Here is a 57,467-nt window from a genome sequence, read left to right on the forward strand (position 1 = left end):
CCCGGTGCACAGCACCACCTGGTCGACCGGGAACTCGTTGCGCTCCTTGGTCCTGATCGTGATCCCATCATCGGAGGGGAGGGCCGAGACGGCCTGCTCCCGGATCACCCGCACCAGCCAGCCGTTCTCGGCCAGCCGCGCCAGCGCCGCCCGCGCCGAGTCCTCCAGGTACTCGCCGTAGCGTCCACGTGGGATGAACCTGATGCCGCATAAGGGATCGGTGTGGTCGTCCACGCCGGGAACCCGCGGGTAGCGCAGGTCCAGCCAACGCGTGAAGTGCTCTTTGTCACCACTTCGGATGGTCATGCCTTCGGGCGCGATGTTGACCCGAACCGCCTCGACGTCCCTTTGGTACGGCCTGCCGCGCCACAGGTGCGGCGACGGGTCGAACACCGTCACCGAACCGCCGCGCTCGTCGGAGCGGGCGAGTGCGTCGAGCAGGCACACGGTCGAGGCGCCGCCGCCGATGATGCCTAGCCGAGTGTCGCTGCGCATGGCGTCCAGCTCACCTGTGTCCCTCCTGGTCGATTCGCGCGCCTGCCCCCAGACGCGGATCGGGCAGCACAAAATCCGGGCGCGCGTGAGCGCGCCGCCGTTTCGGCGAAAAGAATAGGATTCCCCCCAAGGAACCAATGCGGGCCGGCGAATCCCCCTCGCCGTTCTCCCGTGGTCGGCCGGCAGCTTTACCAGAACGACCCGGCTTCGACGCTACACGGCGGTGTCACCCCGGTCAACCGAGTCGGCGGGCGGTCCACCAGGTGTGTCCTGAAGCACTTGCTTGACCCGCGCCGGTCCCGTGTGGAAGATGGGTCGAGGTTACTGGTCACGCATTCCGGGCACCGCGCTGGGCCTTTTGGTCCACACCGTCGCCTGGTCCGGCGCTTCCCTTCCAGTTTCCCCTCGTCGACCACCGCACCCCGTCCGGGGTGATCTTTTCGCGCGCTTCGAAAAGGTCCGCCGGAGATTTTCGGTTGTCCATAGGATTCCTTGATGACTTTGTCCGCTGAGCGGACCCGGGTTGGGGGATGAACGTGCCTGAGTCACCAGACGCGCAGGCGGGCTCCGCGCCGCGCGCCGTGCACCACCTGATCAACGGCGTCGCCGTCGAGGGGCGCGCCACCTTCGAGACCCGCGACCCGCACGACAACCGCCTGCTGGCCACGGTCGCGCGGGGCACCGAGGACGACGCGCGCGCCGCCATCGGCGCGGCCAGGACGGCGTTCGACGAGGGCCCCTGGCCCGCGATGACGCCCCGCGAGCGGCGCGCGGTGCTGCACGCGGTGGCCGACGCGGTCGAGGCCAACGCCGAGGAGCTGGCCGACCTGGAGACGCGCGACGCGGGCAAGGCCATCCGGGTCACCCGGCACGCCGACATCCCGCGCGTGGCCCACAACCTGCGGTTCTTCGCCGACTACGCCGCCGCGGCGGGCGACCACGCCTACCCCGACGGGCCGCTGCTGTCCTACACGCTGCACCCGCCGGCCGGGGTGGTCAGCGCGATCAGCCCGTGGAACGCCCCGCTGATGCTGGCCAGCTGGAAGATCGCGCCCGCCCTGGCCTTCGGCAACACCGTGGTGCTCAAACCGGCGCCGCAGACGCCGCTGACCGCCGCCCGGTTCGGCGAGCTGGCGCTGGCGGCCGGGCTGCCCGAGGGCGTGCTCAACATCGTCCACGGGTACGGCGGCGACGAGGTCGCCGGGCCGCTGACCAGCGACCCCCGGGTCGACCGGATCACCTTCACCGGGTCGAGCGCCACCGGCGCGAAGATCATGGCCGCCGCCGCGGCGAACCTGACGCCGGTGTCGGCCGAGCTGGGCGGCAAGTCGGCGAACCTGGTGTTCGACGACGCCGACCTGGACGTCGCCGTGCCGGAGTCGATCAAGGCGGCGTTCGCGGGCAACGGCCAGGTGTGCTTCGCGGGCACCCGCCTGTTCGTCCAGCGGGGTATCCACGACGAATTCCTCGCCCGGTTCGCCGAGGCGGCGGCGAAGATGGTCGTCGGAGACCCGAAGGATCCTGCGACCGACATGGGGCCGCTCATCGAGCAGCGGCACCTGGAGAAGGTCCACGGCTACGTGGACTTGGCCCGCGCCGAAGGCGGCACAATAGTCGCGGGTGGTTCACAATTGACCGCCGGCGGGCTCGCCGGGGGTTTCTACTACACCCCGACGATCATCACCGGGCTGACCAATGAATGCCGGACCGCGCAGGAGGAGATCTTCGGCCCGGTGGAAGCGGTGATGCCGTTCGACACCGAGGAGGAAGCCATTCGCCTGGCGAACTCCTCGCGTTACGGCCTGTCGGGCATTCTTTTCACGAGCAATCTCGACCGGGCCCACCGGCTGGCCGCGCGGTGGCGCGCCGGAACCGTGTGGGTGAACACCTACTTCGACCGCGACCTGCGGTTGCCGTTCGGTGGTGAGGGCAGCAGCGGCGTCGGCCGGGAGGGCGGCGAGTACTCGCGGGAGTTCTTCACCGAGCCCCGCGCGGTCATGCTCCGCATCCGCTGACCCCGCCCCTCCCGTCCACAGGAAGGACCGCCATGACCACGACCGGGACCACCCGGGACGCCCGGGCGACCGCCCCGCCGGGAGCGGCGACGTGCGGCCACGTCGTCACCGCGGCCTCGCGGGCGCACCGCCGCGAGCTGGGCGTCGACGAACCCACGACCGACCTGCTGCTCACCGCGCAGCTGCACCTCGGCCGGACGCCGGTCGCCGCGGCGTCGAAGCTCCACTCGGGCCTGCTGTTCGCGCTCGGCCGCGCGCTGGACGAGGACGCGACGGTCTTCGACGCGGCGCGCGCGGTGGAGCACGTGGCGCCCGCCGTGGAGGTCGTCGGCGAGGACGGCGCGCGCGCGGTGGCGCCGGGGACCGCGCCGGCCCGCCTCGACGCGGTGGACCTGCGCCTGGCCGGCTGCCTGGTGCACCGCAACGGCGAGATCGCCGAGACCGGCGCGGGCGGCGTGCTGCTCGGCTCGCCGCTGGAGGCCCTGGTGTGGCTGGCCCGCACCGGCGCCCGGCCGCGGGCCGGGCAGCTCGTCCTGGTCTCCTCGATGACCCGCGCCGTGCCCGTCGGGCCGGGCGACACCGCCGTGGTGTCCGTCGCCGGCCTGGGCGTGGCCACCGCCCGCCTGGTGCCCGCAGCGGAGGAGGTCCGATGACCGGAGAGATCCGCCCCGGCGACGTCGGCCGCGCCGCGCAGGTGCTGCTCGACGCCGAAGCCTCGCGCACCTCGCGCGGGCCGATCACCGCGCAGTGGCCGGACCTGGACCTGGCCACCGCCTACACCGTGCAGTTCGAGGCGCTGCGCCGCCGCCTGGACCGCGGCGAGCGGCTCATCGGCGTCAAGCTCGGCCTCACCTCGCGGGCCAAGCAGCGCCGCATGGGCATCGACTTCCCGTCGCTGGCCTGGCTCACCGACGCCATGGTGCTGCCGGCCGGCGCGCCGCTGCCGCGCGAGCGCCTCATCCACCCGCGCGCCGAACCGGAGATCGTGTTCGTGATGGGCGACCGGCTGGCCGGTCCGGGCGTGACGTCGGCGACCGCGCTGCGCGCGGTCGCGACCGTCCACGGTGGACTGGAGATCATCGACAGCCGGTACCGCGACTTCAAGTTCACGATGGCCGACGCGGTGGCGGACAACAGCTCGTCGGGGCTGTTCTCGCTCGGGCCGGTCGGCCGCACGCCCGACGGGCTCGACCTGGCGCACGAAGCCTGCCTGCTGGAGGTCGACGGGCAGGTCGAGGACGCCGCGGCCGGCGCCGCCGTCCAGGGCCACCCCGCCGAGGCCCTGGCGCTGGCGGCCAACCTGCTGGGCGAGCGCGGCCTCGCCGTCGAGCCCGGCTGGGTGGTGCTCACCGGCGGCATGACCGACGCCGTCCACGTGACACCCGGCGCCCGCGTCGCCGCGCACTTCACCACCCTCGGAACCGTGACCGTCGCAGGAGGTTGAGCCGTGCCGTTCATCGACGTGTCGCTGGGCGCCGGGCGCACGCCCGAGCAGGTGCGGGCGCTCATCCACGAGTTGACCGAGGCCGCGCACCGCGCGGTCGGGGCCCCGAAGGCCAACATCCGCGTCGTCATCCGCGAGATCGCACCCGAGCACTGGGCGGCGGGCGACGTGACCATCGCCGAGCGGAACGCCGCCGCGGCTGCCGCCACCGAGCACGCCGAGCAGCCCCAGCACACCGAGCAGCCCCAGCACACCGAGTAGGAGAGGCTCCATGTCCGAATTGGACGACGAATTCCGCCGCCACGAGGTCGCACACCTTGCCCGCGTGGAGCTGCACACCCCCGACCCCGACGGGACGCTGTGGTTCTTCAAGGACCTGCTCGGCATGTACGAGACGCACCGCGAGGGGCAGTCGGTGTACCTGCGCGGCTACGAGGACCCCTACCAGTGGAGCCTCAAGGTCACCGAGGCCGCCCAGCCGCGCATGGACCACTTCGCCATGCGCACGTCCTCGCCCGCCGCGCTGGAGCGGCGCGTGAAGGCCATCCGCGACGGCAACGTCGAGGGCACGTGGACCGAGGGCGACTACGGCTACGGCAAGACCTTCCAGTTCGACACCCCCGACGGCCACCGCATGAACCTGCTGTGGGAGGTGGAGAAGTACCAGGCGCCGCCGGAGCTGAAGAGCAAGATCCTGACCCGGCCGTCCAAGAAGCCGTTGCGGGGCCTGCCGGTCAAGCGCATCGACCACCTCAACCTGCTGGCCAGCGACGTCACGCCGGTGAAGAACTCCTTCGAGCGGTACCTGGGGATGCAGACCCGGGAGCGCGTGGTGGACGGCGAGGTCGAGATCGGCGCGTGGCTGAGCAGCAACATCCTCGGCCACGAGCTGGCGATCATGCACGACGCGCGCGGCGCGCGCGGGCGCCTGCACCACGTGGCGTTCTACTACGGGATCCAGCAGCACACCGTCGACGCGGCCGAGATGTTCCGCGACTACGACATCACCATCGAGGCGGGGCCGGACCGGCACGGCCTGACCCAGGGCTCGTTCCTGTACGTGTTCGAGCCCGGCGGCAACCGGATCGAGCTGTTCGGCGACCCCGGCATCCTGGAGCTGGAGCCGGACTTCGAGATGAAGACGTGGACCATGGCCGACATCGACACGGCCACGGCCATCGGCGGCACCAACCTGCCGCGGGAGACCTACTTCACCTACGGCACGCCGCCCGTCGACGACGCGGGGGAGACCGCCTGACGCCGAGGGGCGCCGCCGGCCGGGGCAGCCCGGCCGGCGGTCCGGCCCCGGTCGGCGGCGGTGGCGCGCCCGATCGGCCGGACGCAGCCGCCCTGCACACAGTCGCAGCGCTGTGACCAGCGGTTTCGCACGTGATATTGAGCACCCCGGACGTTGTTGAACCGTCCACACCGATAACTTAGCCTTTCCTAAGTTTCGGCCGTTCGGGGGCTTGGACAGCTCCTTTTGCGCGGGCTTCGCCCAGCAGTCGGCGCCGGCCGGGACACCACTTCGGACCCAGCGTCGAGGAGAGTGCACCAGTGGCGCCCCTGCCGTACCCCCGCGCGCGTCGCGGACCGCGGCCGGGGTCCCCTCGCGCGACCCCACTGCAAGGAGCTCCCATGCGCCACCGCGCGACCGGCCGCGGGCTGACCGCGGCCCTGGCCGCCCTCGCCCTGCTCGTGCTCTCCGCCTGCGGGAGCGGGTCGGCCGACACGCCCGCCGCGCCCGCGTCGTCCGGACCGGTCACGGTCGCGCACGCGCAGGGCACGGCCACCATCGGCGCCACCCCGCAGAAGGTGGTGGTGTTCGACATCGGCGCCCTGGTCACGCTCGACGACCTCGGCGTGCCGGTGGTGGGCGTGCCGAAGCTGGAGGGGCTGCCCGAGCGGTTGGCCGAGTACGCGGGCGAGAAGTACACCAAGGTCGGCACGCTGTTCGAGCCCGACTACGAGAAGGTCAACGAGCTGGCCCCGGACCTGATCATCGTCGGCGGCCGGTCGGCGGCGGCCTACCCGGAGCTGTCCAAGATCGCCACGACCGTCGACGTGTCGGTGGACAACGCGAAGTTCCTGGCGAGCTTCCGCGAGCGGGTCGAGGCCGTCGGCGCGATCTTCGGCAAGCAGGACCAGGTGCGCGAACGGCTGGACGCGCTGACCGCGAAGGTCTCCGAGGTGGCCGGCCGCAACCCGGCCCAGGGCAAGCGCGGCCTGGTCGTGCTCACCACCGGCGGCAAGATCAGCGCCTACGGGCCCGGCTCGCGCTTCGGCATCGTCCACGACCCGCTGGGCGTGACGCCCGCCGCCGAGGGGCTGGGCACCGACACCCACGGCAACGCCGTCTCGGCGGAGTTCATCGCCCAGACCAACCCGGACGTCCTCTACGTCGTCGACCGCGACTCGGCCATCGGCGACAACGGCCAGGCCGCCCGCCAGGTGCTGGACAACGCGCTGGTCAACGGTACCAACGCCGCCCGCAACAACCGCGTGGTCTACCTCTCGCCGTTCGAGTGGTACATCGCGCCGACCGGGTTGAGCTCGGTCGAGTCGATGGTCGCGGCGATCGGCGACAGCCTGTCGTGAGCCCCACGACCGGACGGCGGCGGGAGGTCCGCGGGCGCCACGTGGCGCTCGCGGGCGCCCTGCTGGTCCCCGCCGCGTTCGCCTCGCTGTTCGTCGGGGTGGGCGAGCTGAGCCCGCTGGGCCTGCTGCGCGCCGACTCCGGCGCGGCGCTGCTGTTCCTGGAGTCGCGCCTGCCGCGGCTGCTGGCGATCCTGCTGGCCGGGACGGCGATGAGCGTGGCGGGCCTGGTGATGATGCACATCACCCGCAACCGCTTCGTCTCGCCGTCCACGGCGGGGACCACCGAGTCGGCCGTGTTCGGCGTCTTCGTCGCCACGGCCTTCCTCGGCGCGGAGTCGGTGCTGGTCAAGATGGCCGTGGCGCTGGGCTTCGCGCTGCTGGGCACGCTGTTCTTCCTGTGGGTGCTGCGCAGGCTCACCTTCGCCGACGTGATGGTGGTGCCCCTGGTCGGCATCATGCTCGGCGGCGTGATCTCGGCGGCCACCACGTTCTTCGCCTACCGCGCCGACCTGCTGCAGTCGCTGTCGGCGTGGATGAACGGCGACTTCTCCTCGGTGCTGCGCGGGCGCTACGAGCTGCTGTGGGTGGCGGCGGCGGTGACGGTGGCCTGCTACCTCTACGCCGACCGGTTCACCGTGGCCGGGGTGGGCCGCGACTTCGCCGTCAACCTCGGCGTGCACTACGACCGGGTGGTCAACCTGGGGCTGCTGCTGGTCTCGGCGACCACGGCCGCGGTCGTCGTGACGGTGGGCAACATCCCGTTCATCGGGCTGGTCGTCCCGAACCTGGTCACCATGCTGCTGGGGGACAACCTGCGCCGGGTCCTGCCGGTCACCGCCCTGGCCGGCGCGGCGTTCGTGCTGGCCTGCGACGTCATCGGCCGGGTGGTCCGCCACCCCTACGAGATCCCGGTGGAGACCGTCGCCGGCGTGGTGGGCAGCGTCCTGTTCGTCCTGCTGGTGCTGCGCGCCCGGAACGGCGCCCGGTGAGCGCGGCCGGCTCGGCGGAGGTCTTCGCCCGCGCGCGCCGCCGCGAGCACCGCGTCCTGGCGCTGCTCGCGCTGGCCGCCGCGGTGGCCGTGGCCGCCTTCTGCCTGGTCGCCCTGCGCGGCAACTGGGAGTACGCGCTGGGCATCCGGGTGCGCAAGGTCGCCGCGATGGTCGTGGTCGGCTGCGCCGTGGCGGTGTCGAGCGTGCTGTTCCAGACGGTCACCAACAACCGCGTGCTCACCCCGGGCATCATGGGGTTCGACTCGCTGTTCGTGCTGGTGCAGACGCTGGTCGTGTTCGCCTTCGGCGCGCTGGCGCTCAGCTCGGCCGACCCGCGCCTGCTGTTCGCCGGGCAGGTCGTGGTGATGGTCGTCTTCGCGGGCGCCCTGTACCGGTGGCTGTTCGACCGGCGCAGCCGCGACCTCTACGTGCTGGTGCTGGTCGGCGTCATCTGCGGCACGCTGTTCTCCAGCCTGTCGTCGCTGGCCGCGCGGCTGATCAACCCCAACGACTTCGTGGTGCTGCAGGACAGCCTGTTCGCGAGCTTCACCAGCGTCGACCGCCGCCTGCTGGCGGTCTCGGCGGTGCTGGTGGCGGTGGTCTCGCTGTGGGCGGGCCGGCTGTTCCGGCGGCTCGACGTGCTGGCCCTGGGCCGGGAGCACGCGCTGAACCTGGGCGTCGACCACCGCTCGGTGGTCAACCAGGCGCTGGTCGCGGTCGCCGTGCTGGTGTCGGTGGCCACCGCGCTGGTCGGGCCGATCACGTTCCTCGGGTTGCTGGTGGCCAACCTGGCGCGCCAGCTCTCGGGCGTCGCCCGGCACCGGGTCGTGGTGCCGGCCTCGGCGCTGCTGTCGGTGGTGGCGCTGGTGGGCGGGCAGCTGGTGCTGGAGCGGGTGTTCGGGCTCGACACCGCGCTGAGCGTGATCATCAACTTCGTGGGCGGCGTCTACTTCATCGCCCTGCTCATCCGGGAGGCCAAGCGGTGATCGAGGTCCGCAACGTCACCAAGTCCTACGGCGCGACCAAGGTCCTCGACGACGTGTCGCTGACCATCGCGCCCGGCGGCGTCACCTCGATCATCGGGGCCAACGGCGCGGGCAAGTCCACCCTGCTGTCGATCATCGGCCGGCTGCTGCCCGCCGACTCGGGCCGGGTCACCGTCGACGGCCTGGACGTGGCCGCCACCCCCGGCGCCGTGCTCGCCAAGCGCCTGGCGGTGCTGCGCCAGGACAACCACACCGGGGTCCGGCTCAGCGTGCGGGAGCTGGTGGCCTTCGGCCGGTTCCCGCACTCGCGCGGCCGGCTGACCGCGGCCGACCTGGCGGCCGTGGACGAGGCCATCGCCTACTTCGAGCTGGAGGAGTTCGCCGACCGGCAGCTCGACCAGCTCTCCGGCGGCCAGCGCCAGCGCGCGCACGTGGCCGCGGTGCTCTGCCAGGACACCGACTACGTGCTGCTCGACGAGCCGCTGAACAACCTGGACATGCGGCACAGCGTGCAGATGATGCGCCGCCTGCGGCGGATGGCCCGCGACTTCGCCAAGACCGTCGTGCTGGTCGTGCACGACATCAACTTCGCGTCCTGCCACTCCGACCGGGTGATCGCCATGCGCGACGGCGCGGTCCTGGCGCAGGGGCCCACCGCGGAGCTGATGACCCCCGAGCTGCTGGGCGCGGTGTTCGACCTGGACATCGCCGTCCACGACATCGGCGGCAACCGGATCGGCGTCTACTACACCTGACCGGCCCCCGCGCCGGGCGGCGCCCGGCCGCCCGGCGGGGGAGCGGCGTCAGGGGCGGCCGCGGGCCGGCGTCTGGCCGGCCACGCCGTGCCGCAGCGGGGTGTTCGGGTCGGGGGAGTGCGCGGGCGACACCTCGGGCGCGCCGGGGTCCGCGGACCGCGCCTGCGCCGCCCGCTGGTCGCCGCCGGACGGCTCGGCCCCGTCGCGGACCTCGGCCAACCGGGTCTCGAGCAGCTGGACGACCGCCACGCGGTCGGCGTGCGCGCGCTCGTGGTCGAGCACCTGCCGCAGCTCGTCCTCGGACAGCGCCCGGATGCGGTGGTGCAGGTCGCCCAGCTCCAGGTGGTCGTAGTCGCCGATGGGGAAGGCTTCGTCGCTCATACCGGTCGACTACCCGGGCCGGTGACCGGGAAACGCGGTCCGCCGGGCGTCGCCGCCACCCGATCGGGCCCCGCCACCCCCCGCGCGGGGGTCAGTCGGAGCGGATGGCGCGGACCAGGGCGTCCAGGCCCTCGTCGAGGACGTCGGCGGGGATGACCAGCGGCGGGACCAGGCGGATCACGTTGCCGTGGGTGCCGCAGGTGAGCACGATCACGCCCGCCTCGTGGCAGCGCGCCGCGACGCGGCGGGCGAGGTCGGGGTCCGGCGCGTCACCGGGGCCGACGAACTCCAGGCCGATCATCGCGCCGCGCCCCCGGACCTCGGCGAGCCCGGGGTGCTCGGCGACCAGCGGGCCGAGGCGCCCGGTGACCGCGTCGCCGATCCGGCGGGCGGCGGCGGCCAGGTCGTCCGCGCGCATCACGTCGATGGTGGCCAGGGCGGCGGCGCAGGACAGCGGGTTGCCGCCGAAGGTGCCGCCGAGCCCGCCGGGGTGCACCGCGTCCATCAGGTCGGCGCGGCCGGTGACCCCGGCCAGCGGGAGCCCGCCCGCGATGCCCTTGGCCGTGGCGACCAGGTCCGGCGTGACGCCCTCGTGGTCGCAGGCGAACCAGGAGCCGGTCCGGCAGAACCCGGTCTGGACCTCGTCGGCGACCAGCGCGATGCCGTGGGCGCGGCACCAGTCGGCGATCGCCGGGAGGAAGCCGGGCGCGGGCACGATGTAGCCGCCCTCGCCCTGGATCGGCTCGACCAGCACGGCGGCCAGGTTGTCCGCGCCGACCTGGCTCTCCAGGTGGGTGATCGCCCGCCGGGCAGCCCCGGCCCCGGTCAGGCCCGCCGGGTCGCGCAGGGGGTAGGACGCGGGTGCGCGGTAGACCTCCCCGGCGAACGGCCCGAACCCCTGCTTGTAGGGCATGTTCCGGGCGGTGAGCGCGAGGGTGAGGTTGGTGCGGCCGTGGTAGGCGTGGTCGAACACCGCCACGGCGGACCGGCCGGTGGCGTGCCGGGCGACCTTGACGGCGTTCTCGACGGCCTCCGCGCCGGAGTTGAACAGCGCGGAGCGCTTCTCGTGCGTCCCCGGCGTCAGGTCGTTGAGCTGCTCGCACACCGCGACGTAGCCCTCGTAGGGGTTGACCGTGAAGCAGGCGTGGGTGAACTCGGCGGCCTGCCGGCGGACCGCGGCCACGACGGCGGGCGCGGCGTTGCCGACGCTGGTCACGCCGATGCCGGAGCCGAGGTCGATCAGCCGCGCCCCGTCCTGGTCGCGCAGGACGCCGGGCTCGGCGCGGGTGGCGAAGTGCGCGGGCAGCAGGCTGCTGACGCCGGCGGCCACCGCGGCGGCGCGGCGGGCCGCGAGCGCGGCGCCGGTCGTGGAGCGGGTCGTCGCGGTCATGCCCGGGGCCCTCCCGCCGGGCCGGGGTCGGCGCCGCGGTCCGGCGGTCGCGGCGGGTCGCGGTGCGGGTTCCGGCCGCGGGCGCCGGTGCTCGGGCCGGGCGCGGCCCTCCGGCGCGTGTCGGGGGAAGCCCAGCGGCAGGGGAGCGGGGGGCCCGCGGTCGACGGCATGGACGCAGTGTCCACCCGCGGCGCCGAACCCCACCATCCGGTCCGCCGACCGGGGGCGGCACCGGGGCGGCACCGCGTCCGGCCGCCCGCGCCCGCGTGATCCACGCCGCACCCGGCGCCGGGGTCCCGGCTCGCAGCGGCGGGGACCCCGGCGCGCGCCGCGCCGGACGCGCCGGACGCAGCCACGGCGGACACCGCCGGCTCGTCGGACACCGCCGGCTCGTCGGACACCGCCGGCTCGTCGGACACCGCCGGCTCGTCGGACACCGCCGGCCCGCCGGACACCGCCGGCCCGCCGGACACCGTCGACCTGCCCTCCGCCGCCGGTCGCCGCGGGGCCGGGTCCCCCTCGCTGCGGTGTCTGCGCGCCGGGAGTTCTGGTTCCATTGACCTGGCACGGGCCGAGGACCGGCCGGCGTCCGGGGGGAGGGGGCGCATGGAGAACTCCGCCAACGCCGAGGCGGTCGCGGCGCTGGTCCAGGCGGGCGCCGTCCACGGCGGCGTCAACGTCCACACCGGCTCCCCGCCCGCCCCGATCCCGCACAACCTCCCGCCCGCCGTGCGCCGCTTCGCCGGGCGCGCCGCCGAGCTGGACCGCCTGTCCGCGCTCGCGGCGGCCGGGTCGGGCAGCCGCGTCTGCGTGCTCGACGGCCCGCCCGGGATCGGCAAGACCTCGCTGGCGGTGCGGTGGGGGCGCGTGGCCCGCGAGCTGTTCCCGCACGGCCAGGTCTACGTCGACCTGCGCGGGTTCGACCCGGCCCGCGCCGCGGTCGGCCCGGAAGCCGCGGCCCGCCTGATCCTGGGCGCGCTGCACGTGCCGCTGACCGCCATCCCGCCCGACCCGGACGACCAGCTGGCGCTGCTGCGCAGCATGCTGGACGAGCGGCGGCTGCTGCTGGTCATCGACAACGTGCGCGACAGCAGGCAGGTCCTGCCGCTGATCCCCGGCTCGGGCAGCTGCTTCACCGTCGTGACCGCGCGGCACCGGCTCGACGGCCTGGCCGTGCACCACGACGCCGAGCGCATCCCGCTCGGACCGCTCAGCGCGCAGGACTCGGTGCAGCTGCTGGCCCAGCGGCTGGGCACCCACCGGGTCGAAGCGGAGCACGAGGCCGTGGCCCGCGTCGTGGCGGCCTGCGGCGGTCACCCCATGGCGCTGAGCGTGGTCGCCGCGCGGGCCGCCGACGACGCGACGAACTCGCTGAACACCATCGTCCGGTCGCTGGAGAACCGCGGCGACGCCCTGGACACCCTGCGGCTGCCCGACGCGGCCGACCTGCGCGCGGTGTTCGCGCTGTCCTACGACAACCTGGCGCCGGCGATCGCCGAGGGGTTCCGGACGCTGGCGCTGCACCCGGGCCCCCGGTTCGACGCTTGGGCCGCCGCCGCCATGATCGGCTGCGACCTGTTCCAGGCCCGCGAGACGATCCACGAGCTGTCGCGCTGCCACCTGCTGGAGCGCACCTCGTCGGGGCACCACGCCTTCCACGCGCTGACCCACGCCTACGGCCTGGAGACCGCGCGGCGCGACCCGCCGGAGCGTCGCGGGTCGGTCCTGGTCTCGCTGCTCAACCACCAGCTGCACGCCGCCCACCGGGCCGACCGGCTCATCAACGACCACCGGCGGCAGGTGCCGCTGCGACCGTGCCTGCGACCGGAGCTGCTGCCGGTGCTGGCCAACCGCGCCGACGCCCTGGTCTGGTTCGACGCCGAGTACGACAACGTCCTGTCCGCGATCGCCCTGGCCAAGGAGGAGGGGCTGCACGACTACACCTGGCAGCTGGCGTGGACGACCTCCAACTTCGCCTACCTGACCGCGCGCTGGCAGGACTGGGTCGACACCCACTCCGACGGCCTGGCGGCGGTCCGGCGCCTGGGCGACCGCGAGGTGGAGGTCCGGCTCCGGCAGCAGCTGGCCCGCGCGCACCGGGAGGGCGGCGACTACCGGCGGTCCATCGAGGAGTACCTGGGCGCGCTGGACAGCCTGGAGGAGCTCGGCGACCTGCCGGGCCAGGCGAACGCGCTCAACGGCCTGGCCGCGGTGCAGCTGCGCGCCGGCTCGCCCCGAGCCGCGTTCGACGCCGCGTCCAGGGCGCTGGAGCTCTACGAGGGCCTGGACGACGACGACGGCACCGCGAGCACGTACCTGTTCCTGGGGCAGACCTGCCTGGCGTTGAGCGAACCGGAGGAGGCGCGGCGGCACTACCGGCTCGCCGAGGACCTCTACGCCGGGTCCGGCAACCTCTACGGCCTGGCGCACGTCGCGGACGCGACGGCCGAGCTGGAGACGGCGGCCGGCCGACCCGACCTCGCGCGGGCGCACCTGCGGCAGGCGGTGAAGCTGCACCACAGGTTCGGCAACCTCAGCTACGCGGCCAAGGCGTGCCGGAGGTTGCGCGCCCTGCTGGCCGACGAGGACCCGGCCCACCCCCTGGTCGAACTGCTGTCCGCGGCGATCGTGGAGCTGGAGCACAACCGGGCGACGTCCGCGGCCCCGCTGGTCGAGGCGATCACCGGGCCGGGGTGAGGGGCGCCCGCGGGGCGCGTGGTCGACCTGTCATCCGGGCACCCCGGGGTTCCCGAAAGTGCCCCGTCCGCCGCGACCGGGCCGCGCGGTCGGTCCGCGGTCGCATGATGGCGGGAGACCGAGCCGAGGGGGTGCCATGTCTTTGCCGGCCAGGATTCGCAGGTGGGCGCGCGCCGGTGGCGGACCTGCCGGCACGCGCGTGGGCGACGTGCTCGTGGTGTCCACTTCGGACGGTGGCACGCCGCAGGCGCGCGCGCTGGCGGCCGCGCTGCCCGCGGACCCCGACCACGACGTGGTCGTGGCGGACCTGCCGCCGGGGGCCGGGGCCGACGCCTGGGAGGCGGTCGCGGCGGCGCTCGGCCGGGGCCGCCGCCCGGTGCGCCTCGTGCCCGGCCGCCACCCCCGCGAGCTGGCCCCGGACGCGGGGCGGTGGCTCGCGGAGCGGCTCGGGCGGGCCGTGGTCGCGCCCCGCGGGCCGGTGCACCAGGGCGCGGCCGGCGCGCTGTTCGCGCACGCCGGCGCGGGCAGCGGCTGGGTGCGCTCCGCCCCCGGCCGGGAGCCGGTGTGGGAGGCCAAGCGCTTCCCGCGCCCCGCTTGGGAGTCCGCCGCCTTCACCGAGGTGCGCCGGTTCGGCGCGGTGGTGGCCGAGCCGCTGCCCGCCGGGGTGTGGCTGCGGCCCGCGGGCGACGACGACCTGTTCGCGGCGGCGCGGGTCGGGCTGACCAGGGCGGTGCCCTGCCGCCCGCACGTGCCGGTGGTGGTGCTGGGCTGCCCGGGCGCCCCCGACCTCGACCCGGCCGACGTGGCGGCGTTCCGGCGGTCGCTGTCGGCCCCGGAGCGGGCCGCGGTCTGGTTCGCCCCGTTCGGCGGGGTGGCCCGGCCGGGCGGCGACGAGGTCGGGCAGGTGCTCGCGGACCACCTCGACGCGGAGGTGCGCTGCCTGGCCGGCGTCCCGGTCGGTTCGCCGGACCGGCCCGACGTGCGCGCGGTCCGCCCGGACGGCTCGCTGGGCTGGAGCCCCTTCGCGCAGGCTTTCGCCCACCTGCCGCGCCGGGGCGCCGAACCGCCGCCGCCGAGGCTGTGCGCCCACCGGCCGCCGGTCGCGGGGCTGCCCGAGGTCTCGCCCGGCGTCCACTGGTGCGCGCCGGACACCGTGGTGGAGGTCGTCCGGGCGGGGCTGTGGGTGCGGCCGGCCGAGGTCGCGGGCGCGGCGGCCCGCACCGCGCCACTGGACCCGATGCGCAACCTCGTGCTGTACGAGGCGGGCGACCCCGCGCACGTCGAACGCCTGCGCGCCGCCGCCGGAACCCTGCTGGACCGCCTCGACGGCGCCACCGTCCTGGTGAGCGCGCTGCTGCCCACGACCGCGCTGCCGCTCACGACCGGCGCGCCCGCTGCCGGACCACCCGCCGCCGCGGCGGAACGCGGCGACGCCGGTTCCCGGGAAGGCGGCCAGGAGGGCGTGCAGTCGGTGGAGACCGCGGTGCTCCCGGTCCCCGCCGCGTCACCGGCCCCGGGCGCCGACGGCCGCACCTACTCGCCCGAGGAGGTCTCCGCCGCCATCCGCGACCGGTTGGGGCCGGGCCGCTGAGCGCGCCCGGCCCGGGTCAGCCCTTGAGCTTCCCGGCGATCCGGACGACGCGCTCGGCCATGTGGTCCAGGGCGGCGAGCTGGGCCTCGCCCAGCGGTGCGCTGTTGTCACCGCCGGTGACGTGGGAGACGCCGTAGGGGTTGCCGTCGGCGAACTTGAGCGGGTCGGTGTAGCCGGGCGCGACGACGATGCCGCCGAAGTGGTGGATGGTGTTGTACAGCGCCAGCAGCGTCGACTCCTGGCCGCCGTGGGCGGTCATCGAGGCGGTGAAGCCGGCGTAGACCTTGTCGGCGAGCAGGCCCTGCGACCACTGTGGACCGAGCGTGTCGATGAACTGCTTGAGCTGGCTGGAGATGTTGCCGTACCGGGTGGGGGAGCCGAGCAGCACGGCGTCGGCCCAGACGATGTCGTCCGCGGTGGCCTTGGGCTCGTCCTTGGTGCGGTCGAAGTGCTGGCTCCAGGCGGCGTTGGCGGCGATGGCCTCCTGCGGCGCCAGTTCGGCGACCTGGCGCAGCCGCACCTCGGCCCCGGCCCGGCCCCCGGCCTCGGCCAGCCGCTGCGCCATCGCGTGGACGGTGCCGGTGGACGAGTAGTAGATGACTGCCAGCTTGGCGTTGGGCATCGTGGTGCTCCTCGGGTGATCCGCTGCTCAGGCGTGTCGCGCACCCGGTGAGGGCCGTCGCGCGCGGTGCCGTCGTGTCTGCCCCGGCTGGCTCGCACTCTACGTAGCCGGGGCACCGGCCGCACGTCGGGCGGACGGCGCCCGGCGGTGCGACCCGGGGGCGCGGCGCCGGCGCCCGGCGGGGTCGTGCCGGCCGGCGCGCACGGCCCGGTCCGCCGGGCGTCCGGCGGCGCCCGGGGGGCCCGGCCCGCGCCGGTCGTCCCGCCCGGATCGGCCGGGGCGGACCGACCGGACCGGACGTCGCGGGGGCGTCGCGCCGGAGGTGGGCGTGCGACTGGTCACCGCCCCGGCGGCGCCCGCGGGGGAACCGGGGCGCGCCCCGCCGGGCCGTTGTTATGGTTCCGGGATGCTTGTCGCGCCCGCCTGCCGCAGCGGAACCTGACGACGCCCATGCCGTCGGGTTCCCCGGGTGGTCGGGTGGAGGCGGAGTTCCGGCGCGCCACCCGCCGTGCCGCCGCGCCGGTGCGCGGCGTCGGCCTGCTGCTCATCAGCGCGTTCGGCGTCCTGGGGGTGCCCGACGAGGCGCTGCCGACCGGCCTCGCGCTGCTCGGGCTGATGCTCGTCGGGGCCGCGGTGGACGGCTGGACGGGGCTCTCGGGCCGCTTCGCGCCGCTCGCGCTGGTGTTCGCCGTGCTGCGGGCGGTGGCGGTGTGCTCGGTGCAGCAGATCGGACCGCTGGACCAGTGGGCGCTCAACGTCGTCACCATGACGGCCATCACGGTGCAGTGGGAGTGGCCGCCGCGGGTGGCGGTGCCCGTCACGGCCGTGCTGCTGGCCGTCGAGGTCGCCGCGGTCGACCCCGGCGCGGCGGGCGCGGTCGTGGCGCGGGTGGTGCTGGAGTGCTCGCTGGCCCGGCTGGCGTTCGTGCTGATGCGCACCGCGAGCAGGCGGGTCGACGTGCTGCGGGACCGCCGGGCGGCGCTGGAGCGGACCGAGGCGCTGGCCCTGGAGCGCCACCGGCGCGAGCGCGAGTACCTGGCGCTGCTGCACGACACGGCCTCGGCGACGTTCCTGCTGGTGGCGGTGCACGGCCGGGAGACCGACCCCGCGCAGGTGGCCTGCTACGCGCAGCGCGACCTGACCGTCCTGACCGGGGCGGTGGGCGGGCCCACGGCGCACGACAGCGACGTGGACCTGACGGCCTCGCTGCTCGCCGTGGTCCGGCGCAGCCCGCTGGAGGTGCGGACGCGGTGGCACGACGTCCCGCTGGTGCCCGCGTCGGTGGCGCTGGCGCTGGTGCGGGCGCTGCGCGAGGCGCTGACCAACGTCGAGCGGCACGCCGGCGTGGGCGAGGCGGAGCTGAGCGCCCGCGGCACGGGGCGCGGCGTCCTCGTCGTGCTCGACGACGCCGGGCGCGGCTTCGACCCCGGGGAGGTGCCGAGCCTGCGCCGGGGCATCCGCGGTTCGGTCGTGGAGCGGCTGGCCGCGGTCGGCGGGCGGGCCCTGGTCACCTCGTCGCCCGGCGCGGGGACGTCGGTGCGGATGGTGTGGCCCGATGGGTGAGCGGCGGGCGGCGGGCACGGCCGACCACGTGGGCAGCACGATGCGGATCGCGCTGCTGGGCGTGGCCGCCGCCGTGCAGCCCGTCCTGAGCCTGCCCACGGTGCTGGCGCAGGACCGCCCGGTGGTCTGGGCCGCGTACCTCGCGCTGACGCTGGTCACCGCGGTCTGCGGGGTGTGGGTGGTGCGCCGCCGGCCGGTGCCGCCCGCGGTGGCCGCCGGGGGCGCGGTCGTCGCGCTGGCCGCGTCCTGGGCCGCGACCTCCGCCGTGCCGCCGGAGGGCCTGTTCGGCCCGCCGCACTGGTCGTTCGGCCTGGTGGGCTGGCACCTGCTGCTGCTCCTGCTCGACCGCGTCCCCGTGCTGCTGACCGCGTTCGCGGTGAACCTCGCGGTCGAGGTGACCTGGTTCGCGCTGCGGGGCGCGCCGAGCCGCGCGGAGATCGGCGCGGCGGGCGTGGTCGTGCTGGGCAACACCATCTTCCAGCTCGCGGTCGTGGTGCTCACCCGCGTGCTGCGGCGCAGCGCCCGCCAGGCCACGGAGGTGGCCGCCGAGCACGACCGGGTGGCGACCAGGGTGGCGCTGGCCGAGCAGTGGGAGCAGGACCAGCGGACCGGTTTCGCCGGGCAGCTGGGGGTGACGCTGCCGCTGCTGGCGGAGCTGGCCGACGGCGTGGCGGACCCCCGCGAGGACGCCACGCGGGAGCGGTGCGCGCTCGCGACCACCCAGCTGCGCCGGCTGTTCGCCGAGAACGACGACGTGCCCGACCCGCTGGTGCACGAGATCGGCGCGTGCGTCGACGTGGCCGAGCGCCGGGGCGTCGCGGTGGCGCTGGCCGTCAGCGGGACCGCCGTGGAGCTGACCGCCGACGTGCGCCGCGAGCTGACCGGGCCGGTGGTCGCGGCGCTGTCGGCCGCCCGCAGCCGGGCCCGGGTGAGCGTGCTGCGCACCGAGCGGGAGGTGCGGGTCGCCGTCGTCGCCGACGCCGAACCCGCCCTGATCCCGGCGTCACCGCTGGTGGAGGTCGAGTGCGGCGCCTACGGCCGGCACGTGCGGATGGAGGCCAGGTGGAGGAGCAGCTGAGCGCGGTGGTGGTGGACGACCACCCGGCGGTGCGGGCCGGCGTGGTGCACTGGCTGTCGTCGGGGACGCCGCCGATCCGGGTGGTCGCGGCCGACCACGACGTGCGCGCCGCCTGGGTCGGCGAGGGCGCGGAGGCCGACGTGGTCATCCTCGACCTGCACCTGGGCGGGCCGACCCCGGCGCTGGGCGACCTGCGCCGGCTCGCGCAGGCCGGTCGGCGCGTCGTCGTGTACTCGATGCGCGAGGACGACGGGATCGCGCTGCAGTGCCTGGAGCTGGGCGCGCTGTGCTACCTGACCAAGGCCGAGGGCGCCGACCACCTGCTGCAGGCCACCCGGGCCGCGGCGGCGGGCCGCGCCTACACCCCGCCGTCGCTGGCGGGCGCGCTGGCCGGCGACCGCTCCGCCCACCGCCCGGCGCTGTCGGCGCGGGAGACGGAGGTGCTGGTCGAGTGGTTCCAGTCGGAGTCCAAGGAGTTCGTGGCCCAGCGCCTGGGCATCTCGCCCAACACGGTCAACTCCCACCTGGAGCGGATCCGGATCAAGTACGCGATGAGCGGTCGGGAGGCCCCGACCAAGGCCGCCCTGGTGGCGCGCGCCATCCAGGACGGCCTGATCGACCTGGACGACCTGTGAGCGTGGTGTGAACGACCCACACCACGGGCCGGTCGACGCGCATACCGTGCGCCTGAGCCGCGCGCTGGTCCGCGGCTTCGTTCGCGAGTCGATACCGAGGAGCCCGGTCCATGCGCAACACAGGTGCACTGCTCGCCGCCGTCGGGGTGATCGCCCTGGGTGTGTCCGCCTGCGGCGGTGACACCGGGGGGTCGGCCGTGCCGGCGCCCGCGACCTCGGCGGCCGACCCGGCGGAGACCTCCGCGGCCCCGTCCTCGACCTCCGCGTCCGCGCCCGCGAGCGCGGCCGCCCCCGCCGACGGCGACGTCACCGCGCCCGGCTCGGAGCTGAAGGTCGGCGAGCGCGCGGTGGTGCCGTTCGAGTACGGCACGGACAAGAAGGGCACGATCGCGATCACCGTCACCGCCATCGAGCAGGGCGACAACGCCGACCTGGCCTCGTTCGGCGAGAAGGCGAAGGGCATCACGCCCTTCTACATCCGGGTCGCCGTGGAGAACGTCGGCGGCACCGACCTGTCCCACAGCTCGGTGAGCCTGCGGGCGATCGGCGCGGACGGCAAGTCGACGGGCGTGATCATCAGCGGCAAGACCCCGCAGTGCGAGTCGAGCACCGCGAAGAAGGACTTCACCACCGCGGGCGCGAAGTACGAGACCTGCGTCCTGCAGGGCGCGCGCGAGGGCTCCGAGGTCGCGGGGGCGACCTTCGACAAGGGCGACGACTACCTCAAGTCGCCGATCACCTGGAAGCGGTGAGGGTGGTCCACCAGGGTGCGCCGGGCCCGGCCCCGGCGGGACGCCCGCGGGCCCGCCTCTGGTGGGTCGCGCCCGTCGTGGTCGCCGCGGCGGGCGGCGGGTTCGCCCTCGGGCGGCTCAGCGCGCCGGACGGCGCGGTGGCGGTCCGGACGGAGGTGACCACCACGACGGTCACGGCCGAGGCGGCGGCCCCGGCCTCGGCCCCGACCTCGGCGTGGCCGTCCGCGCCGGCCACGGCGGCGATCGGTTCCGGCGTCCACGTGGTCGGCCGGGACGTCCAGCCCGGCCAGTACCGCACCGAGGGCCCGCGGACCCCCGGCGCCATCTGCTACTGGGCCCGGCTGGAGGGGACCACCGGCGACTACACCGAGATCATCGCCAACGGCGGTGCCGGCGAGCCCACCACGGTCACCATCCAGGAGGGCGATGTGGGCTTCAAGACGACGGGGTGCGCGGACTGGGTGAAGGTCGGCTGACCGGGCGCCCGCCGGGCCCCGCTCACCCGGACGCGTCGGCGCGCTGCGGCGGGCACTCGCCACCGGGGCTGGTCAGGAGTTCGAAGTGCCACATCTCGTTGGCGTAGACCTGGCACAGGCCGTGCTCCGCGCCGTTGCGGGAGAGCCAGTCCGCGGCGTCGGTCGGGCCGATGTCGACGGCCTCGCCCACCACGTGCCGCGAGGTCTCCGGCGTGCTGACGAACCGGCGCGCCTCGCCGAGGCTGCCGTACCTGGACACGGCTTCGTCGAGCAGGCGCCGCTGGTACTCCTCGCTCCGCCAGCCCGAGGTCACCCGCAGCTCGATGCCGGCCGACCGGGCGTCCTCCGCCGCCGCCAGCACCGCCGCCCGCAGCGCGGGGTCGAGCTTGCGGATCGCGGCGTGGCGGCTGTCGTGGGGGGAGATGCTGCTGTTGTCGGGGATGCTGCCGTCCTCGACGGCGCCGGCCGGGGCGCCGCCGGCCGGGGCGCCGCCCGCCGAGCGCTCGGGGGCGCAGGCGGTCAGCGCCGCGACGAGCACCCCGGCGACCGCCGTCACGGCCCTGCGTCCCTCGTTCCGGCGCGGGCGTGGCCAATGGCGCGACATGGTTCTCCTCACTGGTGGGCGGAGTCGGGCACGGCCGACACTGCCCGCGGGATGTCCGCGCCCGGTGCGCGTCGTGTGCGCGTTGTGCGACACCTGCCGGCGCCTGACCGCGCGGCCCCGCCGACCCGACCAGGCCCCGGCTCGGCCGCGATCCCCGGAAAACGCGCCCAGCCCTTCGGTCCAGGGGCGCGGCCGGTGGCCCGGATCGACTGCCCGGCAGCTCCGGAATTCATCGGCGATCAATTCTCCGGGGTTCGTGGCGAGCTGCTGAGCAGCGGATACGCGTTCGTGGCCGGTCCACTCCGGGACAGCTCGCAATAACGATTCGAAAACCCCGCAGAACTGCGGAAATTCTTCCCTGCGGCGGTGCTCATCATTGCCTGGTCGAATCGGGGGCGAGTCGTCGGCACCACCTCAGCCACGGGAGGCCACTTTGCCGTTGGTCGAACGCTGCGTCGTCGGCGTGGACGTGGAGGGGTTCTCCCGGGTCGTCACGCGTCGGCAGGTCCTCATCCAGCTCGAACTCGACCGGGTGCTCGGGGAGGCGGCCGAGGCCGCGGGCCTGCCGCGCACCCGGTGGGAACGCCGGCCCGCGGGTGACGGCGAACTGGCCGTGCTGCCGGCCGACGTCGACCTGGTCGCGCTGGTCCGGAAGTTCGTCGCCGAGCTGGACCGCCTGCTGGCCGACCACAACGACGACCACGACCCGCGCGCCCGCATCCGGCTGCGGGTCGCCATGCACACCGGTGTGCTGACCCCCGGCGCCCTCGGCCACGCCGGTCCGGCGCTGGTGGTGCTGAGCAGGCTGCTGGACTCCGACGCGCTCCGCCGGGCCCTGCGGGCGGCGCCCGACGACCACCTGGCGCACCTGCTGTCCGAGTCGCTGTACCGCCGGGCGGTCCTGCCGGAGGTCGGCGGGCTGCGGCCGGGGCAGTTCACCAGGGTGCGGGTCTGCCTGCCGGGCAAGGGGTTCGAGGAGGACGCCTACCTGGGCGTGCCGCGGGCCCGGGGGGCCGAGCGCCCGGACCCGCCGCCCGCCGGGCCACCCGCGCTGCTGCGGGAGATCGCGCGCAACGCCCCGGCCCGCCGCACGGCGGTCGCGGAGCGGGAGCCCGAGCGGGTCGTCGGGGAGGCGCCGCCGACGCCGCTGGCGCCGCTCGTGCGGGTGCTGGTGGACGGCGTCCGCGACGCGCTGGCCGACCGCGAGGTGGGCCGGGCCGACCAGCTCACCACGCTGGCGCTGCTGGCGCAGGCCGGCCGCCGGTCGTGCCTGCGCGGCGCCGACGGGTCCCGGCTCACCGACGGACTGCTCGCCGAACTGGACGACGCGTGGTCGGGCGCGTCCGGCGGCCGGTGGGGCTTCCGCGCGCAGCGGGCGCGGCTGGCCGGGGTCGTGCTGTCGGGCCGCCGGCCGTTCCGGGACATCTGCCTGGCCCTGGGGTGGCGGACCGGGGACGACGACGTCATCCCGCCGTACCCGGAGTTCGCCCGCCGCGCCGGGGACGGCGCGACGCCGTTCTACCCGACCCTGCGCAACCCGCAGGGCGAGCAGGACGCGCGCTGGCACGACGAGTGGAGCACGACGGTGCCGGCCGCGCACAAGCGGGTGCGCGAGTGGGGGCGGTGACGTGGCCTGGGCGCTGATCACCCTCGTGCTGCTGGCGGCGGTCGCGGCCGCGGGGCGCAAGGGCCTGCACCGCATCCCCGCCGACCGGGTCGGGATCGTCACCAGGAACACCCTGCTGGGGCGCAAACCCGGTGACGACCCGAGGGTGAGCCACCTCGGCTCGCGCGGCGTGCAGGCGGGGGTGTTGCGGGCGGACACGGTCACCTGGCTGATGCCGTTCGTGCACCGGGTCGAGACCGTCCCCGTCGTGACGGTGCCCAACGGGACGGTCGGGGTGGTCGTCGCGAAGGCCGGGCGCAGCCGCGACGTCGGCACGCAGGTCGCCGACCACGTGGAGTGCGACGACTTCCAGGACGGCGTGCGGTTCCTGCGGGCGGGCGGCGTCATCGGGCGGCAGCTGCAACCGCTGACCGGTGGCACCTACTCGATCAACACCAGGCTGTTCGAGGTGCTGACCGTGAACAGCCCCGAAGAGGACCTGGCGCGGGAGGAGCTGACCGCCGCGTCGTTGCGCGACGTCGTCATCGGCGTCGGCGAGACCGGCGTGGTCATCACGCACCTGGGCGCGAAGCCCGTGCCGGGCGGGATCGGGGAGCCGGTCGACGGGCACGCCGACTTCCAGCGGCCGTGGGAGTTCCTCGCGCGCGGCGGGCGGATGGGCGTGCAGCAGGACACGCTGGCCGCGGGCGGCCGGTACGCGATCAACCCGTGGTTCGCCGAGGTCGTGAAGGTGCCGACCCGCGTTCTGGTGCTGCAGTGGAGCGCCGACCCGAAGCCGGAGTCCAACCTGGACGCCTCGCTGGGCCAGGTGGTGCTGGAGGTCCAGGGGCACCGGGTGTGGCTGGACATGAAGCAGACGGTGGAGATCCCGCCGCAGGTCACCCCTCGCCTGGTGCAGCGCTACGGCGCCGACGGCGAGGACGGGCGCGAGTCGGTGCAGCGGTTCGTGGAGAAGAACCTCGCCGCCACGGTCACCGGCTACTTCCGCCGGATCTCCGCCCACTACCGCATCCAGCAGTTCATCACCGAGTACGACGCCGTGTGCAACGAGCTGGCGAGCGAGGTGCGGCAGGCGCTGGCCCCGGTGGGCGTGAAGGCGCTGGACACCACGCTGGAGGAGTTCCGCTGCGACGACGACGAGATCAACGTCATCCGCCGCAAGATCGCGCACCAGCAGGAGCTGGCCAAGCTGGAGCACGAGAAGCTGGACGAGCTGGAGGCGGCCCTCGCCAACGAGGAGGTGCGCACCCACATCGACCTCCAGCGGGTCAGGGTCGACGAGGCGCGCAAGAAGCTGGAGCTGATCAAGCTCACCACGATGGTGGAGCTGCTGGGCGCGCAGAACGTCGCGCTGGAGCGGATGCTGGGCCAGTGGGTCAAGGCCAACGTCCCGCAGTTCGTCGGCGGCGGCGACTCGGGGATGGCCCAGGCGCTGCTCCAGGCGATGCCGTTCAGCCAGGCCAAGGACATGCTGCTGGCGATGGCGGGCGGGGCGCAGCGGGACCTGCCCGGGGCGCGCGAACGGCTGGGGATCACGGCGGACCGCGACGACCGCGGCCGGGACGGCGGTCCCGACGACGGCCACGGCGGCCACGACGGGCCGGACGACGGCCGCGGCGCGCGGGACGGCTGAGGCCGGGAGCGCGGGGGTTCCGGGCGGGGCCGCCGGCGGTCGACGAACCGCAGGTGCGGGCGTGCTCGTCGACCGCCGGCCACCGCCCGCGGGCCTCAGCCGGTCACCGCGGTGGCCTCCACCTTCCGGCGCGGCCGGCGCCGCGACGCCCACCAGCGCGCCCGGCGGCACCGGGGTGACGCCCGGCTGCGCGCTCGCCCGGGCCCTGCTGGAGACGACCCACTTGGTGTGCGACAGGACCCGGCGCCTCCTGCACCACGTCGAAGCCGCCCGCCTCCGCTTCCACGCTTGAACCCGGAGAGCCTGCTCCGGGCCTGCTCCGGGCCTACTGCGGGCCGCGCTCGACCAGGTCCGGCAGGGTGCGGGCGACCTCGTCGGGGGAGGGCATCCGGGCGATCTCCGCGGCGATCGCGCGGGCGGCGTCGCGGTGGTCGGCGTGCCCGTGGCGCGCCAGCAGCGTCCGGGCGTGCTCGGTGACGGCGTCCGCGCCCAGCTCGCCGGGCAGGAGGCTCAGCGCGGCGCCCGCGGCGGTGAGGGCCGCGGCGTTGGCGAACTGGTCGGCCCCCTGGGGGAGGACCAGTTGCGGGGCGCCGACGGCGAGCGCGCCGAGGGTCGTGCCGCTGCCGCCGTGGTGCACGACCACGTCGACGTGCGGCAGCAGGTCCGCCTGCGGGACCCAGGCGTGCACCGCGACGTTGTCCGGCACGGCGCCCAGCCGCTCCGGGGGCACCCGCCCCGAGGCGACCACCACGTGCGCGTCGAGCGCCGCCAAGCCCCGGATGGCGGTGGTGAGCACTTCCGGGGTGCCGAACGCGGTGCCGAGCGTCAGGTAGACCAGCGGTCGGGAAGCGCCCTCGACGCGCCACGGGGTCCGCGCCGGTTCGGAGTAGGGGACGGGGCGCAGTTCGACGCGCTCGGCTGTCGCGAGGAAGTCCGCGTCCTGCAGCGACGGCGGGCAGATGTCGAGGTGCGGCCGGGCGGGCAGGTCGGCGGCCGTGGGCGACCGGAGCCCGATCCTGTCGGGGAACATGCGGCCGAACCCGTGCCAGAGGCTCGGGACCCCGGCGCGCCGCGCGGCGACGGCCGCCTCCGGCTGCCCCCACCCGTGCAGGACGAGGTCGGGTCGCAGCCGGGCCAGCTCCGGTTCCAGGTCCTCGGCGTAGACCTCGTAGAACGAGTCCGCGGGGCGGAAGGGGCGCAGCCCGTTCTCCCGCAGGGGCGCGTGGACGCCCTCACCGGCGGCGAAGTGCACCTCGTGCCCGGCGTCGCGGACCGCGACCGCGAACGGGATCAGCGGGTAGGTGTGGCCGACCGAGGCGAGGCTGACGAAGAGCACGCGCACGGGGACTGCTCCGCTCGGGTCCGGGGTGGCGCGACCCGCACTCGCATGGTCACACCAGATGACGACAACATTTGAATGCGCATAGTACCCTGCCGGCGACGAGCACGGTGACGGTGAGGTGCGGAGGAGCGGGATGGCCCGGCTCAGCAGGGCGCAGCTGCAGGAGCGGAACCGGGCCAGGGTGCTGGCCGCCGCCCGGGAGGAGTTCGCCGAGCGCGGCTTCCGCGACGCCAAGGTCGACCGGATCGCCGAGCGGGCCGAGCTGACCCGGGGCGCGGTCTACTCCAACTTCCCGAGCAAGCGGGCCCTGTACTTCGCCGTCCTGCTCCGGGAGGCCGAGCAACCGCCCGACCGGCGGCGCCCGCCGACCGCCCGGACCGCCGCAGCCGTGCTGGGCGACTTCGCCCGCGCCTGGCTCGCCCGGCTCCCGCTGACCACCGAGGACCGGCGCAGCGCGAGCAGGCTGGGCCGGGACCTGCTGCCCGAGATCGTGTCCGACGAACGGGTCAGCCGACCGTTCGCGCAGCTGACGAGCCTCAGCGCGATCCTGCTCGGCCTGTGCCTGGAGCAGGCGCGGACCCCGCGGCGGACCGCGCCCCGCATGGTCCGGGCGGCCGAGACCGCCCTGACCATGCTGCACGGCGCCGGTCAGCTCGCCGCCGCCGCGCCCGGCTTCGGGGAGCCCTTCGCCGTCGTCCGCGCCTGCGAGCGGCTGGCCGAACTCGACCTCGACGACGCGTGGCAGCCCGCCCACCTGCCGCACGTCCCGCCGGCGCGGCCCGCCGACGAGCCGTGGTCGCCGCCGGCCGCGACCGACGCGCTGCGCGCCGAGCCGGCCCGCCTGGGCTCCGACGGCGTCCTCGCCGTGCTCGGCCTGCACCGGTTGGCCGCCGTCGAGGAGGCGCTGCGCGCCGCGCCGCCCACCGCCGCGGTCACCGCGGTCCTGGTCACCGGCGACCCGGGTGAACTCGGCCCCCTGGCCCGCCTGGTCGTCACCGACCTGCGCCACTGCCTGGGTGCGGCCGTCGCGCCGTCGGCCTGGCCGCGCCTGCGGGTCGTCCACGACGAGTCCGGGGAACTCGCCGCGGCCGCGGGGGTGTCCGCCGTCAGCGACGCCACCGAGGCGGCCGTCCGCGTCGAAGCCGGCCGGATCACCGCCCGCGCCGAGGGCTACGGCGCGTGCCACGCCGCCGCTTCCGCCTAGCCCGGCCGCGCGAGGGGTGCCGCCACCCGGGCCGCCGGGTCAGCCGACGACGGACCTCACCCGGTCCGGTGCGGGCGGCGCGTCGTTCGGCGGCATCGCGATCACGAGGTTGCGCACGCGGTGCCAGGAGGTCTGGTCGCCGGTGCTGGCTGACAGGCCCAGCTTGAAGGTGTCGGGCACGGCGACCTGGCCCGGGGCGGTCTTCAGGTCCACCCCGTCGAACACCGTGGTGGTGACGCCGCCGCGGGTGAGCTGGACGGTGACCACGGCGTCGACGACGACCACCCGGACGCGCGCGCCGTCCTCCCACACCGCGCCGATGCCGCCGTCCGGTCGCACGCCGCGGATGCGGCGGAAGCCCTCGGTGCGGTCGCCGGAGCCGCGCAGCACGACGCTGCCGGGCCGGCGGGTGTCGTCGTCGGTGGGGCCGGCCAGCGCGGTGGAGAAGTTGCCCCAGTTGTCGAAGCCGATGCCCAGGTAGCCCTTGGTGACGCCGGCGACGTCGCCCCGGTGGCCGCGCGAGTAGCCCAGGCCCGCCCCGTAGCCGCCGACGCCGGTCTCGTGGGCGCCGTCGACCAGGTACACGGCGAAGCCGTCGCCGCCCCCGCCGGAGGCGTAGTAGTCGAACTCGACGGACACCCCCGACTTCGAGGGGAACGGGGTGTTCAGCAGCGCGGTCCCGGCCTTGGACCTCTCGTTGGGGGTCAGCTGGAGGCCGTCGGCCCCGGCGAGGGTCGCGTCGCCCAGCAGCGTCCAGTCGTGGGCCAGGTCCGCCACGTCCTCGACGTCGAACACCTCCTCGATGGGCGGGGGCGGCCCCTCGTCCGGGGGAGCCGGCTCTTCGGCGGGAGCGGGCTCCCCGGTGGCCGGTTCCCCGGCGGTCGGCTTCCCGGTGGCCGGTTCCCCGGTGGCCGCCGGCGGGGCCCCGATGTCGAACAGCCCCAGCACGACGTCCTGGTACAGGTAGAAGCCGCTCTCCAGCGGGGGCAGCGCGGCGTGGTCGTCGGGCTCCGCGTCCCGGGCCGTGGCCAGCAGCCCGTCCAGGTCGTTCAGGACCCCGTGCACGGTCGACCGGGCGGTGGCGGCCAGCCAGCGCAGCGGCAGGTCGAGCGCGGCGGCGGTGTGCCGCAGGGGCGGCGGCGCCGGCACACCTCCGGTCGCGGTGGCGGCCAGCCACCGCAGCGGCGGGTCCAGCAGGTCGGCCAGCTCGCGGTGGGACAGGACCGGCGGGGCGTTCCCGTCGAGCATGAAGTCCTCCCACTCCAGCAGGTCGAACAGGAACTGCCCGCCCTTGTAGAACGGCCACGGCGCGAGCGCGCAGAGGACCTGCCGGGCCCGCTCCGGTTCCCGCTGCCGGAGCAGCACCCCCCGGCGCGCCAGCGTGCACAGCACCGCGCGCAGCCGGGAGTTGGCGGTGCGCACGAGCCGCAGCGCCGAGAGGTCCCGCTCCCGCAGCGCGGACTCGTCGCAGGCGGTGCGGTCGTTCACAGCGGTCGGGACGTGACGTAGTGGGCGATCTGTCGCAGCACTGCTTTTCCTTCGTTCTCCGGGATGACGGCCAGGTCGTTCTCGAAGCGCTCGACGCCCTCGGCGGCCAGCCGGTCGGCCAGCTCGGTGGCGTGCTCGATGGAGCCGTGCCGGCGCATGGCGTCGAGCAGCACCTCGGCGTCCTGCTGCGTCCTGGCGCTGCGGCGGCGGGCGAGCAGCCGGAGGAACCGCTTGCGCTCGCGGGCGTCCGCGCTGCGCAGCAGGTGGATGAGCATGACGGTGCGCTTGCCCTCCAGCAGGTCGCCCAGGACCTCCTTGCCGTACAGCGCCTGGTCGCCGACGAGGTTGAGGATGTCGTCCTGGATCTGGAAGGCGATCCCGATGAGCCGGAACGCCTCGTCGAACCGGCCGAGCACGGCGGGGTCGGTCACCCCGGCGCAGACCGCGCCCATCCGGCACGGGCTGATGCACGTGTACCAGCCGGTCTTCTTGGTGCTCATGGCGAAGTAGTCCTCGTCGCGCGGCGGCACCGCGTTGGAGTGGATCCACCCCAGCTCCAGGGCCTGCCCCTCGATGGACTCCCGGCACATGTGCATGGCCTCCTGGATGAGCCCCAGCGTCCGCGCCAGCCCGAGCGTCTCGAGGTTGGCCAGCAGCGCGTCGACCGCCAGCAGGTTGAGCCCGTCGCCGACGTTGACGGCCAGGCCGTCGCCGTACTCGGCGTTGAGCGTGCGCAGCCCGCGGCGGTGGGTGGACTCGTCGGCGATGTCGTCGTGGACCAGGAAGCCGTTGTGGAACAGCTCGAGCGCCGCCGCCGCGCGCACCGCGTTCTCCGGCCGGCCGCCGAACGCGGCGCAGGCGGCGAACACCAGGGTCGGGCGCAGCCCCTTGCCCTGGCGCGTCGGGTAGGAGCGCATCAGGTCGTACAGGTGCGCCGCGGGCTCGCGGTCGGGCAGCAGGGCGTCGATCTCCCGGTTGGTGCGCTCCCGGCAGGAGCGCATGGTCTCCACCAGGTCCGCGTCGCCGACGGGCGTGGTCTCCCACCACCCGCGGCCGTCGCGGCCGTCCCACAGCAGGCGCGGCGGTGCGGTCGCGGTCCCGCCGACGACGGCCCCGGGCCCCGGCTCGACCTGCAGCGGCCGGCGCGCGGCGAGGAAGTCCACGGCGTGCCAACCGGTCCGGCCCGCGCCGTGCGGGGACACCGGGTCGGCGGCCGGGCCGGACGTGTCGCCCCACAGCCGCGGCACGCGCTCGCGGTAGTCGCGCCACAGCTGCTGCACGAACCGCAGGCCCGCGCCGCGCTGGGACAGCAGGCTGAACGCCCGCCACACGGCCAGCACCCGCTCCCGGGCGCCCCGCACGTCCAGGCTCTGCGCCAGCACCTGCTCCACCGGGGCCCGCTGGGCGTCGAAGACCAGGTTCATCGCCCGCTGGTCGAACACCACCTCGACCTCCGGCTCGCCCACCAGGTCGGGTTCGACCAGCAGCCTGCTGCGGCGCACGGTCACCGTGGCCCGGCTGCCGTCGTGGAAGTGCAGGCCGAGCCGCGTCCCGCGCAGCTGGTCGGCGGCGGCGGCGACGACGGCGGGCGCCCGCTCCGACAGCGCCTGCACCGTGTCGGCCAGCAGCCCGGCGCCGGTGCCCGCGGTCCCGGTCGGATCAGTCGTCACGCGCGCCTCCGGCGTACTCCACGACCCCGCGCGCGCGGAAGTCGACCTCGCGGCCGGAGACCGCGCCCTCGACGGCGCACCACCCCAGCGTCTCGTGCACGCTGAACGGGCGCAGGGTCGTCTCCGACGGGCTGGCGATGCGCGCGGCGGTGAACGCCTGGAAGTCCAGCACCAGCCGGTCCTCGCCCATCCGGGCGGTGATCAGCAGCCGCCGGGGCACCGGCGGGGCGGGCGCGGTGCCCAGCGCGGCGGCCAGCGGCGGGACCAGGGTCACCCGGTCGCGGTCCAGGTCGCCGTGCACGGCGACCTGGACGCCGCGCCGCGGGAACTGGCGCAGCAGCCGCCCGGCGCGCCACAGCGCCACCGAGCCGCCGGCGCAGTCGCGCGGGCGTTCGGGCAGCAGCAGGGTGAAGACCACCGACCAGGGCGGCGGGCCGGCCGCGTCGTCGCAGGGCGCGTTGGCGAAGCCGAACACCCAGCCGCCCAGGGCGGACCAGTCCCACCGGCCGCGCACGCGCTCGTGGTAGCCCGTCAGGTCGAGGGTGGCCTTGCCGTGCGGCGTGCTCAGCGCGCCCCGGCCGCGGATGCCGGGCTCGGACTGCCAGCGCAGGTGCCGGTCGTCCCCCAGCGGCGCGCAGCGCGACGTGCACGGCCTGCTGGTGCGCGCCAGCTGCAGGTCCACCGCCGGCGCGCCCGCCCGCGCGGCGACCGGGAACCGGCCGGGCGCGTGGTGCGGGTGGGGCAGCCGGAACGGCGACCACGGCCGATCGGGCTGCACCGCGTTGAACTGGCTCGTCGACCAGCCGCGGTCGGGCTCGTGCACCAGCAGGATCGCCATGCGCTGCGGCTCGCGGCCGGCCGCCGGACCGCCCGCCGGACCGCCCGCCGAGGCCGCCGGCCGCTCCGGGCCGAGCACCGACAGGTTCGAGATCACGGCGTGCGCGCTGTCGGAGGACAGGAAGGCGTAGTGCAACCACGCGCGGTCCAGCGGGTGGCACAGCTCCGATTCGGGGAACGGGCCCCTCACACCCAGCATCCACCGGCCTCCGGCGAGCGCCGTCGTGCCCCGGGGGAACCCGCACGGCGTCGCAGGTGTGCAGCAGGCAAGCCGTCCTCCACGTCCGTCCGGCCGCGCCGCCCTCCGAGGGCCGACGGGATCCACCGGCGCCCGATGATGCCGGCACCGCACGCCCGGACGGCGACCCACAACGCCGATCTCACCCGCTCGTGTCGCCAGGTCGGCGGGCCTCCGCGTGCCGTCGCCGCAGCGTTGCGGAATCGCGCGGCCCGGCTCCCCGCCGTCGCGGGACCGCCGGCCCGGACCCCGGCGCCGACCGGGCTGGTCGACGCCGGGGCCCTGGGTCACAGCGCGAGCAGCGCCCGCACCGCGACCCGGCCGTCGGACAGCGGTCGGACCGCCATCCTCAGCAGCGCCAGCGGGTTGTCGTCGCCGGCGATGCGGTTGGCGCTCAGCTCACCGCAGACCAGGCAGTGGTGGATGATCAGCCACTCGCCGTCCGGTCGGCTGGACAGGCTCAACGCCTCCATCCGCCCGCCGCAGCCGGCCGCGCGGTCGCCGGGGACCCGGCCGTCCACGTGCCGGCTGTCCAGGCACTGCGGGCAGTGGTTGCGGTGCGCCGTGCCGGGCGCGTCGAGCGGCACGTCCAACCGGCAGCCCGCGCAGCGGAACGCGCCGCCGGGCGGGGCGTGCCCCCGCCGCCGGTCGTGCCTGCCGCGCCGGTCGGTGCGCCGCGAGTTGTGCCGTGGCATGGTCTTCTCCTGTCACCGACGACCTCACAGGTCGCCGAACACCTCCAGCGGGAACGGTGGTTGGGCGAGCGGGCGGACGGCCAGCCGCATCAGGATGAGCTGGTTGTCGTCGCCCTGCACCCGGTTCGCGGTCAGCTCGTCGCAGCGCGTGCAGCGGTGGACGACCTTCCAGTCCCCGTTGCGCAGCACCGCGATCGAGATGGGCGTCATCCGCGCCCGGCACTCCGACGGCCCGCCCTCGACGTGGTCGTGGACGTGCCGGGAGTGCAGGCAGCTCGGGCAGTGGTTGCGCCGCTTGCCGTCGGGGGCCAGCGCGGCGACCGTCAGCCCGCACCACACGCAGGCGAAGGTCTCCGTGCGCGAGCCGGAGTGGGATGGGTCGGACTTCTTCTCGGTGTCGGACACCCGGAACGCTCCTAGCCGGATCTCGTACTTCGTACGGTCGGAGGCAGGAGGGGCCGAGCGGTCCTCGCCCGAGGGCGGGCCGTCGTGGACGGGCAGCCCGGAGCCGCACCGGACGATGCCGGGGGAGCCGACGCGCGCGAGCGCTCAGCGACAGTACCCGGCCGAGGTGCGGGGGCGAGGCGCACTCGGCCCGTGCCGGGGCATGAATCCTGCTTTCCAGGGCGCGGGGCCCACGAGTTCACGGTCGGACGCGCCGGACGCTACCCGTCGCCCGCCCGCGTCCGCCACCGGTTTTCCGGGGCTGCCGCCCCCGCCGCCCGGGTGCGTCCACAGTGGACCCGCGCGGGCGGCGGGGCGGTCAGCCGAGGCCGCCGGGGCGGTCGAGCAGCTCGCGCAGGGCGGTGTCGATGAACCGGGTGTCGGGCTCGTTGCTGCCGTGCCCGGCGAAGTGGCCCCAGGTCCCCGGGATGACGCGGAGCTCGGCGTCGCGCATGTGGCCGACGGCCCACGCCTCGTCCTCCGGCGGGAAGTACAGGTCCTTCTCGGCGGGCAGGACGACGGCCGTGGCGCGGATCGAGCCCAGCGCCGCCACCGTGTCCCCGTCGAAGCCGGGAGTCGCGCCCACGTCGCCGTTCTGCCACGTCCACAGCATGGCGAGCAGGTTGTTCGGGTCCCGGCCGTCGAGGAAGAAGCCCTCCCAGAAGTCGACCAGGAAGTCCTCCAGCGAGGTGTGGCCGAGCTTCTCGTACTCCTTCTCCCAGTAGAACGCCTGCGAGAAGCCCCACCCGGCGTAGACGCGGGCGGCGGCGCGCAGGCCGACGGTCGGGAGGGCGTCGCCGTACCAGCCGCCCGCGAAGGCGGAGTCCGCGGTCAGCGCGGCCTTGACGCCCTCCAGGAACACCTTGTTGTGGTAGCTGGTCCGCGACGAGCCGCAGAACGGGGCGATGCGCTCGACCATCTCCGGGTGGCTGACCGCCCACTGGTAGGTCTGCCCGGCCCCCATCGACCAGCCGGTGACCAGCGCCAGGCGTTCGATGCCGAAGTGCCGCGTCACCAGGTCGTGCTGCGCGCGCACCTGGTCGTGGAAGGTGACGTTCGGGAAGCGCGGCCCGGCGTAGCCGCCCGTGGTGTTGCTCGGCGAGGTCGACAGCCCGTTGCCGAGCATGTTGGGCACGATGACGAAGTACTTGTCCGGGTCCAGCGCCATGTCCGGGCCGATCAGCCACTCGTTGTCCCAGTGGCGGCCGGAGTACCAGGTGGGGTACACCACGGCGTTGGACTTCTCGGGGTTCAGCGTCCCGTAGGTCGCGTAGGCGAGCCGTGCGCCGCGCAGGGTCGCGCCGTGCTGCAACGTGAAGTCACCGAGGTCGTGGTACTGGGTTTCGGTCACGGGTGGTCCTCCGGTCCGGGGGCGGCTGGACGGTGGGGGCGCATTCGACGCCCCTACCGGGCAATCTGCCTCATCGAGTCCGAAGTGACCAGTCTCTGTGGACGTTGCGCCCCCTCGGGGGCCACCGCCGGGCCGGTGGCCAAGCGCCGTCGAGCCTCCCCGTGCCACGATAGGTTTCGATTGACATTCGATAGGTAGGCAGCGATACTCGATACATGTTCGCAGAGCATCGGGCGGTTCCCGCTCTCAGAGTCTTCCTCGTGCTGCTGTTCGCGATCCTGGTCCTGTTCCAGGTCATGTCGCTGCCCGGGCAGTTCGCGCACATGGCCCACGAGTCACCGGAGCTGGCCTACCTGCGGTGGCCGATGACCGCCGTGTCGGTGTTCTGGGTGCTGTGCGTCCAGGTGGTCATCGTGGCCACCTGGCGGCTGCTCACCCTGGTGCAGAACGACCGCATCTTCAGCGAGGCCGCCCTGAAGTGGGTCGACGTGATCGTGTGGGCCATCGCCGCCGCGTGGGCGGGGCTGGTCGGGGTGATGACCTTCCTCGTGTTCACCTGGGACGACCCCGGTCTGCCGCTGCTGGTGCTGCTGCTGACCACCGGCGTCACCGCGCTGGGCCTGCTGATGGTCGTGATGCGCGCGCTGCTGCGGCAGGCCACCGCGCTGCGCACCGACATGGAAGCGGTGATCTGATGCCGATCGTCGTGCGCATCGACGTGGAGCTGGCCAAGCGCAAGATGAGCGTGGGGGAGTTCGCCGAGCGGGTGGGGCTCACGCCGGCGAACGTGGCGGTGCTGAAGAACGGTCGGGCCAAGGCGGTGCGGTTCAGCACCCTGGAGGCGATGTGCCGGGTGCTCGACTGCCAGCCCGGCGACCTGCTGGAGTGGGTCGAGGACGAGGCCGGGCTGCCGGTCGCCGCCGCCCCGGCGCCCGGCGACGGGGACGAGGGGCGCCGGTGATCGCGGTCCGCGGCCTGACCAGGCGCTACGGCGACGTCCTCGCGGTGGACGACCTGAGCTTCGACGTCGAACCGGGGAAGGTCACCGGGTTCCTCGGGCCCAACGGCGCCGGGAAGTCCACCACGATGCGGGTGGTGCTCGGCCTGGACCGGCCCACCTCGGGGCAGGCGCTGGTGAACGGGCGGCCGTACGCGGCGTTCGCCGAACCGCTGCGGGAGGTCGGCGCGCTGCTCGACCCCGGCTCGGCCCACCCCGGCCGCACCGGGCGCGACCACCTGCGCGTGGCCGCCCGGTCCAACGGCATCCCGCGGCGGCGGGTGGAGGAGGTCATCGAGCGGGTCGGGCTCGACCGCGCGGCCCGCCGCCGCGTCAAGGGCTACTCGCTGGGGATGCGGCAGCGCCTCGGGATCGCGGCGGCCCTGATCGGCGACCCCGCCGTGCTGCTGTTCGACGAGCCGATCAACGGGCTCGACCTCGACGGCATCCGGTGGATCCGCGGCCTGCTGCGCCAACTCGCCGACGAGGGGCGCACCGTGCTGGTCTCCAGCCACCTGCTCGGCGAGATGGAGCAGATCGCCGACCGCCTGGTCGTCATCGGCCGCGGCCGGCTGATCGCCGACGCGACGACCGGGCAGATCCTCGACGGGCTGGGCCGCGTCCGGGTGCTCGCCCGCAGCCCCGAGCCGGACCGGCTGCTGGGCGCCCTGCGGGAACGGGGTCTCCCGGCCGAGCGGGCCGACGCCCGCGAGGTGCGGGTCGAGGGCGCCACCGCCGAGGAGGTGGGCGAGCTGGCCAACTCCCGGCACATCCCGCTGCACCACCTCTCGGCGGAGCGCCACTCCCTCGAAGCCGCCTACCTGGAGCTGACCGAGGGCAGCGTGGAGTACCACGGCCGCCCGGCGGAGCCCGTGCCGACGACCGGGGCGGCGAAGTGACGGCGACGGCTCCCGCCGTGCGCGAGGTCACCGCCGCACGGGTGTTCGCCCGCACCTGCGCCGCCGAGTGGACGCGGTTGTGGACGGTCAAGGCCACGTGGTGGTTCCTCGCCGCGGGGGCCGCGGCGATGGTCGGGATCGCCACCATCGCCGGCGTGGAGGCGGGATCGGGCACCGACGCGCCCCAGGGGGCCTCGGCCTGGGCGATGGCGGCGGTCCCCGTGCTGCCGGCTCAGTTCGCCTTCCTGGCCCTGGCCCTCACCGCGGTGACGTCGGACTACGCGACCGGCGGGATCGTGCCCAGCTGCCAGTGGACGCCCCGGCGCGCGGTCCTCTTCCTGGCCCGCACGACCGTGGCGGTGGGCTCCGCCGCGGTCCTGGGCGCGCTGCTGGCGCTGCTCTCCGCCGGCACGGCGTTCGTCGTGGCCCGGCCGGTGCTGGACCTCTCGCCGGACCGGGGTCTGGCGGTGCTGCCCACCGTCGCGTTCGTCCTCGCGGCCGGGTCCGCCCTCGCCGTGGGGCTGGGCTTCCTGCTGCGCAACACCGCGGGCACGCTGGTCGCGGTGTTCCTGCTGATGCTGGTGCTCCCGCTGGTGCTGCCGAACTTCGGCTACGAGTGGACCTCGGCGCTGGCCCGGCTGCTGCCCGGGTCGGGCGGGGCGTTCCTGCTCCTGGGCGAGGTGCCCGGGATGACGCGGGCGTCCTCGGTGACCACCCTGCTCTGCTGGGCCGGCGGCGCGCTGCTGCTCGGCCTGCTGCGACTGACCCGTGACGACGCGAACCGGTGACCGGCGGACGGCCGCCGGGAACGCGGTGGAGGAGGCGGAAGTGCGAGTGCTCGCACCCCTGACGATCGCTTCGGTCGGCCTGGTGCTCATGGGGTTGAAGATCCTGGCCGACGGCGAACCCGGCGCGCTCCCGCTGCTGCTGGTCGTGCTCGGCGCCACCTGGTACGGCGTCGGGCGGGTCCTGGCGCGGGGGCGACGCGGGTAGGGCGGCGGGAGGGTCGGGGGTCCGGCCCTCCCGCTGTCGTCGTCCGGCGGCCCTCCGGGGCGGCAGGGCCGCACCGGTCGGGTCCGGGCGGTGGTGTCCACCCCGGGCGGGCCCCGTGGCCGCCGACCTCGACCGCACGACCGCCGGGCCGCGGCCACACCTCCGACGGATGGCGGCGGTTCCCGCCGAAGACCCCTGCCGGACGTGCTCCGCCGCGCGGCGGACCGGCCTCCGCGGGGCCGTCAGGTGCGCAGGTAGGAGGCGCCGTTGAGGTCGAGGACGGCGCCCGAGGCCCACTCGGCCTGCGGCGAGGCCAGGTAGACCACCGCGGCTGCGACCTCCTCCGGCCGCGCGACCCGGCCGAACGGGCTCTGGCGGCGGACGTCGTCGGTCACCAGGTCGGCCACCCGGTCGGTCGCGACGAAGCCCGGCGCCACCGACGCCACCGCGATGCCGTGCGGCGCCAGGGACACCGCGAGCGACTGCCCCATCGAGTGCAGCGCCGCCTTGCTCGCGCCGTAGGCCGGCATGTCCGGTTCGCCGCGGAAGGCCCCGCGCGAGCCGACGTTGACGATCCGCCCGCGCACGCCCCGCTCGATCATGTGCCTGGCGACGCAGTAGGACATGTCGGCCGCGCCGAAGACGTTGACGTCGAACGTGCGGCGCCACAGCGACTGCCACTGCTCGTAGGACTTGTCGGTCAGCGACCCGAGTTCCACCAGGCCCGCGTTGTTGACCAGCACGTCGATGGAGCCCAGCGCGTCGACCGCCGCCGCCACCGCGCGGGCGATCGCCGCCGGGTCGGCCAGGTCCACCTCCGCCGAGGACAGGGCGACCACGTCGTCGCCCAGGTCGCGGAACGCCGCGGCGATCGACGCGCCGATGCCGCGGTTGCCGCCGGTGACCAGCACACCCCGGCTCATCGGGAGCCCTCGCGCGGCCGGTCGCCGGAAGCCGTGCGCCCCACCGCCCCGCGGCCCGGGGAGGTGCGGTCCGCGCCCCGCACGGCGCCGGTCCGCGGGTGGTCTTCGGCGGGGGTGGTGGAGCAGTGCCCGGGTCTCATGCCCCAACCCTGTCACGGGGCGCGCGGTGAAGTCGACCGCGCCCGTCGGCGGCCCCCCGGTTCACGCGGCCCGGTTCACGCGGCGGCGCGGGGCAGGAAGCACCACGCGAGCACGGCGGCGGTCAGGGTGACGGCGGCGGCGATCACCGCCGCGGTGGTCAGGCCGGCGACGAAGGCTTCGCGGGCGGTCGCCACGACGCGGGCGCGCGCCGGCTCGGGCAGCCGCTCGGCCGCCGCCCACGCGTCCAGGAAGGTGGCGCCGGCCGGCAGGTCGCGCAGCCGCGGCGCGGACACCGCGGTCAGGACCGAGCCCTGGACGGCGACGCCGAGGCAGGCGCCGACCTGGCGGGTGACGTCGTTGATCGCCGAGCCGAGGGCCGCGCGGTCGGGCGGGACCGCGCCCATGACCGCCTCCGTGCCCGCGGTGGCCACCAGCCCCGCGCCGAAGCCCGCGACGAGCTGGAAGGCCAGCACCGGCGGGTACCCCGAAGAAGCGTCCACAGTGGACAGAAGCATGAAGGAGCCGGTGACGACGGCCAGGCCCGCCACGACCGGCATCCGCTCGCCGCGCCGGGCCAGCAGGGGCGGCGCGGCGACCGCGCCGGCCGCGAGCGCGACGGCCAGCGGCAGCGTGCGCACCCCGGCCTCCCAGGGGCTGTGCCCCAGCACGCCCTGCAGGTGCAGGGTGGTCAGGAACAGCGCGCCGTACAGGCCGAACGACATCATGGCCAGGGCCACCGCGTTCAGGCCGATCCGCGGCCGGCGCAGCAGCGGCAGCGGCAGCACCGGGACGCGGACCCGCGCCTGCCGCCGCGTGAACGCGACCAGCAGCACCGCCGCCACCCCGTAGGCGGTCAGCACCGGCGGGCTGGTCCAGCCGCGCGCGGGGCTCTCGATGATCGCCCACACCAGCGCCACCAGGCCGGTCGCCGACAGCGCGACGCTCCGCGCGTCCACCCGCCCCGCCCCGGCCGCGCGGGACTCCGGCACCACCAGCAGCGCGGCGGCGATCCCCGCGGCGGCCGGCGGCACCGCGACCCAGAACCCGGCCCGCCACGAGAACACCTCCACCAGCCACCCGCCGACGACCGGCCCCGCCATCCCGCCGACGCCGCCGGCCGCCGTCCACAGGGCGATGGCCCGGCGGCGCGGCCCCGGCTCGGGGAACAGGGTGGTGATGATCGACAGGGTGGCGGGCATCAGCAGCGCCGCGCCCGCGCCCATGCCGCCGCGCGCCGCGACGAGCTGCCAGGCGTGGGACGACGACGCGCCCCACGCCGCGGCCGCCCCGCACACCGCCAGCCCGGCGACGAACGCGCGCCGCCGGCCGAGGCGGTCGGTCACCGCGCCGGTGGCCGGCACGAGGCCGGCCAGCACCAGCGCGTAGCCGTCGACGACCCACTGGACCTGGGCGACCGACGGGCCCAGGTCGCGCTGCAGGTCGGGGACCGCGACGTTGAGGACGGTGAAGTCCAGGCCCAGCAGGAAGATGCCGGAGCACACGACCAGCGCGGCGGCCCACCGGCGGCCGGTGCCCAGCACCGGTGCGGAGGTCATGGCGTGCGGCCCCCGCCGGCGCGCGGGTCCGGGCAGGCGGCGATCGCCTCGCCGCAGGGGTCGAACACGGTCATGCGCGCACCTCACGCCGGCGGGTCACGGGCGTCCGGGGTCCCTCCGGGCCCGCGGACACCCAGCACTATGCCCCGCCGAGGACCGGCGCACCGGAGAGCGTCACTCGATGTAGTGATCACGCGGGTGGGCGCTCACCGGGACCGGTCCCCGCGGATCGGGGGTTCACTACCCGGCATGACCCGGACGATCGTCGCCGCGGCGCTGGCCGCGAACCTGCTCGCCGCGTGCGGGGAACCGACGTCGCCGGCCCCCGCCCCGGCGACGTCGTCGAGCCGGGCGGCCGAGCAGCACGTGCTGGTGCTGGAGGTGATCGGCACGGCCGTCCTCACCTCCCTGGTCCTCACGCTCGACGGGGAGTCCACCGAGGAACGGGGGGTGCAGCTGCCCTGGACGCGGACGGTCACGATCCCGCGCGGCTCCGGGCGCCACGAGTGGGAGCTGGTCATGCGGCACAGCGGCGGCACGCTGGCCGCGACGGCCACCGTGGACGGGCGGTTGGTGACGCAGACCGGTGGCGGCGGCTCGCCGGGCAGCGCCGGCACCGCCAGTGTGACCGGCAGCCTGGAGGGCTGACCCCGGCGCGCGCGGCCCCGCCAGACGGGGCCGCCGCCTCGTCCGGGCCGACGGGCCCGCCGGCCCGGACGAAGAGCCCGGACGGCGGGTCAGAGCCGCCCGGCCGGGCGGCGCCCCTCGGCGATGGCCGCCACCTGGTCGTCGGTGAACGGCGGGTCGAGCAGGTCGCCGCGCTGCGCGTGGCAGCGGAACATGTCCGCGATGTAGTGCATCCGGTCGGGCAGGTCCGACCAGTCGCGGGCGGCGGTGCCGAGCACGCTGTCGCCGGTCGGGTCGACGTGCCCGAGCAGCGCCAGCAGCTCGGGGTGGGACAACCGCGCCAGCAGCGGCGGGAACCCCGCCGTGAGGTCCCGGCTCAGGTCCAGCACCTCGCCGCCGGGCAGCGCCAGCGTCATCAGGTGCTCGGTCACCGCCCGCCGGGCCAGCGCGCGGGCGTCGGCGGCCAGCCGCTCGCCGGCGGCGCGCACCGGACCCCGCCGGCCCAAGGCGGTCAGCAGCGCCAGGCGCAGCCACCGCAGGACGCGGTTGCCCGGCAGCAGCAGCGCGAACAGGCGGCGTTCGAGCTCGCGGGGGTCGACGAGCGGGCCCTCCAGCGCGGCGGTGATCTCCGGTTGCAGCCGCGTCTGCTCGTGCAGGCCGATCTCGACGTTGGCCAGCAGCAGCAGTTCGGCGCGCTGCTTCGGGTCGTCGGCGCGCATCGCCTGGTGGTAGCGGGCGAACGCCTGCCGGAGGTAGCGCTGCCCGCCGGGCGGCTCGCCGGGCAGCAGCGCGTCGCAGAACTCCGCGATCCGCTGCTCGTCGCCGTCGCCGTCGCCGTCGCCGTCGCCGTCGCCGTCGCCGTCGCCGTCGCCGTCGCCGTCGCCGTCGGTGTCGCCGTCGGCGAACTCGGCCAGGAAGCGGGCGAACTCGCGGGCGATCTCCACGAAGACCTTGAGGTTGCCCCGGGCCGCCGCCTCGCTGACCGCGTCCAGCCGCGCGGTCTCCACCACGGTCCGGCGCACCAGCCGCGCGACGCCGTCGACCGCGTGCCGGGGGACGGCGCGCCGCAGGCTCTCGACCACCAGGTCCACGCCGGCGGTCGCCTCGGGCGAGGACCCCAGCAGTCGCTCCAGCGCCCGCGCCAGGTCCTCCTGCCGGATGGTCCGACCGACCTGCTTGGACGCCCACACCGCGAACGTGCACCAGTTCGCCGAGCCGCCGGTCAGCGCGGCCAGCGCCCGGGACAGCTCGTGGTAGCAGTGGGTGATCATCAGGTTGCGGACGACGGGCTCGCCGTGGGCGACGATCCGGTCGACATCGGCAACCGTCGGCACGGCAACAGCGTTGGGCTGGTGCGTGTCCACACCGGGCTGGCTCATGAGGACGCCGACCTTTCTGTCCGTCCGGGATGCACCTACCTCATCGCCGCGAGCACGGCGAACGTGACACGGCCGGACCCGGCGCGACAAAGCCCGGCGCGAACGCCCACCGGCCGCCGCGCCCACCGGGAACCACCGCGCCGCAGGGGATCCGCCGTTCGCCGCACCACCCCCGCGGCCACTCGGCCCACCGGCCCGCCGCGCCGACCGGTCGGCTCCGTACTTTCCGCCCTACTGCGCGCCGCGGCTTTCCCCCAAGCTCGAACGCGAGGGCTCACATCGAGGAGGCAGGGACATGCGCTTAGGTGTGGTCAACGCGTTCGCGGCGGCGGTCGTGCTGGCGGGCGTCGTGGCGCCGGGCCCGGCCGGCGCGGCGGCCGGGCCCGCTCGCAGCGAGCCGGTGTACGACTTCGCTTCCGCCATCAGGGAAACGGTGTGGGTCGACATTGGGCGCGACGGCGACGGCGACGGCCGCTCCGACCGGGTGGCCGCCGACGTCGTGCGGCCCGCGGAGGCCGCCGACCGCGGCGTCCGGGTGCCGGTGATCATGAACGCCAGCCCCTACAACGCGTGCTGCGGGCGGGGCAACGAGCGGGAGCTCAAGACCTACGACGCCGCCGGCCGCCCGGTCCGCTTCCCGCTGTTCTACGACAACTACTTCGTGCCGCGCGGGTACGCCGTCGTGCTGGTCGACGTCGCCGGGACGAACCGGTCGCGCGGGTGCGTCGACGTCGGCGGGCCGTCGGACATCGGTTCGGCCAAGGCCGTGGTCGACTGGCTCAACGGGCGCGCCACCGGCTACTCGCAGGCCACCGGCGGCAGCGCCGTGAGCGCGGGCTGGACCACGGGGGCCGTCGGCATGATCGGCAAGTCCTACGACGGCACGATCGCCAACGGCGTCGCGGCGACCGGCGTCGCGGGGCTGAGGACCATCGTGCCCATCGCGGCGATCTCCAGCTGGTACGACTACTACCGCACCGACGGGGCCGTGGGCGGCGGCGGTTCGCCCGAGCAGCTGGCCAGGACCGTCGCCGGGGGCAACTTGGGGCAGGACTGCTCGGCGGCCATCCGGGGGCTGACCCGGTCCTTCCCCGCCAACGGCGACCACTCGCCCGGCTGGGAGCAGCGGGACTACGCGGCCAAGGCGGGCAACGTGAAGGCCAGCGTGTTCGCCGTGCACGGCGTCAACGACCTCAACGTCAAGTCGATCCACTTCGGGCAGTGGTGGAGCGCGCTGGAGCCGACCGGCGTCGACCGGCGGCTGTGGCTCTCGCAGACCGGCCACGTCGACCCGTTCGACTTCCGGCGCGCCGAGTGGGTGGCCGCCCTGCACCAGTGGTTCGACCACTACCTGCTGGGCCTCGACAACGGCGTCGGGGCCGCGCCGCGGGTCAGCGTCGAGCGGCAGCCGGACGTGTGGGTCGACCAGGGCGCGTGGCCCGCGGCGGGCAGCCGGGGCGTCGCGCTGCGGCCGGTGGCCGGAGCCGCGGCCGGCCTGGGGACGCTGACCTCCGGCCCGGCGGCGCCGGGCCGGGCCGCGTTCACCGACGACCCCCGGCAGGGCGAGGCGAACTGGGCGGCGGAGCCGACGCGCCCCTCGGGTTCGCGCGTGCTCTACACGACCGGCCCGCTGGCGCGCGACCTGCACGTGTCCGGCACCGCCGCGGTGACCGTCACCGCGACGCCCAGCACGTCGACCGCGCGGATCTCGGCGGTGCTCGTGGACTACGGCCCGGCGACCATCCGCGACTACTCGGCCGCCGGCGAGGGCATCCGGACCGGTGTCACCGAGTCCTGCTGGGGTGCGAGCACCGCCGGCGACGACGCCTGCTACAAGGACACCGCCACCGCCGCCAAGCCGGTCGGGCTGCACATCCTCAGCCGGGGCTGGGCGGACCTGGCCAACCACGCGTCGCTGAGCCGGGAGGAGCGGCTGACGCCCGGCCGGCCGTACACGATGACGTTCCGGCTGGCCAGCACGGACTGGGTGGTGCCGAAGGGCCACCAGCTCGCGCTGGTCATCGGCGGCACCGACCGCGGCTTCGTGTCGGCCCCGGCGCAGCCGCCGAGGATCACGCTCGACCTGGCGAAGACGTTCGTCACCCTGCCGGTCGACGGCCCGGTCCCGGTGGCCGGCGCGGCCGGACCGCTGCCCGCCGCCCCGTCGCAGGTGACGCCGGAGCCGGTAGCGGGCCTCGACCGCGGCTGACCGCTCGGCAGGGGGAATCGCCGCTGCCAAGGCGTGCGCGGCCGGTGGTCCACAGTGGACCACCGGCCGCGCGGTCGTCGGACAGAGCCGGGACGGTCCTCAGTGGAGGGTCGCCGCCTCCTGCCGGAGGGCATGTCGTGCCGCCTGCGCCCCTCGCCGGTGCGCGGGGCTCAGCCCGAGAGGGCGGCGCGGACGGCGGCGACGGCGCGGTCGACGTCGTGGTCGTCGGTGCGCCAGTTGACCACGGAGATCCGCATGGCCCGCACGCCGTTCCAGGTGGTGCCGCCGAACCACGCCTCGCCGCCGCGCTGGACGCGGCCGATGACCCGGTCGGTGTGCGCGTCGTGGTCACCGTCCTCGGCCAGGAACCGCACCAAGCCCTGGTTGATCACCGGCGGGGACAGCACCTCGACGCCGGGCAGCGCGCCGATCCCGGCCACCAGCCGGTGCGCGTGGTCCACGCAGCGGTCGACCAGCGCCGCGATGCCCCGCCGCCCCAGCGAGCGGATCGCCGCGTAGACCGGCACCGCGCGGGCGCGGCGGGACCACTCGGGGGTCCAGTCCAGCTGGTCGCGGGCGGGCGCGCCACCGGCTTCGTCCTCGGTGTGCACCAGGTAGCTCGCCTTGGTCGACATCGCGCCGCGGTGCGCGGCCGGGTGCCGCACGAACACCAGGCCGCAGTCGAACGGCACGTTGAGCCACTTGTGGCCGTCGGTGGTCCACGAGTCCGCGCGGTCGACCCCGGCCAGCAGGTGCCCGTGCCGCTCGCTCACCCCCGCCCACAACCCGAACGCGCCGTCGACGTGCACCCACGCGCCCCGGGCCGCCGCCAGCGCGCAGGCTTCGCCGAACGGGTCGAACAGCCCGGTGTTGATCTCGCCCGCCTGCAGGCACACCACCGCCGGGGCGTCGCAGGCCGCGAGTTCCCGCTCCAGCGCCGCCAGGTCGATGAGCCCGCCGGGGCCGGAGCCCACGCCGCGCAGCTGGTCGGCGCCCAGGCCGAGCAGCCGCATCGCGCGCTCGATCGAGGCGTGCTGCCACCCGGAGGTCAGCACCCGCACCGCGGGCGCGCCGGCGAGGCCCCGCCGCTCCACGTCCCACCCCCGGTCGGCCAGCAGCCGGTGGCGCGCGGCGGCCAGCGCGGTCAGGTGCGCCGACTGCGCGCCCGTGGTGAACCCGAAGGACGCCTCGGCGGGCAGCCCCAGCAGCTCCTTGAGCCACGCGCCGGCCACCTCCTCGACCACCGCCACGGCCGGTCCCGCCGCGTGCAGCGCGGCGTTCTGGTCCCAGGTCGCGGTCAGCCAGTCCGCGGCGAGCGCGGCCGGCACGCCGCCGCCGACGACCCAGCCGAAGAACCGCCCGCCGGCGCTGCCCAGCAGGCCGTCCGCGGTGTCCCGCACCAGCTCGTCGACCACGCGCTCGGCGTCGAGGCCGTCCTCGGGCAGCGGGCGGCCGAAGACCTCCCGCAGGCGGGCCAGGCTCGCGGTCGGGGCCACCGGCCGCGAGCCCAGGCCGGCCAGGAAGTCGGCGGCGTGCCGGGCGGTCCGGTCGAACAACCTGCGCTGGTCGGCGTCCACGTCGACCAGCTTCGCCGATCGGGGCCCGCGCCGCCGGCCGCTTCCGGACCCCGCCGCCGCAAGCGGTCCCGCCCGGACCCGCCTCGGCGCTCCCACCGGCCGCGATGTCAGCGGGGGAGCCGCCCCGGCGCTTCGGTGTCACCGAAGGTGGGCAGCACGCCGTGCGAGGCCCTGCGGGAGGCGCGGCGCAGCGTCGACAGCACGGCCGGGCCCAGCACGAGGATCGCGACCGCGTTCGTGATCGCGCGGCCGGTGTCCCACCCGGCGGTGGAGGTCAGCAGCGTGAAGACGGCGAACCGGTGCAGGTTCTCCGGCAGCGGGTCGCCGGGCACGTAGGAGATGTGGCCGTCGTGGTACGGGACCTCGGCCCCGGTGATGAACGGCCAGAACCACAGGTTCATCAGGAACCCGAACAGGTAGGCCACGACGACGCCGTAACCGACCAGCACGGCGATCTCGGCCCGGCCGGCGACCCTCCGGGGCAGCAGGCCCGCGCCCATCCCGATCCACGCCGAGCACAGCATCTGGAACGGCAGCCAGGGGCCGACCCCGGCGGTCAGCAGCGCCGAGGCGAACAGCGAGGTGCAGCCGAGCACGAACCCGAACCCGGCCCCGAACACCCGCCCCGCCAGCACCAGCACGAAGAACACCGTCTCGATGCCCGCGATGCCCGCGCCCAGCGGGCGCAGCGCCGCGTTGACCGCGGAGAGCACCCCCAGCAGCGCCAGCGCCTTGGCGTCCATGCCGCCCTCGGACAGCTCGGCCAGCACGACGGCGATCAGCACCGGCAGGATGGCGATGAAGACGAACGGCGCGTCGGCGCCGTGCTGCACCGACTGGGGCTGCACGCGCGTCAGCAGCGGCCAGGCGAACATCATCAGCCCGGCGGCCGAGGCGAGCGCGAGCACGACCGCCGACCGCGGCCCGATCCGCACCACCCGGCCCGAGCCGGCCGGCCCCCGCCGCGCCGCGCCACCCCGGTCCCGCCGCGCCGTGCCGTCGGGCACCCGCCGCGCCGTGCCGCCCTCGTCCCGCCGCGCCGCGCTGTCGGGCACCCGGCTCGCCGCGCCGTCCCGTTCCCCGCCCACCGCGCCGCCCCGGTCCCGCTTCACCGCGCCGCCCCGGTCCGCGCTGCGCGCACGTCGTCCACCGTCAGCCAGTCCGGGCCCAGCACCTTGGCGACCTGGGGCGCGAACGCGGGGGAGCCGCCCAGCACCTCGGCGACCGGCCCGTCGGACACGACCTCGCCCTCGGCCATGACCGCGACGCGGTCCGCGACGGTCGCGACGAACTCGACGTCGTGGGTGGCGACGACCACCGCCCGCCCCTCGGCCGCCAGCGCGCCGACCACCCGCGCCAGCGCGGCCTTCGCGGTGTAGTCCAGCCCCCGGGTCGGCTCGTCGAGCAGCACCACGCGCGGCGCGGCGGTCAGCTGCACGGCCAGCACGAGGGCCAGGCGCTGGCCCTCGGACAGGTCGCGGGGGTGCCGCCCGGCGTCGAGCCCCGGCGCGAGCCGGTCCAGCAGCCGCCGGCAGGTCCCCGGCGCCGCGCCGGACTCGGCGTCGGCGGCGGCGCACTCCTCGGCGACGGTCTCCAGGTAGAGCAGGTCGCCCGCCGTCTGCGGGACCAGCCCGACGAGCCCGCGGGCCTGCGCGGCGGGCAGCGACCTCGGGTCCTCGCCGCCGACCCGCACCGCGCCGCCCTGGCGCGGGCCCGACCCCTGCAACGCCCACAGCAGCGACGACTTCCCCGAACCGTTGCGGCCCATCAGGGCCAGCACCCCGCCCGCGGGCAGGTCGAGGTCCACCCCGCGCACCGCCACCGTCGAGCCGTAGCGCACCAGCACGCCCGAGCAGGCGAGCACGGTCTCGCCCCCCGGCGCCGGCCGGGGCGGCGGGTCGCCGAGCGCGTCGCGCAGGGGACCGGCGAGCCGGCGCGCGTCGCGCACCGACAGCGGCAGCGGCCGCCAGCCGGCGAGCCTGCCCAGCTCCACGATCGGCGGCGCGACGGGGGTGTCGCGCAGGACGTCCGCCGGGAGGCCGTCCACCACGGACCCGCCACCGGGCACGTACAGCATCCGGTCGGCGAACGGGACCACCCGCTCCATGCGGTGCTCCGCCACCAGCACGGTCGTGCCGAGGTCCTGCACGAGGCGGGCCAGCGTCGCCAGCACGTCCTCCGCGGCGGTGGGGTCGAGCGCGGAGGTCGGCTCGTCCAGCACCAGGACCTTCGGGTGGGCGGTCAGCACCGACCCGATGGCGACCCGCTGCTGCTGCCCGCCGGACAGGCTGCGCAGGGCGCGGTGGCGCAGCTCCGCGATCCCCAGCAGGTCCAGCGCCTCCTCCACGCGCCGCCGCATGACCTGCGGGGCGAGGCCGAGCTGCTCCATGCCGTAGGCCAGCTCCTCCTCCACGGTGTCGGTGACGAAACCGGCCAGGGGGTCCTGCCCCACGACGCCGACCAGGTGCGCGAACTCCCGCGGCGGGTGGTGGCGGGTCAGCGCGCCCGCCACGGCGACCGCGCCGTCGAGGTGGCCGCCGGTGAAGTGCGGCACCAGGCCGTTCACCGTGCCCAGCAGGGTGGACTTGCCCGCGCCGGTCCGACCGGCCACCAGCACCAGCTCGCCCTCGCCGACGGCCAGGTCCACCTCGGCCAGCACCGGGTCGGGCTGCCCGTGGTAGCGGAAGGTGACCTGGTTCCACTCGATCACGCGGGCACCTCGGCGGCGTCGTGGCCCGCGGTCGCGGCGGCGGGCGGCGGGGACAGGAACGCGGGCAGCACCCCGAGCAGCACGCCCGCCAGCGGGACCCACGACAGCAGCGGCCAGGACAGGGTGGTCAGCGACGGGTTGAGGTCGGTGGGGTCCACCGCGGACGTCGCGAACAGCACCGCCGCCACCCCGGCGCCGCTCGCCGCGACCACCAGCTCCGGGGCGCGCCAGCGGTCGGGGCGGTAGCGCGTGCGCCGGACGCGGCGACCGGCCAGGTGGAAGCCCGCCAGGCCGACGGCCGTGCCGGCCGCGAGCACCGGGCCGGCGAGGAACCGCGGCGTGGAGCCGTCGAGCGTGGCGTACACGCCCACGCACACCCCGACCAGCCCGGCGATCATCAGCGCGCCGGTGCCCGCCCGCCGCCGGGCGTCGACCAGCGCGGACCGGCCGTACCCCCGCGAGTCCATGGACGCGGCCAGCCGCAGCGAGCGGTCCAGCGCGTCCGCCAGCACGGGCACCACGACCGCGCGCAGCGCCCGCGACCGCCCGCCCCCGCCCCGCAGCCGCCTGGCCCGCCGCACCCGCAGCACGCTCTCCGCCAGCTGCGGGAACACCGACAGCGCGACCACGACCGCCGTCCCCACCTCGTACAGCGCGGGCGGCACGGCCTTGAGCAGCCGCTTGGGGTTGGCCAGGGCGTTGGCCGCGCCCAGGCACACCACCACCGCCGCCAGCCGGAGCCCGTCGTACAGCCCGCCCAGCAGCGACTCCGCCGACACCGCGCCCAGCAGCCGGATGCCCGCCGCCCACTCGGGCAGCGGGATCTCCGGCAGCCGCACCAGGACCGTCGACCCCTCGGCCCCGCCGAACACCACCCGGAAGAACACCCGCAGGCACACGATGAACCCGGCCAGCACCAGGTACATCCGGAACGCCATCGCCCACGGCGCGTCGGCGCGGCGGGCCACCACGACGTGGCACACGACGAGCAGGACCGCCAGCAGCAGCCACGGGTTCGTGGTGCGGCTTGCGGCCACTGCCAGGCCCAGCGCCCACACCCACCACGCGGCCGGGTGCAGGTCGCGCGGCAGGAAGTACGCCGCCCGCACGCTAGGAGTCCCGCGCGCGCCTGCGCCTGCGCGCGGTCAGCGCGGTCGCCGCGGCCAGCAGGACCAGCGCCCCGGCCGCCGCCCACGGCGCGAGGTCGCTCGCCCCCGACTGCTCCCTGATCACCTCGTCGACGTCCGGGGCGCCCTGCCCGCCGTCGAACGCCACGTTGTGCCGCGGGTCCGGCGCCGGTGGCTTCGCGACGGCGCTCGCCCGCGGCTTCGGCGGCGGCAGCGCGGCCGTGCCGGTCGGGTCCGCGCCCGGGTCACCGGCGACCGCGGTCGGCGGCGGCGCCTGCTGCTCCGGCCGCGGGCGCTCCGCGGGGTTCTGCCGCAGGAGGGGCTGCTGCTCGTCGACGTCGCCCGACTCCGGCGCGCCCTCCTCGGGCGCGACGCACGGCCGGTCCTGCGTGCCGGGCCGGACCGCCGCGATCCGGGGCGCCGGGTTCGCGGCGGCGTCGGCGTTGAGCGAGAACGACCAGCCCTCGAACCCGCCGGGGACGAAGGCGCGGTTCTTCACGCCCCACTGGCTGTACTCCCAGGCGCAGTTGTTGCCCGCGTGCCAGTACGACCAGTACCCGGCGGCCGGCGGCGTGTCGAGGCAGGACTCCCGGTAGTCCTCGTCGCCCTCGACGGGCAGCCGCTCGACGGCGGAGGGCCGGTTCTCGACGCGGCAGACGAACGCCTCGCCCCACCGCTGGACCCCCGCGATCTGGAACCCCGCGCCCTTGAGCGCGTCCAGGCCGGTGCCGCCGGCGCCCTGCGGGTAGCAGCGCACCAGGGTGGTGCCGCCCAGCTGCTGGAAGTCGACCACGACGGTGACGCCCGCGTCGGACGGGCAGAACCCGGGCAGCCCCTTGCCGTGGTCGACGGCGTGGGCGCCGGGCGCGGCGGCGACCACCAGCGCGGCGGTGGCCGCGGCGCCCGCCGCGCGGGTGGCGAGCCGGCTCATCGGACGGCTCACAGGACCGTCAGCGTCGCCGTCGAGTAGACGGTGCCGGTCGAGCCGGTGGCGCTGATCGTGTAGGTGTAGGTGCCCGTGGCGGTCGGCGTGATCACCTGCGTGCCGCTGGTGGCCAGCGCGCCCGACCAGCCGCCGCCGCCGGTGGCGGGCGACACCGAGTGCGCGGTGACCGCGGTGGAGTTGGTCGACGTCCAGGTCAGCGACGTGCTCTGGCCCAGGGTGATCCTGCGGTCGAGGTCGTCGACCGACAGGCTCACCGTGGGGGTGTTCGGGCCGACCGCCGGGTTGTTGGGCGTCACGCCGGGCACGGGGTTGGTGCCCGCGGTCTTGTTCAGCGAGAACGACCAGCCCTCGAACCCGCCCGGGGTCACGTTGCGGGCGAGGGCGCCGTAGCTGCCGTAGGTCCACGTGGTGCCCGACCCGTCGGCGTGCCAGTAGCTCCAGTACGCGTCGGTCGGCGGCGTGACCACGCACGCCTCCTTGTAGGTCGGGCTGGTGGTGCGCGGGATGGTCTCGGTGGACGACGGGCGGTTCTCCAGGCGGCACACGAAGTTCAGCCCCCAGCGCACCGTGCCCGCGACCGCGATGCCCGCGTCCTGCAACGCCTTGATGCCGGTGCGCTGCGTGCCCGGGTCGGCGTTGGGGGAGCACCTGGTGATCGTCGGCGCGGCGACGCCGCCGTTGCCGTCGAGCTCCTGGAAGTCGATCACGACGGTGACGCCGGTCAGCGCGTCGTCGCCGGCGCAGACCCCGTCGTAGCCCTTGGTCGGGTCGACCGCCGCGGCCGACGGCCCGACGGCCGCGGCGACGGTCAGCGACAGGGCCAGGGTGGACAGGACGGACAGGACTCGTCTCACGGCGTTACCCCCATGGTGTTGTTCTTGCGCGTCTTCACGCGGCGGACCAGCAGGACGAGCGACCCGGCCACCCCGACCGCGCCCAGCGCGGCCAGCGCCCACACCGGCGCGGCGCCCACACCGGTCACGGCGCGCGCTCCGGTCACGACCTGCGGGGCGGTTGCGGGGTCTTTCCCCTGTTCGTGCAGGGGAAGGCGCACGGCGGCGGCGACCGGTGAGCCGTCGGCGTCGATCCACGACCTCCCGGCCACGCCCGGCGCGGCGGCGACTCCGGCGGCCAGGTCCGATCCGCCGTCGACCGCCCGGTTCCCGGCTCCGGTCACGTCTTCGGCGTCGGGCAAGGCCGCGTTGTCGGGCACGTCCCCGGTTCCGGGAGCGCTGCCGGGCCCCGGCACGCCGCCGTCCGGCAGCAGCAGGGCGCCCAGCGCGCGGGCCGTGGCGCCCACGTCCAGGCCCACCGCCTGCCGGGCCGCCGCGACCGCCGAGCTGCGGGCGATGTCGGCGTCGCCGTCGCCGTCGACCACCACCCCGTCCTCGCCCGTCACCCCGTCGAGCGCCCGCACCGCGCCCACCAGCGCCGCCGCCCGCTCGGGCGACCAGTCGCCGGGCACGGCACGGCCGGCCGCGGCGCCGTCGCGCGGGCGCAGGTTCAGGGCGGTGACGGCGGCGGCGGTCGCGGCGACGTCGCCCGCGGCGCACTCGCCGCCGCCCAGGTCGACCGGGAACAACCCGTCCGCGCACCGCGCGCGGACCAGCCGGTCGACCGCCGGGGCAGCGTCGTCCGCGCTCGACCCCGCGACGGTGGCGGCGATCAGCCACGCCTGCCGCCGCACGGACTCGTCGGAGTCGGCGAACGAGCCCGTGTCGGCGAACCGGCCGTCGGCGGTGCGCAGCGCGGCGAGGTCGGCCGAGATCCGGTCGACCAGCGCCGCCCGCCCCTCCCGCCCTTCGGGCCCGTCCGCTCCGCCGACCGGGTCGGCGTGCTCCGCCTGGTCGAACCGGGCGATCAGCAGCAGCTTGGCCAGCGGCTCGGCGTAGGCGGCGGCGCCCTGCTCGTAGGGCACGCCACGCGCGTAGGCGTCGACGGAAGCCGGTTGGAGCAGGAACCGCGTCGCGCGCTGGACCGCCTCGTCCTGCTCGCCCAGCGTGCGCAGCGCCAGCACCACGTCGGCGGTGGCGTCGTAGTCCACGAACGTCGTGCCGTCCTGCGCGACCTCCACGTGGTCGCCGCCGACCAGCCGGCCCGCCAGGTGCGCCCCGAGGCGGCCCGCCGGCGTCGCCGTGCCGGGCTCGGCGGACGTCGTCGGCGGCGTCACCGGGACCCCGCGCGACGAGCCCGGTGGCGGGGCGGGGTTCCCGGGCCGGTGGACGGGCGGGGCGGCCGGCGGCGGGGCGGCGCCGGCGGGTGGGTCGGTGGCGGGTGGGTCGGTGGTGGGCGGCGGTGTCGCGGGCGGCTCGTCCGGGGGGACGCGGCGCCGGGCGAGGTCGTGGAAGGGGACCCGGGCCAGCCCCAGCGACGCCTGCGCCCCGGACCGGATCCAGGTGTCCACGCCGACGATGCCGGTGGTGCGGGCCGCCCGGTACTGGGCGGGGTCGTAGGCGATCGCGCCGAGGTCGCCGGCCAGCGCCGTCCCCGCGTCCGCCTCGGTCACCTGCGCCGACCGCAGGAAGGCCACCCCGCGCCCGACCTCGGCGCCCGCGCCGCCCGCGGCGGCCAGCGCCTGCACGACCAGCCCGGTGCTGTTGGTGTTGGGCCCCTCGGTGCCCACCCCGCCGCCCCAGCCGCCCGTCGGGTCCTGCGCGGCCCGCAGCCAGCCGACCGCGCGCGAGATCGGCTCGTCCAGCCCGCCCGCGCCCGCTTCGCGCGCGGCGGTCATCGCCGACAGCGCCAGGCCCGTGGTGTCGCCGTCGGGCGAGGACTTGTCGAACGCCTTGCCCTCGTCGCAGGTCGACACCTTGTGGCCGGTGGGCGTGACGTGCTCGCCGACCTCGTCGGTGGGGATGTACTCGAAGAAGATCCGGAAGAAGCCCTCGGAGCACTGCTGGGTCAGCAGCGTGTCGATCGCCAGCGGGTCGTTGCGCCCGACCGCGGCCAGCCCGATCACCGCGAGGGCCTGGCCGAAGACGTTGGCGTTGTTGCTGACGAAGTCGGCGAAGTCCGGGTTCTTCGAGTAGTCGCTGACCCGCCCCTTGTCCGGGCCGGAGCGGCGGATCGCGGCCTCGGTCTCGGCCACCATGTCGTAGCCGTCGAAGGACCGCGGGTCCCGCCCCGAGACCTCGGCCGCCACCAGCACCTTCGCCGCCGCGCCGCCGACGATGATCGCGTCGTAGCCCTGGCCGGGGACCAGCCCGTCCCAGGTGAAGTAGTCGCTGGCGTGGCCCCCGCCGTCGAGGTGGTCGACGATCGGCGCGGCGAGCGCGGCGTCGTCCGAGGCGTGCATCGCGAACAGCGCGTCGATCATCAGGCCGTGGTCGGGCAGCTCCCCGCCCAGCGGGTTCTCGTAGGTGCCCTCGGGCGACAACCGGGCCGCGAGCCACCGCGCGGTGGCGTCGGCCGCCGACCGGTCACCCGCGACGGCGACGCCCGGACCGAGGCCGACGGAGCCGAGACCGACGGAGCCGAGGCCGGGGGCGCCGCCCAGCAGCAGCGCGGCGGACAGCGGCAGCACGGCGGACAGCGCGGCGAGCGATCGGAGGGCCCCACGGCGACGGGCCGTCCCGCCGTTCGCCGCGCGAAGGACGGATCGACACCGCATGTCGGAACGTCACCCCTGTGATTCGCGACAGTGGTTGGACAGTCATCCGCCCGCGTGGCGATCCGACTCGTCGCCGCACGGCGACCCACGGTTGCGCGACAGTGCCGGATTCCGACCGGCTTCCCCATCACGGGCAGAGGTATTCGGTTGTGGAGCCGGGCGAGCGTAACACCCATTCCACCCCGTTCGGCACGGCCGAACGGGGCACACGCGAGCGCAGAACGGTGACCGACCGCACAACTCCGGAGCCGGTCCCGAGCCGATCGCCGCCGCCGACCCGGCTTGCTGCGTTCGGGCGAGGGTTTTACCCGATTTGCGCGGCCCGTCTTCACTTGCCCTCACCTGGAGGCCACTCCACACGCGGCGCTTCAGCTCTCGCCTCGGTCGCGCTCCGCGCGGCGGCGCTTCAGCTCGAACCGCAGGCCGCGCTCCGCGCGGCGGCGCTGTTCAGCGCAGCCGTGTGCCTCGTGTTCTCCCCGTACGGCCTGGGCGCAGCCCAATCATGCCGAGCTGGGGGTGTCAAGCACGCTTCACCGCTTGACACCCCCAGCTCGGCATGATTGCCTCCGGCAGGCCGTACGGGGAGAACACGACGCACTTCCCTCCTCCTTGGGGGCCTCCCGGCCGCTCTTCATACTTAGGTCGCGCACCGATCCAGGAAATATTTGGTGCCGTACCGATCTGAGATCAAAAACCAAAAGAGTCCTCGCCGGACAGGCAGGCCGCCAAGGAGAAGGAAAAGCAAGAGCGGTCGTGTTCCCCCCGCATGACCTGTCAAAGACAACCATGCTTTCTTGGGGGGTGCAAGCGAAAAGCGTGCTTGTACCCCCCAAGAAAGCATGGTAGCCCTCCGGGCAGGCCATACGGGGAGAACACGAGGCGACCGGTCTGCACGGGGCGTGCCGGAAAGCCGAAAGCGAAAAGAAAAGGGCCGGCGGTGGGGGTCGTGCTCTGTTGCGGTGTGTCCGGGGTTGTGCCGATGGTGACGGCGTGATCACCGACGGTGTGCGGGGCTGGGTCGGGCGTGGTATGCAGTCGTGCTGTCTTGGAATGCCCGGGTCGAAATGCCCGTCAGTGGCATCCCCTCGAATGCGGCAGGGGGTAATTCCAGTACCGGAAAGTGTCGTAGTGGATGGGCACAACGGTCCGGGTCTTTCGGCGCGTGACCTGCGACAACAGGGGTGGACTGCCTGGTCGGCGGTGCGTGCGACGCTGATCACCTGATCGGTCGCGGGCCCGGCGCACCCGCTCTGAGCAGCGAAAACACCGATGTGCCCGGCTGGACGCGCTGAACGGGACAATAATTTTGACGTTTATTTGTACGACAGCGCCTTGCGGATCGCTGCGCGACTCATCCACGATGATAGGTATGACGGTTACCACGCTCACCGGCGTTCCGGACCCGATGGCGTCGAGAGCCCTGCCGGGCTCCCGGCCGGCCGCGGCCGTCCGCCTGCGCGCGGCGCGTCGGCCACCACTGCCCGGCCGTCGCTGAAGTACTGTTTTCGCGCCGCCTGCGCGGCACCCCGGTGGGGTGCGCGGGCCCGGTCCCGCGCGTCGACGACCGTGCCGACGACCGCGCCGAGGTCGGGCGCGCGGCCGGGCGCCGCGCGGACCGCCGCGACGGGCGACCGCCCAGCCCGCTCCACAGACTTGCAGACTTGACGCCTAGGAAGAAGAGGGACCCGGTCCGGTGTTCAGCCGAATTGCCATCGTCAACCGCGGTGAGGCCGCCATGCGGCTCATCCACGCCGTCCGGGAGCTGGCCGCGGAGACCGCGACGCGCATCGAAACCGTCGCCCTGCACACCGACGTCGACCGCGCCGCCACGTTCGTGCGCGAGGCCGACGTCGCCTACGACCTCGGTCCCGCGTCCGCGCGCCCTTACCTGGACCTGAAGGCGCTGGAGCGCGCCCTGGTGTCGACCGGGGCGGACGCCGCGTGGGTCGGCTGGGGCTTCGTCGCGGAGGACCCGGCGTTCGCGGAGCTGTGCGAGCAGATCGGGGTCACCTTCATCGGCCCGAGCCCGGACGCCATGCGCAAGCTCGGCGACAAGATCGGCGCGAAGCTGATCGCCGAGGAGGTCGGCGTGCCGGTCGCGCCGTGGAGTCGCGGCGCGGTCGACACCCTGGACGCGGCCCTGGAGGCGGCGGCCGGGATCGGCTACCCGCTGATGCTCAAGGCGACCGCGGGCGGCGGCGGGCGCGGCATCCGCGTGATCAACGACGACGCGGAGCTGGTCGACGCCTACGAGCGCACCAGCCAGGAGGCGGCGCGGGCGTTCGGCAGCGGCGTCGTGTTCCTGGAGCGCCTGGTCACCGGCGCGCGGCACGTCGAGGTCCAGGTGATCGCCGACGGCGAGGGCACGGCGTGGGCGCTGGGCGTGCGCGACTGCTCGGTGCAGCGGCGCAACCAGAAGATCATCGAGGAGTCGGCCTCGCCGGTGCTCGGCCCCGAGCAGGTGGCCGAGCTGAAGGCGTCGGCCGAGCGGCTGGCCGTCGCGGTCGGCTACCGCGGCGCGGCGACCGTCGAGTTCCTCTACCACCCCGGCGACCGGCTGTTCGCGTTCCTGGAGGTCAACACCCGCCTGCAGGTGGAGCACCCGATCACCGAGGCCACCACCGGGTTCGACCTGGTCAAGGCGCAGCTGTGGGTGGCCTCCGGCAACCGGCTGGTCGGCGCGCCGCCGCAGGAGCGCGGGCACGCCATCGAGGCCCGGCTCAACGCCGAGGACCCCGACCGCGACTTCACGCCCTCCCCGGGCCGCATCGCGCGGCTGGACCTGCCCGCCGGGCCGGGCATCCGCGTGGACACCGGTGTCAGCGAGGGCGACACCATCCCCGCCGACTTCGACTCGATGATCGCGAAGATCATCGCCTACGGCCGCGACCGCGACGAGGCGCTGGGCAGGCTGCGCCGGGCGGTGGCGCAGACCACGGTGATCATCGAGGGCGGCGCGACGAACAAGAGCTTCGTGCTCGACCTGCTCGACCGGCCCGAGGTGGTCGACGGCAGCGCCGACACCGGCTGGATCGACCGCGTCCGCGCCCAGGGCGGGCTCGTCTCGCACCGGCACTCCGCCGTGGCGCTGGCGGCGGCGGCCATCGAAGCCTACGAGGAGGAGGAGCGCGTCGAGCGGCAGCGGCTGCTGTCGACGGCGTTCGGCGGTCGCCCGCAGGTGCAGCACAAGAGCGGCCGGCCGCTGGACCTCAAGCTGCGCGGCGTCGGCTACCGGGTGCGCGTCGCGCGGGTCGGCGCGGACCGGTTCCGGGTGGGCGTCGAAGCGGGCGACGACGTGCGCACCGCCGACGTCGAGCTGGAGCGCTTCGACCGCCACACCGGGCAGATCGCCGTCAACGGCGCCCGGTTCCGGCTGCTCACCGGCACCCACGGGCCGATCCACCTGATCGAGGTGGACGGCGTGGCGCACCGGGTCAGCCGCGACGAGGGCGGTGTCGTCCGGTCGCCGATGCCCGCGCTGGTCGTCGCCACGCCGCTGGAGGTCGGCGCGGAGGTCGAGGCGGGCGCGCCGGTGCTGGTGCTGGAGAGCATGAAGATGGAGACGGTGCTGCGCGCGCCGTTCAAGGCGCGCCTGAAGGAGTGCGCCGTGTCCGTGGGCAGCCAGGTGGAGACCGGCGCGCCGCTGCTGCGGCTGGAGCCGCTGGGCGGCGCCGAGGCCGCCGCCACCGCCACCGCCGGCGCCGTCGAGCTGGACCTGCCGGCCGCGGCCGGGGAGGCGCCGGCGCGGGAGCGCGCCGCGCGCGGCCGGGAGGACCTGCGCGCCCTGCTGCTGGGCTTCGACGTGGACCCGCACGACGAGGGCCGGGTGCTGCAGGACTACCTCCTCGCGCGCCGGGCGGACGGCGCGGCGGGCCACCGGCCGCTGACCGAGGAGCTGGACCTGGTCACCGTGTTCGCCGACCTCGCCGAGCTGAGCCGCAACCGGCCGACCGGCAACGAGGTGGACAGCGGCGGCGGAGCCCACGTGCACAGCGCCCGCGAGCACTTCCACACCTACCTGCAGAGCCTCGACGTCGAGCGGGCCGGGCTGCCGGAGTCGTTCCAGGCCAAGCTCGCCACGGCGCTGGGCCACTACGGGGTCACCGACCTGGAGCGCACGCCCGCGCTGGAGGCCGCGGTGTTCCGGATCTTCCTGGCCCAGCAGCGCGCCTC

49 protein-coding genes and 1 riboswitch (2 of these 50 cut by a window edge) are annotated in these 57,467 nt (G+C 75.5%); of the genes, 27 read left to right on the top strand and 22 right to left on the bottom strand.

Annotated features, from left to right (window positions below; translation table 11 throughout):
* A protein-coding gene (locus JOE68_RS28725; RefSeq protein WP_204845499.1) for an FAD/NAD(P)-binding protein crosses the window boundary here: on the bottom strand, positions 1-495 show its beginning. 1,044 nt of this gene lie to the left of the window's left edge; 495 of the gene's 1,539 nt are visible here — the first part of the coding sequence; the start codon lies at positions 493-495; its stop codon lies beyond the left edge, outside the window.
* A gap of 536 nt (positions 496-1,031) precedes the next feature.
* Here JOE68_RS28725 and JOE68_RS28730 point away from each other — a divergent pair.
* From JOE68_RS28730 to JOE68_RS28770, 9 genes are all read left to right on the top strand, one after another.
* Positions 1,032-2,510, top strand: coding sequence for an aldehyde dehydrogenase (locus JOE68_RS28730; protein ID WP_307819957.1), 1,479 nt, complete (start codon positions 1,032-1,034; stop codon positions 2,508-2,510).
* 32 nt (positions 2,511-2,542) lie between these two features.
* Complete coding sequence (locus JOE68_RS28735; RefSeq protein WP_204845501.1) at positions 2,543-3,163, top strand: 2-keto-4-pentenoate hydratase; 621 nt, start codon at positions 2,543-2,545, stop codon at positions 3,161-3,163.
* Positions 3,160-3,954 carry a 2-keto-4-pentenoate hydratase gene (locus JOE68_RS28740; protein ID WP_239562386.1) on the top strand — a complete coding sequence of 265 codons (795 nt, stop codon included), beginning with the start codon at positions 3,160-3,162 and terminating at the stop codon, positions 3,952-3,954. The genes JOE68_RS28735 and JOE68_RS28740 overlap by 4 nt, the downstream gene beginning before the upstream one ends.
* Before the next feature lie 3 nt (positions 3,955-3,957).
* Positions 3,958-4,215 (top strand): 2-hydroxymuconate tautomerase, encoded by a 258-nt coding sequence (gene thmT, locus JOE68_RS28745; RefSeq protein WP_204845502.1) that lies wholly within the window; start codon positions 3,958-3,960, stop codon positions 4,213-4,215.
* Positions 4,216-4,225: 10 nt separating this feature from the next.
* Positions 4,226-5,212, top strand: coding sequence for a VOC family protein (locus tag JOE68_RS28750; protein ID WP_204845503.1), 987 nt, complete (start codon positions 4,226-4,228; stop codon positions 5,210-5,212).
* Positions 5,213-5,592: 380 nt separating this feature from the next.
* Positions 5,593-6,552, top strand: a complete 960-nt coding sequence (locus tag JOE68_RS28755) for a siderophore ABC transporter substrate-binding protein (protein WP_204845504.1) — start codon at positions 5,593-5,595, stop codon at positions 6,550-6,552.
* A complete protein-coding gene (locus JOE68_RS28760) occupies positions 6,549-7,541 on the top strand; it encodes an ABC transporter permease (protein ID WP_204845505.1) in 993 nt (330 codons plus the stop codon). The genes JOE68_RS28755 and JOE68_RS28760 overlap by 4 nt, the downstream gene beginning before the upstream one ends.
* Positions 7,538-8,527, top strand: coding sequence for an iron chelate uptake ABC transporter family permease subunit (locus tag JOE68_RS28765; protein ID WP_204845506.1), 990 nt, complete (start codon positions 7,538-7,540; stop codon positions 8,525-8,527). The genes JOE68_RS28760 and JOE68_RS28765 overlap by 4 nt, the downstream gene beginning before the upstream one ends.
* Positions 8,524-9,282, top strand: coding sequence for an iron ABC transporter ATP-binding protein (locus JOE68_RS28770; RefSeq protein WP_204845507.1), 759 nt, complete (start codon positions 8,524-8,526; stop codon positions 9,280-9,282). The genes JOE68_RS28765 and JOE68_RS28770 overlap by 4 nt, the downstream gene beginning before the upstream one ends.
* Before the next feature lie 48 nt (positions 9,283-9,330).
* Here JOE68_RS28770 and JOE68_RS28775 read toward each other — a convergent pair whose 3' ends face one another.
* Together JOE68_RS28775 and gabT are read right to left on the bottom strand one after the other, a co-directional pair.
* Positions 9,331-9,663, bottom strand: coding sequence for a DUF8129 domain-containing protein (locus JOE68_RS28775; protein ID WP_204845508.1), 333 nt, complete (start codon positions 9,661-9,663; stop codon positions 9,331-9,333).
* A gap of 91 nt (positions 9,664-9,754) precedes the next feature.
* Positions 9,755-11,053, bottom strand: a complete 1,299-nt coding sequence (gene gabT / locus JOE68_RS28780; RefSeq protein WP_204845509.1) for a 4-aminobutyrate--2-oxoglutarate transaminase — start codon at positions 11,051-11,053, stop codon at positions 9,755-9,757.
* A 606-nt stretch (positions 11,054-11,659) separates the two neighbouring features.
* Between gabT and JOE68_RS28785 the strand changes: the two genes are divergently transcribed.
* Complete coding sequence (locus tag JOE68_RS28785; RefSeq protein ID WP_204845510.1) at positions 11,660-13,750, top strand: tetratricopeptide repeat protein; 2,091 nt, start codon at positions 11,660-11,662, stop codon at positions 13,748-13,750.
* Between the two features lie 199 nt (positions 13,751-13,949).
* Entirely contained in the window at positions 13,950-15,341 is a 1,392-nt protein-coding gene (locus JOE68_RS28790; protein WP_204845511.1) for a hypothetical protein, read from the top strand.
* A 16-nt stretch (positions 15,342-15,357) separates the two neighbouring features.
* Here the strand turns inward: JOE68_RS28790 and wrbA are convergent, their stop codons facing one another.
* Entirely contained in the window at positions 15,358-15,963 is a 606-nt protein-coding gene (wrbA, locus tag JOE68_RS28795) for an NAD(P)H:quinone oxidoreductase (RefSeq protein WP_204845512.1), read from the bottom strand.
* A gap of 477 nt (positions 15,964-16,440) precedes the next feature.
* On the opposite strand from wrbA, the gene JOE68_RS28800 reads away from it, so the two are divergent.
* The 5 genes from JOE68_RS28800 to JOE68_RS28820 all read left to right on the top strand — a co-directional run bounded on the left by JOE68_RS28800 (position 16,441) and on the right by JOE68_RS28820 (position 20,467).
* Positions 16,441-17,526 carry a sensor histidine kinase gene (locus JOE68_RS28800; protein WP_307819958.1) on the top strand — a complete coding sequence of 362 codons (1,086 nt, stop codon included), beginning with the start codon at positions 16,441-16,443 and terminating at the stop codon, positions 17,524-17,526.
* Positions 17,519-18,604 (top strand): hypothetical protein, encoded by a 1,086-nt coding sequence (locus tag JOE68_RS28805; RefSeq protein WP_204845514.1) that lies wholly within the window; start codon positions 17,519-17,521, stop codon positions 18,602-18,604. The genes JOE68_RS28800 and JOE68_RS28805 overlap by 8 nt, the downstream gene beginning before the upstream one ends.
* Positions 18,589-19,239, top strand: a complete 651-nt coding sequence (locus JOE68_RS28810; protein ID WP_204845515.1) for a response regulator transcription factor — start codon at positions 18,589-18,591, stop codon at positions 19,237-19,239. The genes JOE68_RS28805 and JOE68_RS28810 overlap by 16 nt, the downstream gene beginning before the upstream one ends.
* A gap of 110 nt (positions 19,240-19,349) precedes the next feature.
* Positions 19,350-19,991, top strand: coding sequence for a hypothetical protein (locus JOE68_RS28815; RefSeq protein ID WP_204845516.1), 642 nt, complete (start codon positions 19,350-19,352; stop codon positions 19,989-19,991).
* Positions 19,988-20,467, top strand: a complete 480-nt coding sequence (locus tag JOE68_RS28820; protein ID WP_204845517.1) for an Rv1352/Rv1906c domain-containing protein — start codon at positions 19,988-19,990, stop codon at positions 20,465-20,467. The genes JOE68_RS28815 and JOE68_RS28820 overlap by 4 nt, the downstream gene beginning before the upstream one ends.
* A 22-nt stretch (positions 20,468-20,489) precedes the next feature.
* Here the strand turns inward: JOE68_RS28820 and JOE68_RS28825 are convergent, their stop codons facing one another.
* Entirely contained in the window at positions 20,490-21,023 is a 534-nt protein-coding gene (locus tag JOE68_RS28825; RefSeq protein ID WP_307819959.1) for a M15 family metallopeptidase, read from the bottom strand.
* A 481-nt stretch (positions 21,024-21,504) separates the two neighbouring features.
* On the opposite strand from JOE68_RS28825, the gene JOE68_RS28830 reads away from it, so the two are divergent.
* Together JOE68_RS28830 and JOE68_RS32345 are read left to right on the top strand one after the other, a co-directional pair.
* Positions 21,505-22,698 (top strand): hypothetical protein, encoded by a 1,194-nt coding sequence (locus JOE68_RS28830; RefSeq protein WP_204845519.1) that lies wholly within the window; start codon positions 21,505-21,507, stop codon positions 22,696-22,698.
* Between the two features lies 1 nt (position 22,699).
* Positions 22,700-24,331: an SPFH domain-containing protein gene (locus JOE68_RS32345; protein WP_204845520.1), complete on the top strand. Its 1,632-nt coding sequence runs from the start codon at positions 22,700-22,702 to the stop codon at positions 24,329-24,331.
* Between the two features lie 325 nt (positions 24,332-24,656).
* On the opposite strand, the gene JOE68_RS28840 is transcribed toward JOE68_RS32345, so the two are convergent.
* Positions 24,657-25,673 (bottom strand): glycosyltransferase, encoded by a 1,017-nt coding sequence (locus JOE68_RS28840; protein WP_204845521.1) that lies wholly within the window; start codon positions 25,671-25,673, stop codon positions 24,657-24,659.
* Positions 25,674-25,806: 133 nt separating this feature from the next.
* Between JOE68_RS28840 and JOE68_RS28845 the strand changes: the two genes are divergently transcribed.
* Positions 25,807-26,877: a TetR/AcrR family transcriptional regulator gene (locus JOE68_RS28845; protein ID WP_204845522.1), complete on the top strand. Its 1,071-nt coding sequence runs from the start codon at positions 25,807-25,809 to the stop codon at positions 26,875-26,877.
* Positions 26,878-26,916: 39 nt separating this feature from the next.
* Here the strand turns inward: JOE68_RS28845 and JOE68_RS28850 are convergent, their stop codons facing one another.
* From JOE68_RS28850 to JOE68_RS28875, 6 genes are all read right to left on the bottom strand, one after another.
* A complete protein-coding gene (locus tag JOE68_RS28850; protein WP_204845523.1) occupies positions 26,917-28,365 on the bottom strand; it encodes an L-type lectin family protein in 1,449 nt (482 codons plus the stop codon).
* Entirely contained in the window at positions 28,362-30,035 is a 1,674-nt protein-coding gene (locus JOE68_RS32350; RefSeq protein ID WP_204845524.1) for a polyprenyl synthetase family protein, read from the bottom strand. The genes JOE68_RS28850 and JOE68_RS32350 overlap by 4 nt, the downstream gene beginning before the upstream one ends.
* Positions 30,025-31,071 carry a hypothetical protein gene (locus JOE68_RS28860; RefSeq protein WP_204845525.1) on the bottom strand — a complete coding sequence of 349 codons (1,047 nt, stop codon included), beginning with the start codon at positions 31,069-31,071 and terminating at the stop codon, positions 30,025-30,027. Before JOE68_RS28860 ends, JOE68_RS32350 begins: the two co-directional genes overlap by 11 nt.
* Positions 31,072-31,397: 326 nt before the next feature.
* Positions 31,398-31,805 carry an RNHCP domain-containing protein gene (locus JOE68_RS28865; protein WP_204845526.1) on the bottom strand — a complete coding sequence of 136 codons (408 nt, stop codon included), beginning with the start codon at positions 31,803-31,805 and terminating at the stop codon, positions 31,398-31,400.
* 24 nt (positions 31,806-31,829) lie between these two features.
* Positions 31,830-32,210, bottom strand: a complete 381-nt coding sequence (locus JOE68_RS32045) for an RNHCP domain-containing protein (RefSeq protein WP_204845527.1) — start codon at positions 32,208-32,210, stop codon at positions 31,830-31,832.
* Positions 32,211-32,568: 358 nt separating this feature from the next.
* On the bottom strand, positions 32,569-33,600 hold the full coding sequence (locus tag JOE68_RS28875; RefSeq protein ID WP_204845528.1) for an alpha/beta fold hydrolase: 1,032 nt from the start codon (positions 33,598-33,600) through the stop codon (positions 32,569-32,571).
* A gap of 215 nt (positions 33,601-33,815) precedes the next feature.
* Here JOE68_RS28875 and JOE68_RS28880 point away from each other — a divergent pair, with 215 nt between their 5' ends.
* Genes JOE68_RS28880 through JOE68_RS28900 form a run of 5 tightly spaced genes read left to right on the top strand, consistent with a single transcriptional unit; the run spans position 33,816 to position 36,489 of the window.
* Positions 33,816-34,295 (top strand): DUF2975 domain-containing protein, encoded by a 480-nt coding sequence (locus tag JOE68_RS28880; protein ID WP_204845529.1) that lies wholly within the window; start codon positions 33,816-33,818, stop codon positions 34,293-34,295.
* Entirely contained in the window at positions 34,295-34,561 is a 267-nt protein-coding gene (locus tag JOE68_RS28885) for a helix-turn-helix domain-containing protein (RefSeq protein WP_204845530.1), read from the top strand. Before JOE68_RS28880 ends, JOE68_RS28885 begins: the two co-directional genes overlap by 1 nt.
* Positions 34,558-35,496, top strand: coding sequence for an ABC transporter ATP-binding protein (locus JOE68_RS28890; protein ID WP_204845531.1), 939 nt, complete (start codon positions 34,558-34,560; stop codon positions 35,494-35,496). The genes JOE68_RS28885 and JOE68_RS28890 overlap by 4 nt, the downstream gene beginning before the upstream one ends.
* Entirely contained in the window at positions 35,493-36,284 is a 792-nt protein-coding gene (locus JOE68_RS28895) for a hypothetical protein (protein ID WP_204845532.1), read from the top strand. The genes JOE68_RS28890 and JOE68_RS28895 overlap by 4 nt, the downstream gene beginning before the upstream one ends.
* Positions 36,285-36,324: 40 nt before the next feature.
* On the top strand, positions 36,325-36,489 hold the full coding sequence (locus tag JOE68_RS28900; RefSeq protein ID WP_204845533.1) for a hypothetical protein: 165 nt from the start codon (positions 36,325-36,327) through the stop codon (positions 36,487-36,489).
* 242 nt (positions 36,490-36,731) lie between these two features.
* Here the strand turns inward: JOE68_RS28900 and JOE68_RS28905 are convergent, their stop codons facing one another.
* Together JOE68_RS28905 and JOE68_RS28910 are read right to left on the bottom strand one after the other, a co-directional pair.
* Positions 36,732-37,412: an SDR family NAD(P)-dependent oxidoreductase gene (locus JOE68_RS28905; RefSeq protein WP_204845534.1), complete on the bottom strand. Its 681-nt coding sequence runs from the start codon at positions 37,410-37,412 to the stop codon at positions 36,732-36,734.
* A gap of 215 nt (positions 37,413-37,627) precedes the next feature.
* Entirely contained in the window at positions 37,628-39,109 is a 1,482-nt protein-coding gene (locus JOE68_RS28910; protein WP_204845535.1) for an MFS transporter, read from the bottom strand.
* 249 nt (positions 39,110-39,358) lie between these two features.
* Between JOE68_RS28910 and JOE68_RS28915 the strand changes: the two genes are divergently transcribed.
* Entirely contained in the window at positions 39,359-39,757 is a 399-nt protein-coding gene (locus tag JOE68_RS28915) for a hypothetical protein (RefSeq protein WP_204845536.1), read from the top strand.
* 89 nt (positions 39,758-39,846) lie between these two features.
* Here the strand turns inward: JOE68_RS28915 and JOE68_RS28920 are convergent, their stop codons facing one another.
* Positions 39,847-41,115: a hypothetical protein gene (locus tag JOE68_RS28920; protein ID WP_204845537.1), complete on the bottom strand. Its 1,269-nt coding sequence runs from the start codon at positions 41,113-41,115 to the stop codon at positions 39,847-39,849.
* A 295-nt stretch (positions 41,116-41,410) separates the two neighbouring features.
* Here JOE68_RS28920 and JOE68_RS28925 point away from each other — a divergent pair, with 295 nt between their 5' ends.
* Positions 41,411-43,324 (top strand): Xaa-Pro dipeptidyl-peptidase, encoded by a 1,914-nt coding sequence (locus JOE68_RS28925; protein WP_204845538.1) that lies wholly within the window; start codon positions 41,411-41,413, stop codon positions 43,322-43,324.
* A gap of 170 nt (positions 43,325-43,494) precedes the next feature.
* Here JOE68_RS28925 and JOE68_RS28930 read toward each other — a convergent pair whose 3' ends face one another.
* The 7 genes from JOE68_RS28930 to JOE68_RS28960 form a co-directional block, all read right to left on the bottom strand.
* On the bottom strand, positions 43,495-44,901 hold the full coding sequence (locus JOE68_RS28930) for a pyridoxal-dependent decarboxylase (protein ID WP_307819961.1): 1,407 nt from the start codon (positions 44,899-44,901) through the stop codon (positions 43,495-43,497).
* Positions 44,902-45,008: 107 nt separating this feature from the next.
* Positions 45,009-45,839, bottom strand: a complete 831-nt coding sequence (locus tag JOE68_RS28935) for an ECF transporter S component family protein (protein WP_307820050.1) — start codon at positions 45,837-45,839, stop codon at positions 45,009-45,011.
* A 170-nt stretch (positions 45,840-46,009) separates the two neighbouring features.
* Positions 46,010-47,611: an ABC transporter ATP-binding protein gene (locus tag JOE68_RS28940; RefSeq protein WP_204845539.1), complete on the bottom strand. Its 1,602-nt coding sequence runs from the start codon at positions 47,609-47,611 to the stop codon at positions 46,010-46,012.
* Positions 47,608-48,720, bottom strand: a complete 1,113-nt coding sequence (locus JOE68_RS28945) for a CbiQ family ECF transporter T component (protein WP_204845540.1) — start codon at positions 48,718-48,720, stop codon at positions 47,608-47,610. The genes JOE68_RS28940 and JOE68_RS28945 overlap by 4 nt, the downstream gene beginning before the upstream one ends.
* A 1-nt stretch (position 48,721) precedes the next feature.
* A complete protein-coding gene (locus JOE68_RS28950; RefSeq protein ID WP_204845541.1) occupies positions 48,722-49,669 on the bottom strand; it encodes an ABC transporter substrate-binding protein in 948 nt (315 codons plus the stop codon).
* Positions 49,670-49,677: 8 nt separating this feature from the next.
* Entirely contained in the window at positions 49,678-50,538 is an 861-nt protein-coding gene (locus tag JOE68_RS28955; RefSeq protein ID WP_239562387.1) for an ABC transporter substrate-binding protein, read from the bottom strand.
* The gene (locus tag JOE68_RS28960) at positions 50,535-53,207 is read right to left on the bottom strand and encodes a hypothetical protein (RefSeq protein ID WP_307819963.1); all 2,673 of its coding nucleotides are present in this window, start codon (positions 53,205-53,207) and stop codon (positions 50,535-50,537) included. The genes JOE68_RS28955 and JOE68_RS28960 overlap by 4 nt, the downstream gene beginning before the upstream one ends.
* 92 nt (positions 53,208-53,299) lie before the next feature.
* Positions 53,300-53,445: riboswitch (adenosylcobalamin (AdoCbl) riboswitch) on the bottom strand.
* Between the two features lie 1,542 nt (positions 53,446-54,987).
* Between JOE68_RS28960 and JOE68_RS28965 the strand changes: the two genes are divergently transcribed.
* Positions 54,988-57,467 carry the 5' end (the start) of an ATP-binding protein gene (locus JOE68_RS28965; protein WP_204845543.1) on the top strand. The gene runs 2,995 nt beyond the window's last position, so 2,480 of the gene's 5,475 nt are visible here — the first part of the coding sequence; it begins with the start codon at positions 54,988-54,990; its stop codon lies beyond the right edge, outside the window.

This window comes from Saccharothrix algeriensis (assembly GCF_016907655.1).
Classification (GTDB): domain Bacteria; phylum Actinomycetota; class Actinomycetes; order Mycobacteriales; family Pseudonocardiaceae; genus Actinosynnema; species Actinosynnema algeriense.

What these genes read in the sequence shown, in the direction of transcription:
- JOE68_RS28845 (WP_204845522.1), top strand. Translation starts at nt 25,807, where the DNA reads ATGGCCCGGCTCAGCAGGGCGCAGCTGCAGGAGCGGAACCGGGCCAGG.
- wrbA (WP_204845512.1), bottom strand. Translation starts at nt 15,963, where the DNA reads ATGCCCAACGCCAAGCTGGCAGTCATCTACTACTCGTCCACCGGCACC.
- JOE68_RS28950 (WP_204845541.1), bottom strand. Translation starts at nt 49,669, where the DNA reads ATGAGCCGGCTCGCCACCCGCGCGGCGGGCGCCGCGGCCACCGCCGCG.
- JOE68_RS28885 (WP_204845530.1), top strand. Translation starts at nt 34,295, where the DNA reads ATGCCGATCGTCGTGCGCATCGACGTGGAGCTGGCCAAGCGCAAGATG.
- JOE68_RS28750 (WP_204845503.1), top strand. Translation starts at nt 4,226, where the DNA reads ATGTCCGAATTGGACGACGAATTCCGCCGCCACGAGGTCGCACACCTT.
- gabT (WP_204845509.1), bottom strand. Translation starts at nt 11,053, where the DNA reads ATGACCGCGACGACCCGCTCCACGACCGGCGCCGCGCTCGCGGCCCGC.
- JOE68_RS28860 (WP_204845525.1), bottom strand. Translation starts at nt 31,071, where the DNA reads ATGCTGGGTGTGAGGGGCCCGTTCCCCGAATCGGAGCTGTGCCACCCG.
- JOE68_RS28865 (WP_204845526.1), bottom strand. Translation starts at nt 31,805, where the DNA reads ATGCCACGGCACAACTCGCGGCGCACCGACCGGCGCGGCAGGCACGAC.
- JOE68_RS28915 (WP_204845536.1), top strand. Translation starts at nt 39,359, where the DNA reads ATGACCCGGACGATCGTCGCCGCGGCGCTGGCCGCGAACCTGCTCGCC.
- JOE68_RS28815 (WP_204845516.1), top strand. Translation starts at nt 19,350, where the DNA reads ATGCGCAACACAGGTGCACTGCTCGCCGCCGTCGGGGTGATCGCCCTG.
- JOE68_RS28775 (WP_204845508.1), bottom strand. Translation starts at nt 9,663, where the DNA reads ATGAGCGACGAAGCCTTCCCCATCGGCGACTACGACCACCTGGAGCTG.
- JOE68_RS28785 (WP_204845510.1), top strand. Translation starts at nt 11,660, where the DNA reads ATGGAGAACTCCGCCAACGCCGAGGCGGTCGCGGCGCTGGTCCAGGCG.
- JOE68_RS28755 (WP_204845504.1), top strand. Translation starts at nt 5,593, where the DNA reads ATGCGCCACCGCGCGACCGGCCGCGGGCTGACCGCGGCCCTGGCCGCC.
- JOE68_RS28905 (WP_204845534.1), bottom strand. Translation starts at nt 37,412, where the DNA reads ATGAGCCGGGGTGTGCTGGTCACCGGCGGCAACCGCGGCATCGGCGCG.
- JOE68_RS28740 (WP_239562386.1), top strand. Translation starts at nt 3,160, where the DNA reads ATGACCGGAGAGATCCGCCCCGGCGACGTCGGCCGCGCCGCGCAGGTG.
- JOE68_RS28880 (WP_204845529.1), top strand. Translation starts at nt 33,816, where the DNA reads ATGTTCGCAGAGCATCGGGCGGTTCCCGCTCTCAGAGTCTTCCTCGTG.
- JOE68_RS28735 (WP_204845501.1), top strand. Translation starts at nt 2,543, where the DNA reads ATGACCACGACCGGGACCACCCGGGACGCCCGGGCGACCGCCCCGCCG.
- JOE68_RS28925 (WP_204845538.1), top strand. Translation starts at nt 41,411, where the DNA reads ATGCGCTTAGGTGTGGTCAACGCGTTCGCGGCGGCGGTCGTGCTGGCG.
- JOE68_RS28920 (WP_204845537.1), bottom strand. Translation starts at nt 41,115, where the DNA reads ATGAGCCAGCCCGGTGTGGACACGCACCAGCCCAACGCTGTTGCCGTG.
- JOE68_RS28805 (WP_204845514.1), top strand. Translation starts at nt 17,519, where the DNA reads ATGGGTGAGCGGCGGGCGGCGGGCACGGCCGACCACGTGGGCAGCACG.
- JOE68_RS28910 (WP_204845535.1), bottom strand. Translation starts at nt 39,109, where the DNA reads ATGACCTCCGCACCGGTGCTGGGCACCGGCCGCCGGTGGGCCGCCGCG.